Raw genomic sequence first — 56192 nt, forward strand, 5'->3', positions numbered from 1 at the left:
GCACGCCGCCTACGGTGACGTGCTGTTCCTGATCACGCTGGGTCTCGCCGTGGTGACGATCCTGCTGCTGGTCGCGACCAGCAGCCACCCCCGGGCGCCGAAGCTGCCGACCTGGTCGACGCCGGTGCTGTCGGTGCTGGTGATCGGGGCGGGTGTGGCCGCGCTCGTCTACGTCTGGCTCACCGGTCACTCGGGTTCCGAGATGGTCTGGGGCAACACCTTCGACTGACGGCCCGCCTCGTTCAGAGGAACGCCCGCGAGCAGAGCAGGCAGACCACCACCACGAGGACGGCGCCCGCGATCCCGCCGATCACCCAGGTCACCCGCTGCGCCCGCTGCTCCTGCGTGTCCAGCGCCGTCATGTCCTGTGCCGGTAGCCGCCGTGGCGGTGCCGCCTGGAGATGCACCGGCGGACGCCATCCGGGCGGCGGCGCGGTGGTGGGCGGTGGCCCGCCGTACCCGGCCGGTCGGTGACCACCCGGGGAGCCGGCGCCCGGACCGGTCGCGACGTCGTCGGCGGGGGCCGTCGGCGGACGCCAGGGATCGTCGGACGCGGGTCGGCGTGGCACGGGGGCGCCCGGTGCGGGCAACCCGCCGGCACCGGGTGGGGACTCCGGCCGGGGGTCGGGCGGGGACTCCGGCCGGGCACGGGTGGCGGACTCCGCACCGGTGTCGGGCGTGGGCCCGTCCCCGGTGACGGGCCGGCGCCAGGGATCGTCGGAGGCCGGGCCGGGGTGGGGCGTCGTCACGCCGTCCGACGCTACCAACGACCGGTGTGCCACGCCGTCGGCCGCGCCGTGACCCCGTACGCCGTGCTCGTTCAGCCCGCACAGTCCGTGGTCGGCGGTTCGGGAGCGGTCCGGTGGTTGCGTTAGCCTTGGCGCTCGTGACGAGTGGGAATCCCGGTGGGCGGCGCGACGACGATCGCGCGGTCGACCTGAGCGACGACGACTTCGTGGTGCTGCCGGAACAGAGCGCCGACGACACCGATCGCGGGTGGGGCGAGCGGACCGGCGGCAACGACGACCGGCTGCTCGCCGAACGCCCGCCGCACTGGGACTGAAACGCCCTGCCGAGCCGGGACCGCGCCGGGCCGTCGCCCGGCGACCGTCGCGATCGACGAGGCGGGCGACGCGTACCCGGTCGGGGCCCGGTCAGGGGGTGCTGGCCGCCGCCGGAGCCTTGCTCGTGCCGCCGCCGGAGGAGTTGCCCGACGAGCCGGTGCTGCCACCCGACGTGCTGCTCGACGAGGAGGTCGAGCCGGTCGAGGAGGACGACGACTCGGACGTACCCGACTTGCTCGGGCTCGACGTGGTGTCGGTGCTCGCCGAGCCGTTCGAGCGGGAGTCGGTGCGGTAGAAACCGGAGCCCTTGAAGACGATGCCGACGGAGTTGAAGACCTTCCGCAGCCGCCCCTCGCACGCCGGGCAGTCGGTCAGCGGCTCGTCGGAGAAGGACTGCACCGCCTCGAGCTGGTGACCGCACGTGGTGCAGGCGTACTGGTACGTGGGCACGTTCTCCTCCGGGTCTGACACGGCCGGTTGGCACTCGACGTATTCGAGTGCCAATGGTGCGTCATCGGGGGCCGGTTCGTCCAGCGGAAGTGTGTGGCGCGACACCCGAGAGCGGGAGCAGGCCGCCGCTCGGGGTGAGCGCCGCGCGTACCGGACGGTCGTGGGGCTCGGCCGGGACCTCGTCGAGCAGCTCGCCGTCGTACAGCGGCGTCACCGTGAGGGCGGTCGCCGGCACCCGGGCCAGCGCCCGATCGTACGAGCCGCCACCCCGACCCAGGCGTACGCCCCGGCGGTCGACGGCCAGGGCGGGCACCACGACCACTTCGGCCGTGGCGATCGCGTCGAGACCCAGCCGAGGGGTGTCCGGCTCGCGGATGCCCCGACCGGCGGCGACCATCGCGTCGGCTCCCGCCCAGCGGGCCCAGTCCAGGTCCAGGTCGTCGCGGAGCACCGGCAGCAGCAGCTCGGCGCCGGGCGGCAACGCGTCGGCGAGCACCGCCGGCAGGTCCGGGCCGCCCGGCTCACCGCCCGCCGGCGCGTACGCGGCCACCCGGGTCGGCCGTAGTCGGCGTACCAGGTCGACGAGTGCGGCCTGGACGGCTCCGGCGGCGCTCTCCCGCGCGGCGGCGGTGTACGCCCGACGGCGGGCCAGCAGCGTCACCCGTGCCGCCCGCTTCGCGTCATGCGTCACTTCCGCTCCTTCCGCAAATTCAGGCACGCAACACCCCTCACGCAACGCCTTTCCCGCCGTTGCTCTGTGTCAGCATCGCAGGCGACGGTCGCGCAACTTCCGGGGGGAAGGTGAGGCGTTGACGCTACGGGGGCGGTTGACCGCGTCGTTCCTGGCCGTGGCGTTCGGCCCGGTCCTGCTCGGTGCCGTCTTCGTCGCCTCCACCGTGGCGACCATGGACCGCAGCCGCGCCACCGAGCGGCTCGCGGTGGCCGCCACCGCCGTGCGCACCTCGATCGACGCGCTCTGCCAGCAACTCCGTGCCGCCGCGGACGCGGTCGCCCTCACCGCCGACCGGCCGGGTGCCGCCAGCCAGGTGGTCAGCCGGGGCCTGGCCTCGGCGGTGCTGGTCACCGACGTGACCGGCCGGGTCAGCTTCGCCACCCCGGACGCCCCACCGGCGCCCTGGCGGGACTGCGGCCCAGCGGAGCCGCCCGTGATCGGTCTCGGCGCGGTCTCCGCCGGGCCGGTCGGTGCGCTCGCCGTCCGGGTGGAAATGCGCGACCCGACCGGAACGGCGCTCGGCACCGTCTCCGCCGCCCAGCCGGTCGACCCCCGGTTCGTGGCGCGTCTCGCGGCGGTGACCGGCGTCGCGGTGACCCTGCTCGACGGCGGCGGCGTACCGCACGTCGCGCACACCACGGAGTCGGCGAACGGCCGGGACGAGGTGGTCGCCGCCGCCGCGTCGCTGCGCGGTGAGCGGGTGACCGGCACGCCGGACGGCCGGTACCTGCGCCGGGCCGGCCCGACCACCGGCCAGCCGCTGCACCTGGTGCTCTCGGTGCCCAGCGACCAGCCACCCGGGCTGCACGCCGTGCTGGTCGGCGTGGTGCTGCTCGCCGCCCTGCTGGGGGTGGCCGCCGCCTGGCGACTGGCGCGGGTGACCACCCGCCCGCTGGTGGAACTGGCCGGTGCGGTGGACCGGGTGGCAGCCGGTGACCTGACCGCCCGGGTGCCGGTACGCAGTGACGACGAGGTCGGCCGCCTCGCCGCCGCGTTCAACCGGATGGCCCAGGAGACCGGTGGCTATCTGGCGGCGTTGGCCAGCAGCCGCGACCAGCTACGCGGGCACCTCGCGGTGCTGGGCGACACCCTGGCCAGTACGCACGACCTGCAACGGATCCTGCGGGTGATCCTGCGCAGCGCGCTCGCCGCGACCGGCGCCCGGGCCGGTGCGGTGCTGCTCACCGAGCCCGGCGGCGTGCTGGTCGCCCAGTGCTCCGAGGGGCTCGACGGGTACTGGCCCGGCACCGGGTCGGTGCCGGTGGGCAGCGGTCTGCTGGGCGAGGTCGCGGCGACCGGCCGACCCTGCCGGGGACGGGTGGACCCGGCCGACACCGACGGCGAACCGCCCTGCCGGACGTACGTCGCGGTGCCGTTCACCACGCCCGAGGCGACCGTGCGCGCCGAACCCGGCCCGGGGTGCGACGCCGCGACCGCCGGAACCCGGCCGGACGCGCCGGAGACAGTGCTCGGCGTGCTCGCCCTCTACGACCGACCGGGCGGAGCCGAGTTCGACGACGACGACCTGGCGACGCTGCGCACCTTCGCCGGGCACGCGGCGGTGGCGGTGGAGAACGTCCGCGTCCACGAGGAGGCGCAGCGGCTCTCGCTCACCGACCCGCTGACCGGGCTGTGGAACTACCGCTACCTGCGCGAGTCGGTGCGTCGCGAGGTGGAACGGGCCAGCCGGTTCGGTCGGACGGTCAGCGTCCTCGTGCTGGACCTGGACCGGTTCAAGCGGATCAACGACACGTACGGGCACCCGGCCGGGGACACCGTGCTGGCCGAGTTCGCCCGACGCGTACGGGGCGAGATCCGCGAGGTGGACCTCGCCTTCCGGCAGGGCGGGGAGGAGTTCGTGGTGCTGCTGCCGGAGACCGACGCCCGGGGCGCGACCATCGTCGCCGAGCGGCTCGCCACGGCCGTCCGGGACAGCCCGGTCTCCGTGGCGGGGCACGCCGGGGTGCCGGACCACGTCCCGGTGACGGTATCGATCGGGATCGCCGTCTTTCCGGACCACGCCGACACCGGACCGCAGGTGCTCCAGGCGGCCGACGAGGCGCTGTACGCCGCCAAGTCGGGTGGCCGGGACACCTGGCGGCTGGCTCCCGCCCGCGAGGCGTCCGCCACCCGGGAGCTACCGGTGCTGGTGGCGACCCGTAGCCCGCGGGACGGTCTGCCCCGGGCCGGACCCGAGGGCGATCCGGGCGAACCGACCACCGGCGACGAACCGGCCGGGGCCGGTTCCGCCGGGACCGGCAGAACTGCCCCGGCGGGCGGCGCGTCTTCCGGTCCTCACCCGCCGCGTCACGGCCCCGGCCGATAGTCTCGCGACATGTCGGAGCACTCAGCGAACCCCTCAGCGACCGCCGCCACCGGTCGTCCCCGTGCCGTCAAGGCCGTCATCCCGGCCGCCGGCCTGGCCACCCGGTTCCTGCCGGCGACCAAGGCGGTACCCAAGGAGCTGCTACCGGTCGTCGACCGCCCCGTGTTGCAGTACATCGTCGAGGAGGCCGCCCAGGCCGGTATCGGCGACGTGCTCCTGATCACCGGGCGCGGCAAGACATCGATGGTCGATCACTTCGATCGCCGCCCCGAACTGGAGGAGCGGCTCGCGGAGAAGCCCGAGCTGCTGGCCGCCGTCAAGCGCACCGAGGAACTGGCCGCCATCTACACCTGCCGGCAGCCCGAGCAGCTCGGCCTCGGCCACGCCGTCGGGTACGCCGAGTCGCACGTCGGCGACGAGCCCTTCGCGGTGATGCTCGGCGACGAGTTCGTCAACCTCTCCGAGCCGCTGCTGCCGGCCATGTTGGAGCTGCAGTCCCGTACCGGTGGCGTGGTGCTCGCCTTCTTCGAGGTCGACCCGGCGGAGACCACGCGCTACGGCATCGCCTCGGTCGAGCCCGCCGAGTCCGAGCTGACCGACATCGGCGAGGTCGTCCGGGTCACCGGCATGGTGGAGAAGCCCAAGCCGGAGGACGCCCCGAGCAACCTGGCCGTGCTCGGCAGGTACGTCCTGCCGGGCAGGATCTTCGACGCGATCCGGCGTACCGAGCCCGGCAGCGGCGGCGAGATCCAACTCACCGACGCCATGGAGCTGCTGCGGACCGAGGGCACTCCGGTGCACGCGATCGTCTACCGCGGCACCCGCTACGACACCGGTATGCCGCTGGGCTACCTGCAGACCGTCGTCCAGATCGCCGCCGAACGCGAGGACCTGGGCAGCGAGTTCCGCAAGTGGCTGACCGAGTTCGTCAACTCCGACGCGTCGGGCGGTCCGAATACATGACCGCGACGGCCGACGCCGAGGCGGCCGAAAACGGGTTGACGCCGCTCGCCGACTACCTGGGCAGTGTGCTGCGCAGGTTACGTGCGCTGCCTCCGCTCGACCTCGACCTCACCCAGGCGCACGGCAACGTCCTCGCCGAGGACGTCGTCGCTCCGCACTCGTTCCCGGCCTTCGACCAGGCGGCCGTGGACGGGTACGCCGCGCGCTGGGAGGACATCGCCGGCGGGACCCGGGGCGTGGGATACGTCCCGGCCCAGTCCGGCCGTCCGGGTGGTCGCACGATACGCCTCAACGTGGTCGGTGACCTCGGCGCGGCCAGTTGGCGGCCGGTCCGCCTCACCCCCGGCTCGTGCTTCTCGGTGGCCGCCGGAGCGCCACTCCCGGTCGCCGCCGACGTGGTCGTCCCGGTCGAGTGGACCGACCAGGGCATGGCCGCGGTGGAGATCTTCCGCGCCCCGAAGCGGGGCTACGGCGTACGCCGGGCCGGTGAGGAGGTGGCCGCCGGCACGATGCTCGCCCGCGCCGGCACGTACGTCTCACCGGCGCTGGTCGCGGTCCTCGCCGCCACCGGCATCGGGCACGTGGTGGTCCGCCCCAGCCCCCGGGTGGTGATCGTGGCCACCGGCGACGAACTGGTGGACGTCGGCCGGGGCAGCCAGCCCGGCCAGGTGGTGGACGCCAACTCGCACGCGTTGACCGCGGCGGCGGCGGAGGCGGGTGCCCTGGCGTACCGGGTGGGCATCTGCGACGACGACCCGGAGGGGCTGCGCGGCCTGCTGGAGGACCAGACCCTGCGGGCCGACCTGATCATCACCACCGGCGGCACCGGCACCGGCCCCGGCGACATGGTCCGCCGCATCCTGTCCCGGCGGGAGGGCAGCCGCGCCGGACCGGTCACCTTCACCGACGTGGCGCTCTATCCGGGCACCGCGCTCGGCTTCGGCACCGTCGGCGCCGAGGAGGTGCCGGTGGTGTGTCTGCCCGGCGACCCCGGTGCCGCGATGATCGGTTTCGAGGTGCTGGCCCGTCCCGCGATCAACCTGCTGGCCGGCGCCGAACCGGTGTTCCGCCCCAGCGTGCGGGCGCACCTGCTGGAGACGGTCTCCTCGCCGGTGGGTCTGCGCGAGTTCCGGCCCGCGCACGTCGCCGAGCGACGGGGTGGGGGTTACACTGTCCAACCGCTCAACGGCGGTCCGTTCACCCTCTCCGGTCTGGCGGAGGCGAACGGACTTCTCGTTCTCGGTGAGCGGGTCACCGCCGCCGCTGCCGGCTCCACCGTGGACGTGCTGCTGCTCGACCGTCGACGGTGAATCCGGGTGACGCTCGGGAGTGGAGGAGTGGTGCGGTTCCGACGGGCTCCCGGCTGGCCGGTGGTGCTCTCCGACGGTCCGGTGCTGCTGCGACCGTACCGACGCTCCGACGCGGCGGCCTGGTCCGAGGTGCGCTGCGCCAACCGGGAGTGGCTGGCCCCGTGGGAGTCCACGCCGGCCGGTGGCTGGACCGAACTGAACTCGCCGGCCACCTTCCGCTGGGTGTACCGCGACCAGCGGCGGTCGGCGCGTACCGGCGAGGGCATGCCGTTCGCGGTCTGCCTCTATGCCGACGGCCTGGAACGTCTGGTCGGGCACATCAACATCGGCAGCATCGTGCGTCGGGCGTTCTGCTCCGGCTACGTCGGGTACTGGGTGGACCGTCGGGTCGCCGGTCAGGGCGTGATCCCGACCGCGATGGCGCTCGCCGTCGACCACGCCTTCGGCCCGGGTGGACTGCACCGGGTGGAGGTCAACATCCGGCCGGAGAACGGGCCGTCGCGTCGCGTGGTGGAGAAGCTCGGCTTCCGCGAGGAGGCGTACCACGCGCGCTACATGCACATCGACGGTGCGTGGCGGGACCACATCGGGTACGCGATGACGAGCGAGGAGATCGCCGCCGAGGGCGGGCTGCTGGCCCGTTGGCACCGGCTGCGCGCCCGTACGCCGTGAGCCGTCCCACGTGCGGAATCGGCGCGGCGCGGTGGTTCCGGCCAGCCTGACCCGTAACCTCAGGTAACTGCAAGCTGCGGCAGGCGCTGCCCGCTCCGCATGATTCACGTCGCCGACGCCGATCGGTGAAAGATCCTGCGGCCGGTCGGCGGTTGCTCCGAATCTTGGTGACGGGAGGGGTGAGGGTGCCGACCTCGGTGCTCCTCGCCGTCCTCGCCGCCGCCGGTCTGCTCGCTCTCGCTCCGGCGCTGGTTCGCCGGTACGACGCCGCCGAGCGGTTGGTGGCGGAGCGGGCGCAGTCGACGGCGCGGGTGCTCCAGCGCCGCCGACGACGCCGCACTGTCCCCGGCCGCCGACCGGTCAACCCGTCGCGCGCCCTCGTCGTCACCCTCAGCGAGAACCCCAGCTCGGGCCAGCTCGCCGCCCCGGTCTCCGGCCCACCCGCACCTCGCACCGGTGACTCCCCGCGCGGCTCCGCATCGGCCCGCTCCGGCGGTGCGGCTGCGGGCGATCCGGCGTCGACCGGTTCCGGCGCCGCCGACAGCGCTCCCGCGTCGCGTCGGTCCGGCCGTCCGAGTCGGCTGCGCTCCGTCACGCCGGCCGGGAGCCGTCCACGCCGCCGCGCCGACCGCCGACGCCCGCACACCCCCGCCGTCTACCGCCGCCGTCGGGTCCTCGCCGCCCTGGTGCTGCTCAACGCCGTCGAACTGGTCGGCGTCCTGGTGGTCGGCCCCGGCTTCTGGATCAGCTTCGCGGTCACCGGCACCCTGCTCATCGTGTACGTCGTCCACCTGCGCGCCCGCGCCCTCGCCGACCGCCGTCGACGGCGTGCCCGGGCCCGCGAGGCCGCCTGGCTGGCCGCCCGGCAGGCCGAGGTGCGCCGCGAACAGGCACGCCGCGCCGCCGCTCGCCGGGAGGCCCAGCGTCGCCTGGCCGCCCAGCGGGAGTCCGTCCGGCGTTCCGCCATGGGCCTGGATCGCCCCGCCGACCTGCCGCAGGTCGCCAGCGGCGGCTCGGTCTCCTACCGCCGCGCCGGTGGCCTGCGTGGTCGCCCCTACGAGGCCGGCCGCGGCTCGCACAGCGCCTGACCTCCTGTCCGAGGGCTCGCCACCCCGTGCAGGGTGGAGGCTGGTCGCCAGGCAGCAGTTTCACGGTTGTTGCTGCCTCGGCGGTGGGTGAAGGCGGCAATATCGGGGATTCTGCTGCCTCGTGGGGGCCGAGGAGCCAGGTGTCCGGGGTGTGGCGATCTTGGGGCGTCGAGCGGGCGGGGCGGTTCGCGGCGAAGGCGGTCGACCTGTTAGCCTTGTCGCCGGCCCGCCTGGTGAAAGCCGGGTGGGACCGAAGCCGGTAAAACGGCGGAGGGGCTGTGGCGCAGACTGGTAGCGCACCTCGTTCGCATCGAGGGGGTCAGGGGTTCAAATCCCCTCAGCTCCACCAGCAACATCAATGGCCAGCGGAAACGCTGGCCATTGATCATTTGGCGCAGATCCGGCACAACTCAGCCCGGAAGCGCCGACCCCGAGCGGTTCCCCGCACCCTTCCGAAGCGCCGTGCTGACCATGTTGCGGCGCCCTGCGGCCCGCCGCCGTACCACGCCGGGACGCGCGTGCGGCCGGGCGGCCGGTCACGCCCCGGCGCGCACGGCGCAGCCATGGAGCAGGAACGGAGACAGCCGGGGCGTCAGCCGCAGGCTCGTGGCCCCGGACGAGTCCTCAGGGGCCACGGACGGGTCACCCGAGAGCCGCTGTGGCGGTGTCCGCGGGTGCCGGTCGATGACCCGAAAGCCGAGTCCGATCCCGGGCACCCTCAGGGAGACCGGGAGGTGCGGGTGGGTTGTCAGTTCTCCGGCTGGATGCTGGCGAGCAGTTCGGTGATGTGGGTCTTGATGTGGTCGCGGACGTTGCGGACGACGTCGAGGGGTTGGCCGGCGGGGTCGGTGAGTTTCCAGTCTTCGTAGCGTTTGCCGGGGAAGACGGGGCAGGCGTCGCCGCAGCCCATGGTGACGATGATGTCGCTGGTTTGGGCGGTGTCCCAGGTGAGTCGGGTCGGGGTCTGGTCGGTGATGTCGATGCCGACTTCCCGCATGGCTTCGACGGCGGTGGGATTGATCTGGTCGGTGGGCGCGCTGCCGGCGGAGCGGACCTCGACGGTGTCCCCTGCGAGGTGGCGGAGCCAGGCGGCGGCCATCTGGGAGCGGCCGGCGTTGTGGACGCAGACGAACAGGACGCTGGGCTTGTCGGTCATCGAGCTGCGCTTTCTCGGGTGGGGTGGGGCACGACCACCGCGTCGGCGGCGTGCCCGGCGTGGGGGTACCAGGCGGCGAGGGCGGCGACGGCCACCAGGCCGCCGAGGAGCTGGGCGGCGACGAAGCCGGGCACGGAGGCGGGGGCGATGCCCGCGAAGGTGTCGGTGAAGGCCCGGCCGATGGTGACCGCCGGGTTGGCGAAGGAGGTCGAGGAGGTGAACCAGTAGGCCGATCCGATGTAGGCGCCGACGGCGGCCGGGGCCACGGTGGTGTTGCCGGAGCGGGCGAGGGCGAAGACCAGGAGGACCAGCCCGGCGGTGGCGACCATCTCGGCCAGCCACAGATTTCCGCCGGTGCGGTCGGTGTGGGACCAGGTGACCGGCGGGAGCCCGAACATGAGGGCGGCCAGAACCGCCCCGGCGACGGCCCCGGTGACCTGCGCGCAGACGTAGGCGGCCAGGTCCCGGAGAGTCAGACCGGTCCCGGACCGGCGGCCGAGCCACCAGTCGACGGCCGAGACGACCGGATTGAGGTGCGCGCCCGACACGGGGCCGAACATCAGGATCAACGCGCCCAGAGCGAGGGCGGTGGCGACCGCGTTCTGCAGGAGCTGGAGGCCCACATCTGTCGGGGAGAGCCGGGTGGCGGCGATCCCGGAGCCGACGACGGCGGTGACCAGCAGGGCCGTGCCGGTGAACTCTGCGCTTGCCCGGCGGGTCAGCGCGAGGCTCACCCGGTGACCCGGGGGGCCGTGGGGATGTCCAGCAGTGCGCCGAGCTGGCGGAGAGCTTCCGGTCGGACCTGGTACCAGACCCAGGTGCCCCGCCGCTCGGAGTCCACCAGGCCAGCGTCCCGCAGCACCCGCAGATGGTGGGAGATGGTGGGTCCGGACAGGTCGAACGCCGGGGTCAGGTCACAGACGCAGATCTCCGGCACCGAGGCGATCATCGACATCAGCCGGAGTCGGACCGGGTCGCCCAGGGCCTTGAACATCGGGGCGACCACCGCCGCCTGGTCGTCGTCCATCGGACGGGCCGCGATCGGGGCGCAGCAGGCCACCGCGTTCAGGTCGACCACCGGCACGGCTTGTTTCGACATGCGTCTAGGTTGACAGATTTCAAAACAAGAGGCAACGTGGGGGCTGATTCGAAAATCATCTAGGCAGGACGGGTCGCGGTGATCGTGGCCCTGCCGAGAGGAGACAGCCCATGTCCCGCGTTCAACTTGCCCTGCGCGTGTCCGACCTCGAAGGCTCCGTGGCCTTCTACGCGAAGCTGTTCGGTGTCGACCCGGCCAAGCGCCGCCCCGGCTACGCCAACTTCGCCGTCCAGGACCCGCCGTTGAAGCTCGTGCTCCTGGCGGGCGAGCCCGGCCAGCCGACCGTGCTGGACCACCTGGGCGTCGAGGTCTCCACCACCGAAGAGGTCAACGCCGCCACCCGGCGCCTCACCGAATCCGGCCTGATCACCCTGGAGGAGAACAGCACCGAATGCTGCTACGCCCTCCAGGACAAGGTCTGGGTGCGTGGCCCCGGTGACGAACCCTGGGAGGTCTACACCGTCAAGGCCGACTCCGACCACCTGGAGAAGACCACCGCGAGCGCCTGCGACACCCCCGCCGCCGACAAGCAGCCCGCCACCACCGGCACCTGCTGCTGACCGCACCCGACCACAGCGGCAGACGTCCCGCCCGCAACGCCCGGACTCTCGCGAGACAGTACGAGCCGGGCGGCGGGCGGGACGGTGGCAAACACGGTGACCGGATGGTCGGCGGTCGGCGGGGTGGCAGCGGTGGGTGATATCGGATGGTCTTGTGATCCTCCGGCAGATGGTCTCCGCCGGAGCGCTGCTGCCACACCTGGTCGGCCACTGTGGGCGAGACCGCCTGATCAGGCCGACCACGCCCGCCCGCTGCGTCACGTCATGCACCGGAAATCCGGGGCGGTCGATGTCAGCAGGGCCGTCCTCGCGGGCACTTTCCACGCCCGGTCCAGTTCGGCGGCGAGTGTGCCCAGCAGACGCGGTACGTCCGTGGCGGCCGAGTCGTGCATCGCCTCGACGACGACCAGCACGGTGGAGGTCTCCTCGCGCACCGCCGACCAGCCGCTCTGTCTGTTGGTCCAGCGTCGGGCGTGGGCCCGTCCGTGCGGGTCGGCGAAGATCACCTCACCGGGGTCGGGCCGCTCCTCGGCCCCGCCCAAGGTCAGGTAGCGCTCGTCGCCCCGGGCGTGCCGAACCTCGATGCCACCGCCGACGCGATCGACGTCGAGGATTCCGACCGGGATCGCGTACGCGGCCGAGACGGCGTTGCCGAGGTCGACGAGCGGGTGCACCCGGGGCAGGTCACCGGTGGTACGCAGCCGCCGCAGCAGGGACTCCGACGCACAGCGGTACCTGGTCGGCGCCAGCCCCATCCGGGCGAATGCCCGACGCCACGCCTGGATCTCCGCAAGACCCGCTTCGCTGCCGGCGGCGAGCCGCTGCCGGGCCTGCGCCAGCAGGTCGGCCAGCGGCAGTTCGGCTCGCGGCTCACCGGAGACGCCCTCGGCGTACAGCACGCCGGCGACCAGTGGCGGATGCTCGGCCCGGACCTCGGGAGAGTGCTGGAAGTACACGCCTCGACTCCTCACGCCTCGGCGCGGGCCAGCAGCAGGCCCAGCGCCAGGAACGACCCGGCGAAGCACCGGCGCAACCAGTCGGCCACCCGGGGGCGGTCGAGCACGCGTCGGCGTACGGCGGCGGCTCCCAGGCCATAGCCGACGAAGACCACCAGCGTGGTGGCGGTGAACACCGCGCCGAGCCCGAGCATCCGGCCGAGGGCTCCCGGCGTCTCCGGGTGGACGAACTGCGGCAGGAACGCCACAAAGAAGATCGTCAACTTCGGATTGAGCAGGTTCATCAGCACCGCCGAGACGATGACCTTGCCCGCCGGACGGGTGGGGGAGGTGTCGTCCACGGTGATCGCACCCCGGTCCCGCAGCGTGGCGAAGGCGAGCCAGAGCAGGTAGCCCACGCCCAGGTACTTGACCAGGTCGAAGGCGAGCGCGCTGGAGTGCAGCAGCGCGGCGAGCCCGGTCACGGCCGCCACCAGGTGCGGGACGGTGCCCAGGGTGCCGCCCAGCGCGGCGACCAGGGCGGCCCGGCGCCCACCGGTCAACCCGGCGGAGAGTGTGAACAGCACCCCGGCGCCCGGGGTGACGACCACGACGAGCGTGGTCAACAGGAACGCGATGGTCACGAGGTTGCTCCCTGGTCCGGTGATGGCACACCGGCAACCCTGTCGCCAGAATGGTCCGATGGACAGTGCCAAAACCGCCCCGCCCGACCGGTCCATAACCGAAAGGACGGTCACGCCTCCGGTGGTGGCGGGGCCCCCGGTCAACGCCGGGTCGGACTTCCTGCATCTCGACATCGGGCAGGCTCCGGCGGGTGGGCGGGCGGCCTGGCTTGCCCACCGGCTACGCCGGGCGATCGGCGACGGGGTGGTACCGGTCGGCGCCAGGCTGCCCGCCACCCGGGTACTCGCCGCCGATCTCGGGGTGTCGCGGGGGGTGGTGGTCGAGGCGTACCAGCGCCTGGTGGAGGACGGGCACCTCGCCGGCCGGGGCCGTGCCGGGACCGTGGTGGTCGCCACCGGAGTCGCGGCGCCGCCGGGCGCCGGGACGGGGTGCGGGGCGCGGACCTCGGGGACACCCGGTGTCCGATCGTCGGACGACACCGTCCTGTTCCCGCAGGTACCCGGCCCGGACGCCTTCGACGCGGTACGCGCCGCCCCGGCGCGGATCGACCTGACACCCGGCGTACCCGATCTGGCGGCGTTTCCCCGCGCGGCCTGGCTGCGGGCCGAGAAGGTGGTGCTGGGGCGGCTGGCCGCATCGGACCTCGGCTACGGCGACCCGTGCGGGACGCCGACGCTGCGCCGCGCCGTCGCCGGGTGGCTGGCCCTCAACCGGGGGATCAGCGTCGACCCGGCCGAGGTGATCGTCACCACCGGGGTGTCGCAGGCGCTCGGCCTGCTCGCCCAGGTGCTGCCGGACGACGGCATCACCACCGTCGGCGTGGAAGACCCCGGCTCCCTCGGCGTCCGGCAACATCTCGACAACTGGCGGCTCGACACGGTGCCGATCCCGGTCGACGCCGCCGGACTGCGGGTGGACGAACTGGCCGCCAGCGGGGCACCCGCGGTGATGCTCACCCCCGCGCACCAGTTCCCGACCGGCGTGGTGCTCGACGGCGAGCGGCGCCGCCGGCTCGCCGACTGGGCCCGCAGCGGCGGTCTGGTCATCGAGGACGACTACGACGCCGAGCACCGCTACGACCGCCCGCCGGTGCCCGCGCTGCGGGCCACCCTGCCGGAGCGGGTCTGCTACGCCGGCAGCGTGTCGAAGCTGCTCGCCCCGGCGCTGCGGATCGGTTGGCTGCTGGTGCCCCACCGGTACCGGGACCCCGTGGTGGCCGCCAAACGCAACGCCGACCTGGGCAACGCGATTCTGCCGCAACTGGTCCTCGCCGAGCTGATCACCTCAGGGGCGCTGGAACGGCAACTGCGGCTGCTGCGCCGCCGGCACGTACGCCGCCGGGACGCGATGATCGCCGCCCTGGCACGTCACCTGCCCAGGGCGACCGTGCACGGAGCAGCGGCCGGGCTGCACCTGACCGTCACCCTGGACGGCAACGTGGTGGACACCGAGTTGGCGGCGGCGACTCTCGCCCGTGGGGTGAAGGTGCAGCCGTTGTCCTGGCACTGCCGCCGGCCGTACCCGCCCGGCCTGGTCCTCGGCTACGCGGCCAACTCCGCCTCGGCCATCGAGGAGGGCATCGCCACCGTGGCCGCCGCGCTGCGCTGAGTCATCACGAACGAGGTCCCGGTGTCAGTCGAACAGCCCGTCGAGCGCCTTCTGTTCGAGTTCGCGCCAGCGCTGGGCGTCCTTCAGCGCCTTGGCGATCTCCTTCTCGTCGAGGTGGTGGGCGCCCTCCTCACGGATGCACGCGACGCTGAACGGCCCGCCGACCGACGGCGAGGTCCGCTCCAGCGCCTCCAGCACCCGTACCACGCCCACCACGCCGTACTCGACGGTGCGCGTGGTCATCCGGAAGTGGGACAGCAGCGCGCCGGCCTGCTGGGCCATGGGGGCGCCGGAGCCGATGGCGTGGAAGCCCACGTCCTCGTAGCGGCCGATGAGCCCGTTTGGGTTGATCTCCACGATCCACGGCCCGCCCTGGCTGAAGCCGACCGCGAGCAGGTACGCCGACACCCCGCCGCCGTTGGGCTCGCCGGGCACGTCCGGGATGTAGTTCTTGTAGTGCTTCTTGAAGATGGGCAGGACGCGCTCCTGCAACTCGTCGCCGATGTCGGGGGCTTCGAGGATGGCGGTGGCCGATTCCTCCAGGAGGGGACGCAGGTCGTTGAGTACGCCCCGCGCGCCACTGCCGCCCCAGGCGGCGGAGGAGCCCAGCGGATGCAGCTTCTGGGCGGGGAAGCTCAGACCACGGTCGCTCTCGGTGATCTGGGAGTCCGCGCCGATCACCACCCCGTCGCTGCAGACAACGGCGAGTACGACGGTCATGGAGTCCTCCTGGGCAGGGGTAAGGGGTGTCAGGCGCGAGGTACCCGACATGCCGTCTGCCTACACACCGACAGGTGTCGACCCGTTCGCCTCGATGTTCTGCGGCCGGCGTCGGAGCACCGGGCGCGGAGCAGGTCAGGACGGTTTGCGGAGTTCGGCCGCGCCGAAGGACACCGAGAACCGCTTGCACCAGATCGAGACGCTGCGGAAGTCGTCGAGATTCGCGTCGGCGGGGATGTCGTACACCTGGTCGCCCCGGTTTCCCTTGAGCCGGTCGAGTTCGAGCCATCGCCCGTCGTCGAAGACGTGCCAGCCGTCCCGGCCGGCGATCACCGGCTGGTCGGTGAGCCAGACTCGCAGGTCGGGGCCGTTGGAGGTGGACAGGTCCTGGAGTGCCAGCCGGTGACTGCCGTCCGCGAGCCGGATCAGTCGGGCGGTGCCGGTGGTCTCGTGTTCGTGGGTGACGAACTCTCCGCTGGCCAGCAGCCTGTTCCTCGGACTCGGCGCGACGGAGACGTCGGCGGCGGAAGGTGACGCCTGGGCGGAGGGGGACCCGGCCGCTGCCGGCGAACCCTCGGGCGCGGGTGCGCCGACCTCCGGCAGTGTCTCGGCGACCACCTGGTTGGTGAACAGCTTCCACGGTTGGAACCAGTAGAGACCGAATGCCGCGCCTGCGCCCAGCAGGACGGCGAGGAGCCAGGTCAGGGGTTTGCGCGTCATCGCCGGAGCCTATGTCGGCGGAAACTCCACCGGCGCTGTCAGTCTATTTCGGATTTCTTACGGTGCGGGGTGCCCGGCGGCTCGCCGGACGAGGAGCCCGGGAAGGCCAGTCGTCACAGGCGACCCGGATGATCGCAATCCTGAGTGAACTGTCAGGATTGCGGGATGACGGTCAGAACTGCCGGCAGGGTCGCCCTGGTCACGGGCGGGAGCCGGGGCATCGGCGCCGCCGTCGCGCGCCGCCTCGCCGAGGACGGGATCGACGTCGCGTTCACCTACCGCACGGCGGGGGACAACGCGAAGTCCGTCCTGGCCGACATCGAGGCGTACGGGCGGACCGGCTTGTCGCTCAGCGCGGACAGCGCCGATCCGACGGCGGTGATCGACGCGGTGGACCGGACGGTGGCCGAGTTGGGGCGGCTGGACATCCTGGTCAACAACGCGGGGGTGTTCGCGGGTGGGCCGATCGAGTCGGTCAGCTTCGACGCGCTGGACCGGGCGGTCGCGGTGAACGTACGCGGGGTGTACCTGGCCACCCAGGCGGCGGTGCGGCACATGGGCGATGGTGGGCGGATCGTCAACATCGGCAGCAGCTTCGCCAGTCGTGTCCCCGCGCCCGGAGTCAGCGCGTACGCGATGACCAAGAGCGCGGTGAACGGGCTGACCCGGGCCCTGGCCCGCGAACTCGGCCCGCGTGGCATCACCGTCAACCTGATCCTGCCCGGCTCGACCGACACCGACATGAATCCGGCCGACAGCGACGGTGCGGACGCGCAGCGGACGCAGATCGCCCTCGGGCGGTACGCGTCGCCGGCCGACGTGGCCGCGACCGTCAGTCACCTGGTGGGTGACGGCGGCCGGCACATCACCGGTGCGTCGATCGCGATCGACGGCGGTGCGACCGCCTGAGGGGTGGCGTCCCGGCACCGTGGTGACCTAGACTCCAAACCCCGTTCGATCGAAGATCGTCGTTGTGGCTTCGACGGTGTCGGCCGACGTGTCCCGGCTACCGGCTGGAGCAGTTGTGGACGAAGGTCACCTGATCGATCGCCGGCGCCTGCTGGGCCTGATCACCGCCACCCTCGCCGTCGGCGTGATCCCGGAGGCGTGGCTCGCCGAGGCGGCGTACGGGGCGACGCCCCGCTGGAACCGACCGTTCGACAAGTGGGTCCCGATCACCTCGTCGTTCGGCGTACGGGTCGACCCGATCACCGGCGAGCGGCGGCAGCACAACGGCACCGACTACAGCTACGGCGGCATCCTCGGCTATCCGGTCCGGTCGATCGCGGCCGGCACCGTCACCGGCGTCACCTACAGCGCCGCCGGGCTCGGTCACCACGCCACGGTCACCCACGCCGACGGGTGGCGCAGCGTCTACGGTCACCTGCGGGACGTACCCGTGGTGCGGGTCGGCGCGCAGCTCGCGGCCGGGCAGCACCTCGGCAACGTCGGGTCGACGGGCCGCTCCACCGGGCCGCACCTGCACCTGGAGATCTTCCATCCGAACGGGCACCGCGTGGACCCCGAGTCGATCCTCACCGGCGCTCCCTACGCCGGGGCAACCGGCCAGCCACCCGCGATTCTCACCAAGGACGGACTCATGTACCTCATCTGGAGCACCGGCGGCACCGGCTACCTGGTCACCCCCAACCGCGTGATCGGGCTGCGGTCGATGGCCCACTACAACCTGTTCAAGCGGATCATCAACTCGAACCAGGCCGCCGACCAACCCGAGATCTTCAACCAGTTGGAGATCGACCAGATCAACGCGTACCTGAACGGGCACGTCCCGGCCTGACCCGGCGTCAGGTCGCGGCGCTCCGGGCGTCGCCGTCGCGCCCGTCGAGGACGGCGAGCAGGGCCGAGGCGACGAGCGCCACCGGCCGGTCGTCGTCGCGGGTCAACCGGCGCAGCGTGTCCGCCGCGAGGGTCCCCGGCATCTCCGCGAGGGCCTGGGTCAGCCGCATCCGCGCCGCCGAGTCCGCGCCCGGATCGGCGAGTTCGTCGGCCAGCGCAGTCATGATCCGTTCCGCCCACGTCGCGTCCTCGGCGAGGGTGCCCAGCAGTTCGGCCGCCTCGACGTCGTTGGGACCCTCGACCACGAGACCGACAAGCGTCGGCACCGCCCGGGTGTCGCCCCGGGCGCCGAGCGCGAGCGCGGCCGGTCCGCGCACCGCCGGCTCGGCGTCGGCGAGCGCGTCGACGAGGGCGGCACTCGCCTCGTCGCCCGGCAACTCGGCGAGCGCCCGGACCGCGCGCCGCCGCACCTCGGCGTCACCCGAGGTCAGGCCGGACGCCACCCGGGCCACACCGGCACCGGCCGCCCGCGCGAGAGCCCACCGCAGCGCCCCGGCGACGTGCGGATCGGACTCGCCGAGCACCGCCTCGGCCAGCAACTCGGTGGGGGCCGACTCGTGCTCGACGAGGACCGCCTGCTGGCGGCGCGCGGCACTGCCCGATCCGAGACCGTGCAGCAGTTCGATCAGACGCGCCACCTCCGGCCAGTCGGTGGGCCCGGCGGCATCGACCGTGCGGAGCCGGTCGAGCAGCTCGCGCTCCCGGTGCAGCCGCTCCTCGGTCCGCCGGATGAGGTCGCCGACCAGCGCCGCCGGGGTGAAGGCGGGGTCGTCGAGGGTACGACCGATCTCCCGCAGCGACAGCCCCAGCGAGCGCAGCCCCTCCACGTGGAAGATCCGCCGGACGTTCTCCGGGGTGTACTCCCGGAAGCCGCCCACGGTGCGACCGGTGGGACGGACCAGCCCGAGCGCGTCATAGTGCCGGAGCATCCGGGCGCTCACCCCCGACCGTCGTGCCACCTCACCGATCAGCACCGGGTGTCTCCTCCCGGTCCGGGCCGAGCACCGCGACCCTTCTCGCCTCGTGCACGGCGAGGTCGAATCCGGCCTCCGGGTCGAGCAGCAGGCGTTCGGTGGCGCGCGCGTGCGCCCGTACCGCCGGGTCCCGGTGGGTGGCCGCCGCCGCCAGGACCGGCTCGACCACGTCGGCCAGCTCGACGAGGGCCTGGCTCAGACTGAGCTGGACCTCCCGGTCCCCGCGACCGAACTGCGTGGCCAGCTCCGTGGCCAGTGCCGACCGCTCCGCGTCGGGTACGAGCACGACGGCCGTTCGCCAGGCGGTCCGCGCCACCGTGTCGTCGGCGTCGCGCAGCAACGCGGTCGTGATCGCCGGCCAGACGCTCCGGTCCCTGATCTTGGACAGGCTGTGCAGCGCCTGACTGCGGGCCTGGGCATGGGTGGAGTCGAGCTCCGCCAGCAGCCTCGGCACCGTGACCTCCGACGGCAGCCGGGTCAGCGCCCAGGTGAGCATGTCGCGCACGAAGAAGTCCGGTTCGACCCCGCCGCGCGCCACGAGTACGTCCACGGCACCGGGATGCGGGTGCGTACCGAGGGCCAGGGCCGCGTTGAGCCGCCTCGACGGGTCGTCGGCGGACAACGCGCCGACCACTCGTGCGTCGGGCGTGGGCTGGTCGGTCGAGTCGATGGGAACCACCTCCGACCACTAGTGAAGACCTTGACACCGTGACAGGGTCAAGTCTCACCTGTTCCCTAGACTGCCGTGGTGCGATACGACCAGCTCGAAACAGCGATCCGTCGGCTCGTGGACACGGCCGGAGAGGACGAACTCCGGGTGTTCGGCGTCGAGACGGTGGCCCGCCTCGTACGCGACGAGGGACTGGTCGACGTCGCCGCCGACGGGGAACTGGACGAGGACGCCGCGGCGGCGTTCGCGCTCGCCCGGAAGACCGTCGGGACGGCCGACGCCGCCACGTCACGTGCGCTGATCACGCGGATCGAGGAGGGTGCCCTCACCGACGGCGACATGGACCCGGACCTGCTCATCGCCCTGATCGCGCTCGAACACTGGACGACGTACCTGGAGACCGGGCAGCGCGACGAGCTCTACGAGCTGGCGCTCCGCTCCGTCGAGGAGGTCGACCACCAGGTCTCCGCCGACCTCGACGACTTCCTGGCCACCCCCGAGATGGCCGCCGAGTACGAGCGGATCGCGCGCCTGCTGCAGGGCGGGCCCCCGGCCTGAGGAACTACCCCTATGGTGGGTCGATGGCATCCGTGAAGCAGGTCCAGGTGACCTTCGACTGTGCAGAACCCGAGCGTGTCGCCCGTTTCTGGTGCGAGGTGCTGGGATACGTGGTGCCGCCGCCACCGGAGGGCTTCGCTGACTGGGCGGAGTTCACTCGCGCGTTGCCGCCCGAGCGGCAGGGCGCGGCATTCGCCTGCGTCGACCCGACCGGCGCGGGTCCGAGGCTGTTCTTCCAGCGCGTACCCGAGGGCAAGGTGGTCAAGAACCGGCTGCACCTCGACGTGCGGGCCGCCACCGGGCTCGTCGGCGCGGAACGCGTGGCCGCGCTCGAAGCCGAGGGCGCGCGGCTGGTCGCGCTCGGCGGCGCCCGGGTCCGGCTGCTGGAATCCGACGGCTTCAACGAGTCCTGCCTCGTGATGCAGGACGTCGAGGGCAACGAGTTCTGCCTCGACTGACCGGTTCAGGCCGTTTCGGGTACTCCGGGTGCGCGCGGCGAGCGAAGACCAGCGCTTCCGCGTTGACCTCAAGTTCCCGCCGCCGCGTTGATCAAGAGGTTTTGGTCGCTCCGGGGTGCCGTCGTCGGCGCAAACCTCTTGATCAACGCGTGGGGGGCGTGAGGTGGGGGCGTGTGGGGGGCGGTGTGCTGCGGTGGGGTTTCGTATAGATGACGTTCTCTTGACGGTGGTGATTGTTAGCGCTATCAATGCGGTGGCGGTGTTCCTGTCGTGGTGGAAGGGCGGGGCTATGGTGCGGCGCAGTGTCCGCAGGGTCGTGGCGATGGCGGCGGTCCTGGTGTTGGCGGGAGGCGCCGTGGTGGCGGTGGGGGCGGTGCCGGCGCAGGCCGCCCCGGTCACCTTCACCAATCCACTGGCCGAGCAGCGTGCCGACCCGCACGTCTACCGGCACACCGACGGGTACTACTACTTCACCGCCACCGTCCCGGAGTACGACCGGATCGTGCTGCGCCGTGCCACCACGCTCCAGGGACTGGCCACCGCCGCCGAGCGGGTGATCTGGCGCAAGCACGCCAGCGGCGAGATGGGCGCCCACATCTGGGCTCCCGAGATCCACTTCATCGGCGGCAAGTGGTACGTCTACTTCGCCGCCGGCCGCACCGACGACATCTGGGCCATTCGGCCGTACGTGCTGGAGAGCAGTGCGGCGAACCCGTTGGACGGGCCGTGGGTGGAACGTGGACAGCTCCAACCGGCCCGCAGCGGCTTCTCGCTCGACGCCACCACGTTCGTCCACAACGGAGTCCGCTATCTGGCCTGGGCCGAGTACGCCGGTAGCAACTCGAACATCTACCTGGCCCGTGCCACCAACCCGTGGACGTACGCGGGCACCCCGGCCCTGATCGCCACCCCCACGCACGCCTGGGAGACCCGGGGGTACCGGGTCAACGAGGGGCCGGCGGTGCTGATCCGCAACGGGCGGGTGTTCATGACGTATTCGGCCAGCGCCACCGACGCCAGTTACGCGGTCGGGCTGCTCACCGCCTCGGCCACCAGTGACCTGCTCAATCCGGCGTCGTGGAGCAAGTGGTCCACGCCGGTGCTGGCCAGCGACGCCCGGACGGGTCAGTGGGGTCCGGGGCACAACTCGTTCACCGTGGCCGAGGACGGCAGCGACGTGATCGTCTACCACTCCCGCAACTACGAGCGGTACCTCGGCAACGGCTACGACCCGCTGACCGACCCGAACCGGCGTACCCGGCTCCAGCGGGTCTACTGGAACGCCGACGGTACGCCGAACTTCGGCGTACCGGTGCCGGACGGCCTCAGCCCGGTGCGGTTGCGCGCGCACGACCTGCCGGACCGCTACATCCGGCACTGGGAGTTCCGGGTGCGGTTGGAGCCGAACGTCGCCGTCCTGGCCGACTCGCAGTTCCGGATCGTCGCCGGTCTGTCCGACCCGTCGGCGATCTCGTTGGAGTCGACCAACTATCCCGGCTACTACCTGCGGCACCGTAACCACCAGCTCTGGGTGGAGCGCAGCGACGGCTCCACCCTGTTCCGGCAGGACGCCACGTTCACCCGCCGGGCCGGGCTCGCCGACGCGGCGAAGGTGTCGCTGGAGGCGGTGAACTTCCCCGGCCAGTACGTCCGGCACCGCGACGGGCTGCTGCACCTGGAAGCCGTGTCGGACGGCCCCGGGCGCGCGTCGGCCACCTTCGCCCTGGACTAGGGCCTCTTCCTGGCACGGGCCTTCGACGGCGACCGTGGCCCACCCGACGACACTGATCTATATTGATCGCTTCCGTTGTGGACGTCGACGCGCCACGAGTGCGTCGGTGCGGCGGCAGTCGGGCGAACCCGGCTGCCCGGATCAGGAGGCCCAGTGAAGATCAGCAGCGTGGTCCGTCAGGCCGTCGTCGGTCTGCTCGTCGTCGGCGCGGCACTCGTCCCGGCCGGTGCCGGCCAGGCGCACGCCGTGGCCGACGCGGTCAGCGTCTATCCGCCTATCCAGGGTGCGTCCACCTGGGACCGCTTCGGGCTCTCCGGGCCGGCGAGCCACCACCGGGTCTTCTCGAACTGGGGATATCTCAACGACTGGTCGGTCGACATCTACCGCAACCCCGGCGCGACCGTGGTCTCGCCGTTCGGCACGAAGAGCGCCGCCGGTCATCCGATCTCGGTCCGCGTGGTCACCGTGCGGGCCGGTTGCGCTACCGGGAACCTGGCCGACGGCGGGTACCGCATCGGGCTGGAGGCCCGGGACGACCGGCTCGATGCGGTCATCGCCCGCGCCGACGTCATGCACGTCGCCAACAAGCCGGCCGGCATCGTGGTCGGCGCGACTGTCGGGCCGTGGACCAAGCTGGGCGAGACCGGCCGGTTCCGCTACTCCAGCTGCTACCAGGTCAACGGCGACTCCGGCGCACACATCCACCTCGAAGTGATCAATCAGCACCGGTACTCCTGCTACATTCGGCGGTCGGCGAACACCGCGTTGACCGACCTGACGGTGATCGGCCGCGCCGGTGTCCACTACTCCGGTGCGCCCCAGGCCTGCTGATCGGAACCGCCGGCAGGTCACGCCCGGGCGCGACCTGCCGGCGGGGTCACCGGACGGGTGGGGTCACGCGCGGACCCGCCGGGCGGACGGGCGGCGGGTCAGGGCGAAACCGACCACGCCGGCCACTGCGGCGAGGACGCCACCGGCGGTGGTCCAGATCCAGCGGGAACCGGCCTCGGGGAGCCACCCGGTGAGGTCGATGTTCCAGCCGTCGTCGTCCTCGTCGACCGGTGCGACCGTCGGCTCCGTGCTCAGCACGGCACCGGCGTTGGTCGGCGCCACCAGCGGGGCTTCCAGCCGACCGTCCTCCGGGGCGCTGCCGGCGTCCCCGCTGGCGGAGATCAGCAGGTCCACGTCGATCGGACGACCCAGGTCGGGCTCGGGCACGTCGACCACGGACAGGCGCACGTAGTACGTGCCGGGCAGCGGATCGGCGGACCACGGCTCCGCCCAGGGCCGGACACGCCGCAGGGTGCAACCGAGGGCCACGGTACCCACCGAGGAGTCGGCGGTCGGGGTCTGCGCGCCGGCCGTACACGCCTGGCGGCGGCGCAGGCCGTCGAAGACCTCCACGGTCCACGTCGACGTGCCGGTGCGCTGCTCGGCGAGGGAGACCGTCGCGGTGATCTCGTGGGTCTCGCCCGCCGCCGCCGGGAACGACCAGTAGAGGTACTCGCCGGTGGAGGCGCCCACCCGCACCGGTTGACCCGCCGCGATAGGGGTGGCGCTGAGGAACGTGGTGCCGGCCTTGGTCACGGTGGCGGCACCGGGTGAGGGAGTGGGGGTGGGTGCGGCCAGCGCCGCGCCCGGGGCCAGGACGATGCCGGCGGCCAGCAGCGCGGCCACGGTTGCCGATCGGGTACGCATCAGTTCTCCCTCCAGGTGGCGACCCACCAGCGGGTGAGCAGGCCGGTGACGAGCCCGGTGAGCAGACCGGCCAGGGTCAGCAGGAGCAGCAGCACCCAGCCGCGCCCCAGGTCCGGCCCGTCCGGAGCGGGGGAGGCGGCGACCACGTCGACGGTCAGTTCGACCGGCATGCCGGGGTCCTTCGCGGTGCCCGACCGGGGCGAGAACATGTTGCTGACCACCAGACAGACGGTGGTCACCGCCGGGGTGGCGCTGGCCGTCGGCGCGGGGGTGGCGTCCTCGTCGCGCTCGGCGTCGTCGCCGTCCTCCGTGGCCGACCAGCGCAGACCGGCCGAGACGACGTCGGTACGTCCGCTGCCGGCGTCCACGCCCCGGACCAGTTCCCGGCCGTCCGCCGCGGTGGCCCGCAGCAGTACGCCGTGGTCGGGATTGATCGGCCGGTCGAGCGCGATGCTGACCGAGGCGCGCAGTTCCTGTCCCGTCCGGACCGGCACCCGGTACCAGCGGTGCTCGGAGAAGGTCTCCCGGTCGGTGTAGACGCCGGGGGAGAGCAGCGGCGCACCCTCGCAGACGTCGGTTCCGTCGACCTTGGCCGGCGTGGTGGCGTACGTGTCTCGGGCCCGGTCGACGAGTTGCTTGAGCCGGTCCGTGAGGTCGTCGGCGCTTGTCGCGGCCGTGTACGTGCCACCCGTGGCGGCGGCGATGCAGAGCAGTTGCTTGCGGACCTTCTCGTCGGGTGCCAGGCCGAGGGTGTCCACCACCAGCGTGGTGCCCTGGGCGGCGAGTTCCCGGGCCACCTGGCAGGGGTCCGGCGGTGCGCAGGTGTCCTCGCCGTCGGTGATCAGCACGATCCGCCGGGCGGTGGTGCCGGTGCCGAGGTCCTTCGCGGCCTCCCGCAGGGCGAGCCCGACCGGGGTGAATCCGGTCGGACGCAGTGTCGCCACGGCGGCCTTGGCCTTCGTCCGGTCCACCGGACCGACCGGCACGATCTGCTGGGTGTCCCGGCAGCCCTGCTGCTTGTCCTGGCCCTTGTAGGTGGCCCCGAGCACCCGGATGCCGAGCTGGGTCTCGTCGGGCAGGGCGTCCACCACCTCGCCGAACGCCTGTTGCGCCACCGAGATGCGGCTGCGTCCGTCGATGTCGGTGGCCCGCATCGAGCCGCTCACGTCCAGCACCAACTGGACGCGAGGCGGCTCGGCGACGGGTTCTGCCTGGTCGTCGTCGGCTCGGGCCGGCGCGGGGCCGGCCAGCGTGGTCGCCGCCAGCAGCCCCAACAGGGCGGCTGACGACCATCTCTTGTTGATCACCGGGCGGAGTGTAGCGACGTCCACTCAGGACGATCACTCCGGTCGTCGGGCGAGCCGGCTGTCCCGCACGGCCCGCCCGACGTACCGCCGGCAGACGACCTAGCGTGCGCTACGGCCGCCAGGAACCGGCGGAGCGGAACAACGGCTTGTACTCCACCACGCCGTTGGTGTCGGCGACGTCGAAGACGACCGTGCCGACCCGCTTGGTGCCGGCCGGCAGGTTGTTGCCGGAGCCGATGGTCTCACCGCAGCCGGCCAGGATCCCGGCCAGGCCGTTGACCGTGGTCCCGTCGGCCGCCACCCACTCGAAGTAGATCGGGTTGATGGAGGCCGTGCCCTTGGTCACCGTCGCCGTCACGTCGGCGATCAGGTAGCGGCCCTTCCGTGGCTCGGGGGCGAACGACCGGCAGCCCTCGTTCACGGTCCGCACCCGGGTCACGGTGATCTCGACGGTGCCGTCGTTGTCGTTCACCACCAGGGTGGTGCCGATGCTCAGGTTGTACGTCTCGCCGCTGGGCGGCGAGTTGGTGGGCGGAGGCGGCGGCGGGGGCGCGGCCTCGGTCGGCGCGGCGCTCGGCGACGGTTCCGGTGCCGGCGAGGCGGCCGACGGTATGGGCCGCGCGCCGGTCTCCCGGTCGTCATCCGTGCCGTTCAGCAGCGCGATGACGCCGCCGCCACAGCAGAGCAGCGCCAACGCGGCGACCACGGCCACCACGATCAGCGCGGTCTTGCTGCCGGAACCACCGCTGGGCTGTGGCGCGCCAAGCGGGTACCCGGGCGCAGCCGGCGGATAGCCGGTGCCGCCAGGCGGATAGCCGCCCTGCTGGTAGCCACCCGACGCGTACGGTCCGGGCTGCTGGTAGGCGCCGGGCGCCTGGTAGGGGTCGTGCGACGGGTACGCGGCACCGGCCTGCGGATACCCGGCACCGGCCTGGTACGGGTCGTGCTGCGGGTACCCGCCAGCGGCTGCCTGGTGCGGCGCGTACGGCGATCCCGAGCTGGGCGGCTGGGGGGCACCCGAGGCCGGGTAGTGCGGCGACCCGGAGACCGGCTGCTGGGGCGAGCCGGCGGACGGGTACTGGGGAGAACCGGAGACCGGAGGCTGGGGTGCGCCGGAGACCGGCGGCGCGGGCGGCGGCTGCGGGGTGGCCCAGGCACTGTCGGGCTCGTCGGGTGGGGCGGCCCACGTGCCGTCGGGCTGCGCGTCGGCCGGCTGCCCGACCGGCGGCAGGGGTGCCCACGGATCACTGGGCGGCTGCGGCGGCTGGTAGGGGTCCTGCGGCCCGGATGGGGGCTGGGGGTCGCTCACCGTACTCCTCGGGCACCTGACGTCTAACGCGAACCGCCTGACGCTACCTCGGGCGGGCAACACCGAGCGGCCACCGGTAGGGGTCCGAGCGGAGGAGGGCCAGGGGCCGTACGGCCCGGTCAGGGGCGGTGACGCTCAGGCGCGTACGGGCGAGGGCGGGCGTGGACGCCTCACTCCGGCAGGAGTACGGCGGCGGTGCGGACCAGGTCCGCGTCGACCGCGTACCGGCCGGTCACCAGGGTGGGCGGACGGTCGACCGGGGCGGCGTCGATCCGGGCCGGTGCGATCCGCGCGGTGAAGGTCCCCGCGTCGGGGTCGAGCTCCACCACCGCGTCGTGGAAGTCCAGCCAGGTGCCGACGATCGGGTGCCACACCTTGTAGACCGTCTCCTTGGCGCTGAACGCCACCGTCGGCCAGGAGACGCCGGAGGGCAGCCGAGCGTACCGGTCCTCCTCCTCGGGCAGGCAGATCAACCGGCGTACGCCCGGGCTCAGTTCCTTGTGCTGCTCGGCGTCCATGCCGACCCCGCGCACCTCGCTGCGGCGCGCGACCGCCGCCGCGCAGTAGCCCCGGGTGTGGGTGATGGTGCCGACCGTGCCCGTCGGCCAGACCGGCGCGCGGTTCTCGGCGGCGAGCACCGCGACCTGCGGCAGGCCCAGCTCCGCCATGGCCCGGCGGGCGCAGACCCGGCCCGCGGTGAAGTCACGGCGCCGGCTGTCCACCACGCGTTCCCCGAGACCGGCCGCTTCCTCGGCGTGGAGTTGCCCGGACCAGTCCTGCTCCCGGGCCACCGCCACCGCCACCTCGGGAGGCAACAGGTCACGCACGCGCGATCACCGGGTGGTGCGTTCGGCGGCCCGTCCCGGTACCGTCGACCGGCGGCGAGTGCTCTGCGTCAATGCGACGCGTACGGTGGGTCGCGGTGGTCATGGTTGGTCAACGTACCTCAATGACGTAACACCGTGTCGATCCCGGGCGCTGTACGAAGCGCACGGCGCTCGTGGCGCGGCGGCGGGTGCCCACCCGTGGTCCTGTGTGGAGGCGGAAGGGAGCGCGATGACAGGTGTGGCGGATCGCTCGGGGAGTGCGGTGGCCGGGACCGGTGGTGTGGAGCGGCTGGCCGAACATGCGCCGGCAACTCCCGACTGGACCTGCGGCACCTGCGGCGCGGACTGGCCCTGTGAGCCGAAACGTGCCCGGTTGCTGACCGAGTACGGGACGGATCGGCCGATGCTCAGTGTCTATCTGGGCGCGTGCCTGGCCGCCGCCGTCGAGGACCTGCACGCGCCCGGACCGACCTCGTTGCAGGACCGGTTCCTCGGCTGGCTGCCCCGCCGCCCGAGGGACCCGGCGAGTCCGCCGCCGACGTGATCGTGGCCACCCTGTCGGCGGGACCGGGTACGCCGCTGGCCAGGCAAAATGTGAGTTGGTTTCCGGTTGGGCGTGGCGGTTCTCCGCCTCCAGCCGAGGGCGCGGTTCGGTGGAGATCCTTGTCGGGACAGGCCCCGGTCGGAAATCTGACCCGAGCTGCCCCGTTGTGCCGCTGGTCATGGGTGGTTAAGCTGCAGAGGCGCGCCCCAATCGCCCGCTTCCCCCGTGGCAGGCGATCGGGGCGCGTCCTATTGTCCGGACTGAGTGCCCGGACCGACGTGACAGGGCCCGCACGCCACAGCGTGCGGGCCCTTCGCCGTCGGTGTCAGATCCAGCGACCGTCCAGCCACATCCGTGCGGACCACTCCGCGTACGGCAGCGACTGACCGACGAAGATCGGATAGAAGTACGCGAAACAGAGGACGACGAGCACCATGTACGCCCCCACGATCACCCCACCCACCAGGCGGCGGTCCCGGGTGGCCTCGTCGTCGACGACCGGTCGGGTGCCGCTCGGTCCGGCCGGCGAGGCGATCGCGCCGAGCACGTAGACCACCGCCAGCACGAGGAACGGCAGCGCGGGCGCGGTGTAGAAGGAGAACATCGTCCGCCCGTCCAGGGCGATCCAGAACCAGGGCAGCAGACCGGCGGCCACGCTGAGCAGGATCGCACCGGCCCGCCAGTCCCGGCGGGCCAGGCCGAGCCAGACCAGCGCCACCAGCGCGGGCAGGAACGACCACCACAGCAGCGGGGTGCCGAGCAGGAGGATCTCCTCGGCGCAGCTCGCCGCGCCGCAGGGGCTGTCGCCGGTCCAGTGGAAGGCGACCGGTCGGCCCAGCAGCAGCCACTGCCAGGGCCACGACTGGTATTTGTGCGGGTCGTCGAGCTGGCCGTGGAAGCCGAGCGCGGCCTGGTGGTACTGGATCAGGTTCCACAGCGCCCCGACCACGGGCAGGTCGCTGAGCCCGGCGTCCGGGTAGCGCTCGGCGAGCCGGTAGTAGCCCTCCTGGCTGCGCAGCCAACCCGACCAGGACGCCACGTAGGTGACCGCCATCAGCAGGCCGGCGAGCGCCATCCACGGCACCCCGTCGAGCATGGTGGCCCGCCACGGCCGGGGCACCCCCGCCGCTCGGCGGACACCGACGTCCCAGAGGAGCATCAGCAGTGCGAACGCGGGCACGAAGAACAACGCGCTCCACTTGACCGCGAAGGCGCAGCCGAGCAGGACTCCGGCGGCGAGCCGCCACCAGGGCCAGTTCCGCCAGCCGCCGGGCGGGCGGCCCGCCCGGCCCCGGGCCGTCGGATCCAGCCCCGCCTCCAGCGCCCGGGCCCAGCGCCGACGCTGCGCGTCCCGGTCCAGCACCAGTGCGCCGAAGGCGGCCAGCACGAAGAAGAGCAGGAAGAGGTCGAGCAGCGCGGTGCGGGACAGCACCAGGTGGAAGCCGTCGAGCGCGAGCAGCAGGCCGGCGGCGCAACCGAGCACGGTGGAGTGGAACATCCGGCGGCCGATGCGGATCAGCAGCAGCACCGAGAGCGTGCCGAACAGCGCTGCCGAGAAGCGCCAGCCGAACTCCGGCGAGGTGGTCATCAGCGCGCCGGGCACCGAGATGCCGTGTTCGGCGTCGGCGTAGCCGAAGGCCCACTCACCGAGACCGATCAACCACTTGCCCAGCGGCGGATGGACCACGTACGACGGTCCACCGTCCTTGTAGTTCCACTCCACGCCCTTGTCGATCAGCCCCCAGGCGTCCCGGGCGTAGTAGACCTCGTCGAAGATCTTGCCGGCCGGGTGGCTGAGGTTGGCGAAGCGGACCACCGCCGCGATCGCCACCACCACGGCGGTGGCCCACCACGATCTCCGGTCGACGCGGGCCTCGACGGTGGCCAGCCGACGGCGGATCGTCGCCGGTACGCCACCGCCGCCCGCGTCGCCGGTCGTGCCACCGCCCGTGTCACCGGTCGAGGTGGCCGCCTGCTCCGGTCCCGGCTGGTCCGCGTTCGCGCTCTGTGCTGTCGACGCACTCGTCACCCGGCGATCGTAGGCTGCGGAGGGGGTCGCTGGCGTACATCGTCTCCGAATCCGGTACGACCGTCGATGAAGGAGTGCCTACTCGTGGGTGAAATGTCCGAAACTGGTCGCCTGGTCCTCCTCGGCGCGCCGCTCGGCAACCCCGCCGACGCCTCCACCCGACTGCGAGACGTGCTCGGCACCGCCGACGTGGTCGCCGCCGAGGACACCCGGCGACTGATCCGGCTCGCCCGCGACCTGGACGTGACGATCCCCGGCCGGATCGTCTCCTACTTCGAGGGCAACGAGGAGCGGCGTACCCCCGAGTTGGTCGACGTGCTCACCGCCGGACACCTCGTCGCACTGGTCACCGACGGGGGGATGCCCAGCGTGTCCGACCCCGGCTACCGGCTGGTCCGCGCCGCACTGGACGCCGGCGTCCCGGTCACCTGCGCCCCCGGACCGAGCGCCGTCACCACCGCCCTGGCGCTGTCCGGGCTGCCCTGCGACCGGTTCTGCTTCGAGGGCTTCCTGCCGCGTACCCCCGGTGCCCGCCGGGCCCGACTGCGGGCGCTGGCGGCGGAGGAGCGCACCCTGGTCCTGTTCGAATCCCCGCACCGGATCACCGCCGCGCTGACCGACCTCGCCGACGCGTTCGGCGCCGACCGGCCCGCCGCGCTCTGCCGGGAGCTGACCAAGACGTACGAGGAGGTGCTCCGCCGCCCGCTGGGGGACCTGGCCCGCTGGGCCGCCGACGGCGATCCGCGCGGCGAGATCACCCTCGTGGTGGCCGGGGCGCCGGCCACGCCACCCACCCGACCCGACGACGACGCCCTGCGCGCCGCGGTCGCCGAGCGGGAGGCCGCCGGCCAGAGTCGCCGGGACGCCGTCACCGAGGTGGCGACGGCCTTCGGGCTGCGTCGCCGTGACGTGTACGCCGTCGTGCACCAGGTGGTGTAAGGAAGGGCCCCCTACTAACGCCTCGTGTATAGGAAGGGTCCCTTCCTTACATCTCACCAGGCGGCGGCGAGGAAGCCGAGCGTGATCGCCAGCGGGCCGGCGAAGGCGACGGTGACCGCCCAACGGCGGCCCCGTGGATCGGGCAGGCGCGTCGCGCCGGTCCAGCGGGCGATCCCGGCACCGCAGCCGAGCACCCCCAGCAGGCCGAGCAGCCAGCGCAGGTGCGCACCGACACCGTGATCGGCGTACGCGACGGCGGCGTCCGGACCGGTCACCCGGGCGGGTAGCGCCGTCCCGGCGATCGTCCGCTGCTCCGGGACCCCGCTGACCCGTACGCCGTGGGTGCGGAACCCGCCGTCGGCGGCGGTGAAGATCCCCCGGCAGCGCTGGGTCAACCCGTCACCGGTGCACCCGGTCACCACTGCGGTGCCCGAGGTGCCCTGCCCGGCGGCGAGCAGGATCGGGCCCGCGCTGACCCAGGCGAAGAACGCCGCCACGAGGCTCAGGCCGACCAGCGCGGCCAGTCCCGGCAGCGGGTCGGGCGGATGACTGCTCCGCTCCCGGTGGCGTACCTGCCGGAGCCGACGAAACAGCCCGCGCTCGCCGGGCGGATCCTGCCGCACCGGCGTGCCGTCCCAGTGCACCTCCTCGATCGGTGCCCAGAACGTGTCCTCCTCGTCGACGTCGGCGGGGTCGGCGAACGGATCCGCGCCGAGATGCCGCGCCGAACGCACCGGCACCCGGTGCGGCAGTGTGCCGACCGGGGCGCCGGTGGTCGGCTCCACCTCGACACCCTGCTCCGGCGCCGCCGGTTCGCCGAGGGCGCCACCGGCCGGGTTCGCCCCGTCGGGCGTCACCGTCCGGGGGTGCGGCGCCACGGCATGGGTACGCGCCGACGCGGCCGGATCCGGCCAGGTCTCGGTGGGAAGGCCGTCCTCGTGGTCGCGGGCGGCGCGGCTGCCAGTCACGCGCTTCATTGGACACCGGTGGGGATGCTCGGACACGCAGCTCAGGCAGCGTGTCGGCGACAAATCGGACCAGCCGAGGGTCCGGAATCGCCGGATTGTCGAGCGGGCGGGCCTATTGGTTCGCAGCCGCCCCAGGTGGGTCACTACGCTTGCTGGGCATGAGTCACGTTCTCGCGGCGGTCGCCTGGCCGTACGCCAACGGCCCGCGCCACATCGGCCACGTCTCCGGTTTCGGCGTTCCCTCCGACGTCTTCGCCCGGTACATGCGGATGGCCGGCCACGACGTGCTCATGGTCTCGGGCACCGACGAGCACGGCACCCCCATCCAGGTGCAGGCCGACGCCGAGGGCCTCAAGCCCCGTGAGCTGGCCGACCGGTACAACCGGGTGATCGTGGAGGACCTGCACGGCCTGGGTCTCTCCTACGACCTGTTCACCCGCACCACCACGCGGAACCACTACGCCGTGGTGCAGGAGTTGTTCGAGGGGATGTACCGCAACGGCTACATCGTGCCGAAGACCACCATGGGCGCCATCTCACCGTCGACCGGCCGGACCCTGCCCGACCGCTACATCGAGGGCACCTGCCCGATCTGCGGCTACGACAGCGCGCGCGGCGACCAGTGCGACAACTGCGGCAACCAGCTCGACCCGATCGACCTGATCGACCCCAAGTCGAAGATCAACGGCGAGACGCCGAAGTTCGTCGAGACCGAGCACTTCTTCCTCGACCTGCCCGCCCTCGCCGACGTGCTGCGGCAGTGGCTGGACAGCCGGGACGGCTGGCGGCCCAACGTGCTGCGGTTCTCCCGCAACCTCCTGGACGACCTCCAGCCCCGGGCCATCACCCGGGACCTGGAGTGGGGCGTACCGATCCCGCTCGACGGCTGGCGCGACCGCACCGACAAGCGCATCTACGTCTGGTTCGACGCGGTGATCGGTTACCTCTCCGCCTCCGTCGAGTGGGCCCGCCGCTCAGGCGACCCGGAGGCGTGGCGCCGGTACTGGCACCAGCCGGACGCCGACGGCGAGACGGACGACGACACCCGGTCGTACTACTTCATGGGCAAGGACAACATCGTCTTCCACTCGGTGATCTGGCCCGCGCTGCTGGCCGGCTACTCCGGCGAGGGCGACAAGGGCGGCAAGCCGGGCCAGCTCGGACGGCTCAACCTGCCCACCGAGGTGGTATCCAGCGAGTTCCTCACCATGGAGGGACGCAAGTTCTCCTCCTCCCGGCGGGTGGTCATCTACGTGCGGGACTTCCTGGAGCGCTACGACGCCGACGCGCTGCGCTACTTCATCGCCGTGGCCGGCCCGGAGAACAACGACACCGACTTCACCTGGGCCGAGTTCCTCCGCCGCAACAACGACGAGCTGGTCGCCGGCTGGGGCAACCTGGTCAACCGGTGCGTGTCGATGGCGGCGAAGAACTTCGGCGCCATCCCACCGATCGGCCCGGACGGCCTCACCGAGGCCGACGAGGCGCTGCTCGCGGTGGCCCGGACCGGCTTCGCCACGGTCGGCGACCTGATCGGCCGGCACCGGCAGAAGCAGGCCATCGGCGAGGCGATGAAGGTGGTCGCGGAGGCCAACAAGTACCTCTCCGACCATGCGCCGTGGAAGCTCAAGGACGAGGCGGACAAGCCCCGGATGGGCACCGTCCTGCACGTCGCCCTCCAGGTGGTCAGCGACGCCAACACCCTGCTCACCCCGTTCCTGCCGCACTCCGCACAGAAGGTGCACGAGCTGCTCGGCGGCACCGGCGTGCACGCGCCGATGCCGGTCATCGAGGAGGTCGACGACCTCGACGGCGGGCCCGGGTACCCGGTGCTGACCGGGGACTACACGCAGGGCGCACGCTGGGAGTCGGTGCCGCTCGCGGTCGGCCGGCCGCTCGCCGCGCCCAAGCCGGTGTTCCGCAAGCTCGACCCGTCGATCGTCGACGAGGAACTGGCCCGGCTGGAGAGCTGACCCGGGCCAGACACGGAGGTCGTCGCGACGTCGACGAGCGGTGACGACACGTGCGGCGGGCGCGACCCCGACACCGGGATCGCGCCCGCCGCGCGTCGCCCGGCGCGGGCCTACGCCCGCACCGGTGACCGGGTCAGGCCCGGACCATCGACGGCGACCCGATGAACTCCATGATCGCGTCGTTGACCTGGTCGGCGTTGGTCCACGGAATGCCGTGCGGGGCACCCTTGAGGGTCACCAGCCGGCTGTCCGAGAGCAACGGCTGCAACCGCTGACCGGTCTTCGGGTACGGCAGGACCATGTCCTTGTCGCCCTGCACGAGCAGCATCGGCACGTCGATCCGCGACACGTCGGCCCGGAAGTCCGTGCCCCAGGCGTCCACGCAGTCGTGCGTGGCCTTGGCCGAGGCCCGCGCGCCGATCTCCCAGTGCGCCCGGTACGCATCCTCGCTGACCAGCTTGCCCCGGTTCTCGTCGTAGTTGAAGAACGTGTTGCAGAAATCGGTGAGGTACGCGAACCGGTCCTCGGTGATGGCCTTCTTGAACCCCTCGAAGAGGCTCGCCTCGACCCCCTCCGGGTTGTCCGGAGCCTGCCGCAGGTACGGCGCCAGCGGCGCCAGCAGCACCGCCCGGTCCACCCGGTCCGAGCCGTACGCACCCAGGTAACGGGTCACCTCGCCGGTGCCCATCGAGTGCCCGACCAGGATCGTGTTGCGCAGGTCCAGCTCGGTCATCAGCACGTCGAGGTCGGCGGCCAGGGTGTCGTAGTCGTACCCGAAGGCCGGCTGCGCCGAGTTGCCGAAGCCCCGTCGGTCGTACGTGATCACCCGGTACCCGGCCGAGAGCAGGGGATCGATCTGCTTCTCCCAGGTCGCCCCGTTGAACGGGAACCCGTGGATCAGCACGATCGGCTGACCCGAGCCGTGGTCCTCGTAGTACAGGTCGATGGGCGCGGAGTTCTCCGTCCCGACAGTGATGAAGGGCATGTCCACTCCTACGATTCAGACAACGCGGTCGCTCACGCATTCCCGCGTGACCTGCCGATATGCCCGAACCGCCCCAGCGTCAGAGGACGTACGGGTGGTCCACCACCCGGTCGTCGGTCACCTCGACACCCGGCGCCCAGGTCTCGTAGACACCCCGTTCGTGACACTGCGCCCCGGTCGCCAGCACCGCGTCCGGATTCGGGCGTCGCAGCCGCAACCGCAGCCACCCCGACTCCTCCCGCAACACCAGACACGGCACCCCGCGCCAGGTGGCGACCCGCACCCGACGGCTCACCCCGTCGACCGGGTAGCGGGCGGCCCGCGTCAGCGCCAGCACCCGGAACCCGCCGGGCAGATCCGCCACCGCCTCGTACTCCCCGCCGCCGTACGCGCCGACCAGCCGCGTCGACCGGGGAGCCTCGCCGGTCGGCACGTACTCCTGGTCCGGGGACAACCCCGGCACGGCGGCCAGCAGGTGCCGCCACTGCGGCCCGGCCATCCGTAACCAGCCGCGTTGCTCCGCCTGGTACGCGTAGAGCACCACCTCCGGCCCCTGCGCCGGGTACGCCAGCAGGGTGGCGTTGGCCGGCATCGGCAGGTCGGCGAAGTCGCGGGTGACGAACTCCGGGATCAGGTGATGGCTGCTCGGCGTGAACCCGGTGCCCAGCACCGCCGGCCCCACCCGGTCGCGCGACCCCAACGCCGCCAGCCCCCGGTAAGCCGCGCCGGCCGGCACGTCGTAGTCGGTCGGGTCGGCGGCCCGCCACCGCACCGCGTACGTCACGTCCACGCCGTCCTGGCTGCCCCCGGCGTCGGCCCGCAGCACCGACGTCGCCGCCGGCGTCCGCAGATGCGCCACGTCGTGTTCCCGGAAGCAGAAGCCGTGCGGCAACCAGCCCCGCACGAACCCGGCGAGCTGCCGGGCCGAGAGGACCTTCACCATCCGGGTGCCCCGACGCACCACCGCCGAGGCGCGTACCGCCGTGACCAGCGGATCGTCCGCCGCGTCGGGCTGCTGGCTGAGCCGGTGCACCTGCGACCAGCCGTGCTCGCGGTGCAGCGGTACCAGCAGCGGCGCCTCCGGCTCCTCGCTCGGCGCAGCCGCACCGTGCACCGCCGTCACCTCGCTGGCGTGCACGAACCGCCGCCACGGCAGCGCCGAACCCGGCCGGGGCGCCCACTCGAAACCGGTCACCTCGTCGGCGCTGAACACCTCGTACGCCGCACCTCGGGCGATCTCGTCGGCCGCGTACACCGCGCCGCCGTACGTCACCCGCAGTCCGGTCCGCTGCCGCGCCGTGTCGTCGTCCGTTCGCGGCCCGATACTCACCGGAGCGACGGTAGGGGTCTCCGGCGTAGCCGAGGTGAACCACGGGTGGCGGGCGGGTGGACTCGGGCGGTGTGTGATGCTGTCGACTGATGAGCGAGCCCACCGAGTCCCGCCGCCAGCGCGCGTCCCGCCGCGCCGGCGAGTTCCCACCCGCGCCGGAGCCGCTGCCCCGGCCGGTGCTGGACAGCCACACCCACCTGGACATCACGGTGAACGAGGTCGGCGTCCCGCAGGGCAGCAGCGCCGCCGACCCGGTCGCCGCCGCGATCGAGGTCGCCGCCGCCGTCGGCGTGGACCGGCTGGTGCAGGTCGGCGTCGACGTCGAGTCCTCCCGCTGGGGCGCCGAGGTGGCCGGCACGTACCCGGCGGTGGTCGCGACCGTGGCGCTGCACCCCAACGAGGCGCCCCGGTGCCACGACCTCGACGCCTCGCTGCGCGAGATCGAGACGCTGGCCGCCGAGGACCGGGTACGCGGCATCGGCGAGACGGGCATGGACTTCTACCGCACCGGCGACGAGGGCCGGGCCGCGCAGGAGGAGAGCTTCCGGGCCCACATCGCCATCGCCAAGCGGTACGCCAAGACGCTGGTCATCCACGACCGTGACGCGCACGCCGACGTGCTGCGCATCCTCGACGACGAGGGCGCACCGGAGACCGTGGTGCTGCACTGCTTCTCCGGCGACGCCGAGTTCGCGGCCGAGTGCGTCCGCCGGGGCTACCTGCTCAGCTTCGCCGGCACCGTCACCTTCGGCAGCGCCGGGGCACTACGGGAGGCCGCCGCGCTCACCCCGCTCGACCAGATCCTGGTGGAGACCGACGCGCCGTACCTGACCCCGATGCCGCACCGGGGCCGCCCCAACGCGTCGTACCTGATCCCGGTGACCGTCCGGGCGCTGGCCACCCACACCGGCGCCGACCTGGACGACCTCTGCGCCGCCATCTCCGCCACCGGCGAACGCGCCTTCGGGCCGTGGTCCTGACCGTGGCCGCAGACCTGCTCGGCCCGGCGGAGATCCGGGAACTCGCGACCCGGCTCGGCGTCGCCCCCACCAAGAAGTTCGGTCAGAACTTCGTCCACGACCCGAACACCGTCCGCCGGATCGTCACCACCGCCGGGCTGGCCCCGGACGACGTGGCCCTGGAGGTCGGTCCCGGCCTCGGCTCGCTCACCCTCGGCCTGCTCCGCGCCGCCGCCCACGTGCACGCCGTCGAGATCGACTCGACGCTGGCCGGCGCGCTGCCGGACACCGCCGCCCGGCACGCCGGCCCGGAGGCCACCCGGCTCACCGTGCACCACGCCGATGCGCTCCGGATCGGCGCCGCCGACCTGGCCGACCCGGCACCCACCGCGCTGGTCGCGAACCTGCCCTACAACGTCGCCGTTCCGGTGGTGCTGCACCTGCTCGCCGAACTGCCCAGCCTCCGGCACGGCCTGGTGATGGTGCAGAAGGAGGTCGCCGACCGGCTCGTCGCCGGTCCCGGCTCCAAGGTGTACGGCGTGCCCTCGGTCAAGCTCGCCTGGTACTCCCGTTCCCGGGCCGCCGGCAAGGTGCCCCCGAACGTGTTCTGGCCGGTGCCCAACGTCGACTCCGGCCTGGTCGCCTTCACCCGCCGCGAACCACCCCGCGCCGACGTACCCCGGGCTGCGGTCTTCGCCGTGGTGGACGCCGCCTTCGCCCAGCGCCGCAAGACCCTGCGCGCCGCCCTCGCCGGCTGGGCCGGCGGTGCCGACCGGGCCGCCGCGGCGCTCACCGCCGCCGGAGTCGACCCCGGTGCACGTGGCGAGTCACTCACCGTCGAGCAGTTCGCCGCCATTGCCGCGTCGGCCCCGAACCACCCGTCGGCCGCGCAGTAGGCTGACGCGGACGCCGGTACCGGTCGCCGACACCGCCGAGGAGCTGATCGTGGAGAAGCCGTTCGACACCCGGATGCGTCCACGGGACACCGTCCGGTGACCGAGGCATGGCGACCGGAGGGTGAGGAACGGCGTGGTGCCGGCGGACCGGTCCGCGTACGGGTGCCCGCCAAGATCAACCTGCACCTGGGCGTCGGCCCGCTGCGACGCGACGGCTACCACGAGTTGAACACCATCTACCACGCGATCTCGATCTATGACGAGCTGACCGCGAGGCGGGGCGACACGCTCACCCTCACCATGGAGGGGGAGGGCACCGGAGAACTCGCCCTCGACGACTCCAACCTGGTCATCCGGGCCGCCCACGCCCTCGCCGGCTACAGCGGTGTGATGCCGCACGCCCGGCTGCACCTGCGCAAGCAGATCCCGCTCGCCGGTGGTCTCGCCGGTGGCAGTGCCGACGCCGCCGCCGCACTGGTCGCCTGCGACGCCCTCTGGGGCACCGGCCTGTCCCGCGACGAACTGGCCGGCATCGCCGCGGACCTCGGCTCGGACGTCCCCTTCCTGATCCACGGCGGCACCGCGCTCGGCACCGGCCGGGGCGAAGCGGTCAGCCCCGTGCTGGCCCGGCCGACCTCCTGGCACTGGGTCGTCGCCATCGCCGACAGTGGCCTCTCCACCCCACAGGCGTACCGGGAACTCGACCGGCTCCGCGACGCCGGCACCGCCGGTGAGCCGCTCGGCAGCACCGACAGACTGCTCGGCGCGCTGCGCCAACGCGACCCCCGGGTGCTCGCCCCCACCCTCGGTAACGACCTGCAGGACGCCGCACTGGCCATGCGTCCCGCCCTCGCCGACACCCTCAAGGCCGGCGAGGCGGCCGGCGCGCTCGCCGGCATCGTCTCCGGTTCCGGTCCGACGTGCGTCTTCCTCACCGCCGGCGCCGCCGACGCCGAACGTATCGCCGCCGAACTGGAGGCCGCCGGCGTGTGCCGCGAGGCCCGCGTCGCCCACGGCCCGGTCCACGGCGCCCGCGTCACCTGACACCACCGCACCGGGCTGGCCCCTGACCCCGAGCCGCGTCAGGCGCGGGGCCGTGTTCACGGTGCGGTCCTGTCGCGCTGACGGCGGGAACGGTTCGCGTCAGGCGTGAGGTCGTGGTCGTGCGCGGTCCCTGTCGAGCTGACGGCGAGGACGGATCGCGCGGGTTGTCAGTCGGCGGGGGTCGTGGCCGGGGCGCGGCCACAGCGGGCTGATGGCGGGGACGGATCGCGCGTGGTGTCAGGCGGCCGGCTGTGGCGCCCAGCAGGGGCGCCGAGCGAGGCGGCCTGGTGTACGTTCCCTGTCGAGCTGATGGCGGGGACAGTTCACGCGTGGTGTCAGGCGGCGGGGCCGTGGCTGGAGCACCGCCCTCCGAGCTGATGGCGGGAACGGATCATGCTCGGGAGACGGCTGCTCTGCGCTTGTCACGCTGCGTGCAGTTCCTTGCTGGCATGTTCGCGCTGAACCGGGCGTACGGTCTCGGGTTCGGGTGGTTCGGGTGGTTCGGGTGGCGCCGAGGTGGCGAGAGCATCGGCGGATCAGCTCGAAAGGCAGCCCAGCAGAGGTCCTGCCGGACCGTCGAACGGGGAAACACGGCGGGAACACGGCGAGGGAGCACGGCGGGCGGACGGGCCGCGCGTTGCCGTGGGAGAGCCAGCTCCAGCAGGTGTCGGCTCCGCCCCGGGGGACGTCACCCTGGTCATGGGCGCGTGGGGAGCAAGGTGAGCGTCGGTGGGTCGGTGCTACCGGGGCAGGGTGGGCCGGAGGGGTGGCGGGCCCGGTCGGGCGGGCGCCGAGGGGTGGCGGTGTTCCGCGTACCCTGGAAGGCCAGGCGTCCCCAGGTGCCCGCCGGCACCGGGACGCCTTGATCATGGAAGGTGGGTTCGTGGCCAACATCGTCAACCTGGACCGGGTGTCCAAGGGCTACGGCGCCGCCGGGCCGCTGCTCACCGACGTCTCGCTCGGTCTGGACGACGCCGACCGGATCGGTGTGGTCGGGCTCAACGGCGCCGGTAAGTCGACGCTGCTACGGCTGCTCACCCGGACCGAGGAACCCGACGACGGACGGGTCACCCACCGCCGTGACCTGCGCGTCTCCTGGCTGCCGCAGAACCTCACCCTCAGTCCCGAGGCCACTGTCCGGGACGTCGTCCTGGGCACCGAGTGGCTCGCCGAGAGCATGGGCGCCGAACACGAGTGGGCCGGCGACGCGGGCGTCCGCGCCATCCTCGACGGGCTCGGCATGCCGCACCTGGGCCTCGACGCCCAGGTCGGGCCGATGTCCGGCGGTGAGCGCCGCCGCGTGGCGCTGGCCGCGCTGCTGGTCCGCGACGCCGACCTGCTGATCCTCGACGAGCCCACCAACCACCTCGACGTCGGCGGCGTCGACTGGCTGGCCCACCACCTGCTCGGCCGCAAGGGCGCCCTGGTCGTGGTCACCCACGACCGCTGGTTCCTCGACGCGGTCTGCACCCAGACCTGGGAGGTCGCCGACCAGGCGGTCCGGGCCTACGAGGGCGGTTACGCCGCCTGGATCCTCGCCCGGGCCGAACGCGAACGCATCGCCGCCGCCACCGAGGCCCGGCGGCAGAACCTGCTCCGCAAGGAGATCGCCTGGCTGCGCCGGGGCCCGCCGGCCCGGACCTCCAAGCCGAAGTTCCGCATCGACGCCGCCAACGCCCTCATCGCCGACGTGCCGCCGGCGCGCGACACCATGTCGCTGCAACGGCTGGCCACCGCCCGGCTCGGCAAGCAGGTGTACGACCTGGAGGGCGTCCGCCTGCACGCCGGTCCCAAGACCATCCTGGAGGACGCCACCTGGCAGGTCGGCCCCGGCGACCGCGTCGCGATCCTCGGTGCCAACGGTGCGGGCAAGACCACCCTGCTGCGGATGCTCGCCGGCATCACCCGCCCCGACGGCGGGCGACTGGTCACCGGCTCCACGGTACGACCGGCCTTCCTCTCCCAGGAGTTGGCCGAACTCCCCAGCGAACTCCGGGTCCTGGAAGCCGTCGAGGAGGTCGCCCGACGGGTACGCCTCGGCGACCGGGAGATCTCCGCCGCGCAACTCGCCGAGGTGTTCGGCTTCGACGACCGGCGTCTCTGGACCCCGGTCGGTGACCTCTCCGGCGGGGAGCGGCGGCGCCTCCAGATGCTGCGCCTGCTCGCCGGGGAACCGAACGTGCTGCTGTTCGACGAACCCACCAACGACCTCGACACCGACACCCTGGCCGCGCTGGAGGACCTGCTCGACTCCTGGCCCGGCACCATCGTGGTGGCCAGCCACGACCGCTACCTCATCGAGCGGGTCGCCGACACCGCGTACGGCATGTTCGGCGACGGCCGACTGGTGCACCTGCCCGGCGGCGTCGAGGAGTACCTGGCGCGTACCGCCGGCCGGCCGGGCCCGGGGCGCAGCGTCACGCCCCCGGCTGCCGCGCCCACCGACGGCGGCGGGGGAATGAGCGCCGCGGAGGCCCGGCAGGCGCGCAAGGAGCTGACCCGCCTCGAACGGCAGGTCGGCAAGCTGGAGCAGAAGGAGGCGGCACTGCTCGACCAGCTCGCCGCCAACGCCACCGACTACTCGAAGGTGGCCGAGCTGGACGCCCAACTGGGTCAGGTCCGCGCGGAGCGGGAGCAGGTCGAGGAGGCCTGGCTCGCCCTGGCCGACGAGATCCCCGCCGGCTGACCGCCGGCCCGTCCGCCCGACCTGCGACCTCCGGGGACCCCGTGTGCGGCGTCACACGGCCGGGTACGGGAGAATCGCCGTCGACCCTCACCCAACGGCGTTGGAGACACAGACATGGCGCACACTCCCGTCAACCACCCCGCGCGGCCGATCTACCGGGCGATCGGCGGGCTGACCGGTCTGTACCTGGTGGTCTTCGGTGTGCTCGGACTCGTCAGCAGCACCGGTGAGCCCGCCTTCGGCCTGAGCGACACCCGGGTCCTGGGGCAGGGCACCAACCTCGGATTTTCGATCTTCTGCCTGGTGGTCGGCGGTCTGATCCTGTTCGGCACCGTGATCGGTCGCAACCTGGACGTGCTGATCAATCAGTGGACCGCCTACGTGATCATGGTGGTCAGCCTCGGCGGGCTCGCCTTCATCCGCACCGAGGCCAACATCTTCAACATGAGCGTGGCCAGTGTCGTCGTGCTGATGGTTCTCGGCCTGGCGCTGCTGATGGCCGGCATGTACGGCAAGGTCGGTAGCGAGGACGAGCACGAGGCGTGGCAGAAGGCTCGGCTGGTGCTCTGATCTTTTCGGTTGCGGTGGTGGTTTTCGCCGGGGTTGCGGTGGTGGGTTTTCGCCGGAGCCCGACCCGCTCCGGGCGGTCAGGCTTGATCCCTGCGCGGGTCGGGCTCCGGCGAAAACCTGTCGTGCCGGGGCCCGTTCGAGACTGATTCTCCGCAGGTTCTGCCCTTGGTCGGCTTCTCAGTGGGGGACAATTGTCCTGATTGTTCCCCTGTTGGTGGAGGACCGATGCCGCACTTTCCGATCAACCACCCGGCGCGGCCGATCTACCGGGTGCTCTCCGGCCTGATCGGGCTCTACATCCTGGTCTTCGGCGTCTGGGGCACCGCACTCACCTGGGGCGAGCCGCTGTTCGCCCGAGGCAGCAACTGGGCTCTCGGGCTCCGCACCAACCTGGCCTTCTCGCTGGTCTCCATCGTCTTCGGGATCGTGCTCATCGTCGGCGCGTCCCGGCGTGGCAACCTCGGCCACTACATGAACCTGACCGCGGGGATCGTCTTCCTGGTCACCAGCATCCTGATGATGTCGGTGCTCCAGACCGAGGCCAACTTCCTGAACTTCTCGATGTCGACCGTGGTCGTCTCGATGCTCTTCGGCCTGATCCTGCTCGGCACCGGCCTGTACGACAAGGTCGGCCCGCCCGAGCACGCCGAGGACGAACGCAATCGCCGCTACCACCCGGTCGCCGAGGTCCACCGCCGCCACTGACCCGCGTCGCCCCCGGGACGTCGCCCCCGTCGGGAGCCCTCAGCGGACGCGCGTCGTGGTCAGTCCCGGCTTCGCCTCCAGGTGCGACAACCCGTTCCAGGACAGGTTCACCAGGTGCGCCGCCACCGTCTCCTTGCGCGGCTTGCGCACCTCCAGCCACCACCGGCCGGTCAACGCCACCATTCCGACCAGCGCCTGCGCGTACAGTTCGGCCAGCTTCGCGTCGTACCCCCGGCTGGAGAACTCCGCGCCCAGGATGTGCTCCACCTGATGCGCGACGTCGTTCATCACACTGCTGAAGTTGCCCGTCGCGGAGAGCACCGGCGACTCCCGCACCAGTACCCGGAAACCGCTGGTCTCCTCCTCGATGTACCCGAGCAGGGCCAACGCCGCCTGCTCCAGCAACTCCCGAGGATGACCGGCGGTCAACGCGGTGGTGATCCGGTCCAGAAGTGCGCGGACCTCCCGGTCCACCACCACCGCGTAGAGCCCCTCCTTACCGCCGAAGTGCTCGTAGACCACCGGCTTGGAGACCTTGGCGCGGGACGCCACCTCCTCGATGGAGGTGGCGTCGAAACCGCGCTCGGCGAAGATCTGCCGACCGATCGAGATCAACTGCTCACGGCGCTGCGCCGCCGACATGCGTACCCGGGACGGCGCCTTCGTCGACGTGGCGGGCACCGCGCGCCGACGACGCTTGCCGCTCTCGTCGCTCGTCACCTCGGCCACCTCGTCACCTCGCCGGCGCTCCGTGACGCCCTGTCGTGGGATCCTGCTCGCGCTCTGCCCGGTCACCCGAACATACTGCCAGGTAACTTGTCGGTCGGTCGCCCGTCGCCGTCAGGCCGGCCCGGGTTCCGCCGGTTTCACGAGCTTCGACGCGAGCCGCTCCGGCTTCGGCCAGCGGACGTCCCAGGCGGCTCCCGCCTTCTCGAACAGCCAGATCACCCGGGCCGAGATGTCGATCTGGCCGCGCAGCACCCCGTGCCGGGCACTCGTCGGATCGGCGTGGTGCAGGTTGTGCCAGCTCTCCCCGAACGACACCAACGCCAGCGGCCAGAAGTTGGCCGCCCGGTCACCCTGCCGCATCATGAACGGTCGCTCACCGTAGACGTGGCACACCGAGTTGATCGACCAGGTGACGTGGTGCAGCAGGGAGATGCGGACCAGGCCCGCCCAGAACAGCGCGGTCAGCGCCCCCTGCCAGCTCCACGTCAGTAGCCCGCCCATCAGCGCCGGACCCAGCACCGAGGCGGCCGCCAACAGGGGAAAGAGCGCGCTCGTCCGGCGGATGTCCCGGTCGGCCAACAGGTCCGGAGCGAAGCGCTCCCGGTTGGACAGCTCACGGCCGAACAGCCAGCCGACGTGCGCGTGGAACAGGCCCTTGGTCAGTCCACGCAGCGTCGTCCCGAACCGCCACGGCGAGTGCGGGTCCCCCTCCAGGTCGGAGAAGGCGTGGTGACGCCGGTGGTCGGCGACCCACTGGATGATGTCGCCCTGCACGGCGAGCGAACCGGAGACGGCCAGCGCGATCCGCAGCCACCGCTTCGCCTTGAACGACCCGTGGGTGAAGTAGCGGTGGTAGCCGACCGTGATGCCCAGGCCGGCAAGCACGTACCAGAATGCCGCGACACCCACGTCTACCCAGCTCAGCCAGCCGCCCCAGGCGACCGGTACGGCGGCGACCAGTGCGGCGAACGGAATCACCACGAACGCCCAGAGCGCGATCAGGATGCCGCGCGACTGGGTGCCCTCGGTGAGGGGCTTCGGCCCGGTCGGGTGGGAGTCGAGAACAGCGCTGGACATGGCACCTCGCAGGGAACGATGAGACAGCAAACTACGCCTACGTCACCGTAACTTAAGCCGCCGGAAGATCACATCTGGCAGCGATGCTTACCGATGCCCGGAGTGTCACACCCCCGCCCTAGCCTGCACCCCATGACCGATTCTCGCGTCCGGCGCTCCCGTGCCAAGGACGAGTTACGTGCCGAGGCGGTGGTGCTGCGGTCGGCCGGTCACTCGGTTCCGGAGATCGCGCGGCGGTTGCAGGTCAGTCGCTCGACGGCCTATTTGTGGGTGCGGCACCTTCCCCTGAAGCGCGACCCAGATGACGAGCGGGAGCGTCGGCGTGCCCACTCCAAGGCCATGACCGACGCCCAATGGGGCGAGCACCGACAGGCACGCGACGCGGCGCGTGCCGCCACCGTCGAGGCGAGCGCCGGGTGGGTGAAGAGCCTGCGATACCGCGAGTTGGTGCTGGTCGGCGCGGCGCTGTACTGGGCCGAGGGCACCAAGGCCAAACCCTGGCGACCGCACGACTGCCGAGTGCGTTTCGTCAACAGTGACCCGGCGCTGATCGGACTGTTCGTACGCTTCTTGGAGGCGCTGGGCGAGCGGCGGGAAGCGTTGCGATTCCGCGTCGCGATCCACGAGACCGCCGACGCCGCGGAAGCGGTCGGCTGGTGGGCCGAGCAGGTGGGCGTGTCGCCCGACGTCTTCCAGCCCACGACCCTCAAACGGCACCGGCCCACCACGGTTCGGCTCAACATCGGACCGACCTATCGGGGCTGCCTGAGTGTCGAAGTGCCGCGGTCCCGTCGGTTGTATTGGAAGATCGAGGGGATCATGAAGGGTATGAGCGATGGCGTCGGCGACGCGGGACGCTAAAGTGTAGGGGTACGGCAAGCCGCTAGTTTGTCCGTTTTAGACCGTCCCGGGTCGTCTAATGGCAGGACGTCAGGTTTTGGTCCTGATTGTAGGGGTTCGAGTCCTCTCCCGGGAGCTTCACCTGATCTGTGGCTGAAGCCTGGTTAGCATGGCCGCGAGACTGTCCGCGTCCCGACGGGAGCCACCTCGTGTCCGAGCCCTACCCCCGTACCGTCGTCGTCCTTGCCGCCGGGGAGGGCAAGCGGATGAAGTCCGCGTTGCCCAAGGTGTTGCACCCGCTGCTCGGCCGGACGCTGCTCGGGCACGTGCTGAACGCGGCGCAGCCGTTGTCGGCGGAGCGGACGATGGTGGTGGTCGGGCACGGCGCGGACCAGGTCCGGGCGCATCTGGCCGAGGCCGCGCCGGACGCCGTACCGGTGTTGCAGGCCGAGCAGCTCGGCACCGGGCACGCGGTCAGGATCGCGCTGGAGGCCGCACCGGAGGCGTCCGGCACGGTGGTGGTGCTCAACGGCGACGTGCCGCTGCTGCGGCCGGAGACGGTGGCCGGGCTGGTCGCGGCGCACGAGAGCGAGCGGGCGGCGGCGACGGTGCTGGCTGCCGAGGTGCCGGATCCCACCGGCCTGGGCCGGATCGTGCGCGACGCCGACGGCCGGTTGGAGCAGATCGTCGAGCAGCGCGACGCCACTGCGGCACAGCTCGCCGTCCGGGAGATCAACGCCGGCATCTACGCCTTCGACGCGGGCCGGCTGCGGGACGTGCTCGGCAAGCTCTCCACCGACAACGACCAGGGTGAGGAGTACCTCACCGACGTCTTCCGGCTGCTCGTGTCGGCCGGTGAGCCGGTCGGCGTGCACCTGGCCGGCGACCACGCCGAGACGCTCGGCTGCAACGACCGGGTGGAGTTGGCGGCGCTGCGGCGGCTGCTGCGGGACCGGGTCAACGAGCGCTGGATGCGTACCGGGGTGAGTCTGCTGGACCCGGAGACGACGTGGATCGACGTGACGGTGGCCCTGGACCGGGACGCGGTCGTGGACCAGAACACCCAGTTGCGCGGCGGTTCGGTGGTCGGCGCGGGCGCGGTGGTCGGCCCGGACGTGACGCTGATCGACACGGTGGTCGGGCCGGGCGCGACGGTGCTGCGCAGCCACGCGGTCGGTGCCGAGGTGGGCGCGGGCGCGAGCGTGGGGCCGTACGCGTACCTGCGACCGGCGGCGCGGCTGGCCGAGAAGTCGAAGGTGGGCACGTTCGTCGAGGTGAAGAACTCCGAGGTGGGGCCGGGCGCCAAGGTGCCGCACCTGTCGTACGTGGGTGACGCGACGATCGGGGCGCGGGCCAACATCGGCGCGGCGACGATCTTCGTGAACTACGACGGGGTGAACAAGCACCGCACGGTGGTGGGCGAGGCCGCCTTCGTCGGCTGCGACACCAGCCTGATCGCCCCGGTCGAGGTGGGCGCCGGCGCGTACGTGGCGGCGGGCAGTGCGATCAGCAAGGACGTGCCGCCGGGTGCGTTGGGTGTGACGCGGGCGCCACAACGCAACGTCGAGGACTGGGTGACCCGCAGGCGGTCGGGTACGACGTCGGCGGCGGCTGCCGAGCGGGCCTTGCAGGGTGCTCCGGGTGTGACCTCGGCCGCAAGTGAAGGTGAGGCAATCCACGGCGCCGCCGAGTCGGTGGGCGGTGCGCCGGGGGCGGGAGATACTGCAACCGAATAGTCCCCGGTCGACCACCACCGTGGCCGGGTACCACCGACCAATACGGGAGCAGACGGGCCCATGGGCAGCATCGTCGCCGAAAACCGCAAGAGCCTGATGCTCTTTTCCGGACGTGGGTTTCCGGAGCTGGCCAGGGAGATCGGTGAGGTGCTCGGCGTCGCGCCGACGCCGGCCGACGCGTACGAGTTCGCCAACGGCGAGATCTTCGTACGGTTCAAGGACTCGGTGCGGGGGTCGGACGCCTTCGTGGTGCAGTCCGTCACGCACGGGGTGAACACGTGGGTCATGGAGACCCTGATCATGGTCGACGCGTTGAAGCGCGGGTCGGCGAAGCGGATCACGGTCGTGTTGCCGTTCTATCCGTACGCGCGGCAGGACAAGAAGCACCGGGGGCGGGAGCCGATCTCGGCCCGGCTGATCGCCGACCTGTTGAAGACGGCGGGGGCGAACCGGATCCTCACCGTGGACCTGCACACGGCGCAGATCCAGGGCTTCTTCGACGGGCCGGTGGACCACCTGTTCGCGATGGACATCCTGGCCGAGTACGTGGAGCGCAAGTACGCGGGCCGGCCGATGACCGTGGTCGCGCCGGACTCGGGTCGGGTGCGGGTGGCCGAGCGGTGGACCGACCGGTTGGGCGGCTGCCCGCTGGCCTTCATCCACAAGACGCGGGACCCGATGAAGCCGAACCAGGTGGTGGCGAACCGGGTGGTCGGTGAGGTCGAGGGTCGGGTCTGCCTGATCGTCGACGACATGATCGACACGGGCGGCACGATCTGCAAGGCGGCGGACATCCTCAAGGAGTCCGGCGCGGCGGACGTGATCGTGGCGTCCACCCACGCGCTGCTCTCCGACCCGGCGACCGAGCGGCTGAAGAACAGCCCGATCAGCGAGGTCGTGGTGACCAACACGCTGCCGTTGCCGCCGGAGAAGCAGCTCGACAAGCTCACCGTGCTCTCCATCGCGCCGCTGTTGGCCCGGGCGATCCGTGAGGTGTTCGACGACGGCTCGGTGACCACCCTGTTCGGCGGGTTGAGCTGACGTCGGTCCGGGCGGGTCGGTCGATCGGACCGGCCCGTCCGGGGGCGTCGATGATCGGCTGGTCGGCGGCGGTGAGCTGCCCGGTCGGCTCCGGCGGGGACTGCCGGAACTTCGGGAATCCGCTCGGGTAGACTGGTGCGGTTGCCACGGCGAGGGTGCCCTGCGGGCCGCTGAGAAGCGCCGCACGGAGGCACCGTGATCGACGCGGTGCTCCGGGCAGTCGTTGTGACGCATGAGCCCTTGCGAGCCCCCCGCCCAGCACCGCCAGACGACAAGCTGCCGTAGCGAAGCATCAGGAGTTTCCCCGTGTCCGAGGTAAAGATCAGCGCCGAGCCCCGCACCGAGTTCGGCAAGGGTGGTGCCCGCCGTACCCGCCGGGCCGGCAAGGTGCCCGCCGTGCTGTACGGCCATGGCGAGAAGCCCAAGCACATCGCGCTCCCGGCCCGCGAGTTCGCGGCGGCCATCCGTAACGGTGGCGCCAACCAGCTCCTGGCGCTCGACATCAGCGACGGCACGCAGGCTCTGGCGCTGCCGAAGGCGATCCAGCGGGACCCGATCAAGGACACCTTCGAGCACGTCGACCTGCTGCTGGTGCGTCGGGGCGAGAAGGTCACCGTGGACGTGCCGGTGCAGCTGACCGGTGAGGCGGCGCGGGACACGCTGATCGTGCACGACCACGACACCCTCTCGGTGACCGCCGACGCCACCAAGGTGCCGGATCACCTGGAGGCGTCGATCGAGGGTGCGCAGGCCGGCTCCCAGGTCACCGCCGCCGACGTGCAGCTTCCGTCGGGCGTCGAGCTGGCCGCCGACCCGGAGATGGCGGTCGCCACCGTCACCGCGGCACCGACCGCGGAGCAGTTGGAGGCGACGCTGCCCGAGGCCGAGGCGGCGGACGCCGAGGCCGAGGCTGAGGCCGGCGAGGAGACCGCCGAGACCGCCGAGGCCGGCGAGGAGACCGCCGAGGCCAAGACCGAGGCCTGATCGGTCCGCAGGCTGTGCGACAGGCGTCCCCGTGCTCCGGGGGCGCCTGTCGACGTATCGGGGGCGGCCGCCGGGTGGCGGTCCGCCGGGACGAGGAAAGGGGCGGGCGGTGACGGACGAGACCGGGCCCTGGCTGGTGGTCGGTCTGGGCAACCCGGGTCGGGAGTACGCGGGCAACCGGCACAACGTCGGTTTCCTGGTCGCGGACCTGTTGGCGGGTCGGCTGGGCAGCAGGTTCGGTCGGCACAAGCGGGCGGTGGCGGAGGTCGCCGAGGGGCGCCTCGGTCTGGGTGGCCCGAAGTTGGTGCTGGTCAAGCCGTTGACGTACATGAACCTTTCGGGTGGGCCGGTGGCCGGTCTGGCGCAGTTCCACAAGGTGCCGCCGGGGCAGGTGATCGCGGTGCACGACGAGCTGGACATCGCGTACGGCCAGGTGCGGGTGAAGTGCGGTGGCGGCGAGGGCGGGCACAACGGTCTGCGCTCGATGTCGAAGTCGCTGGGCACGAAGGACTACGTACGGGTGCGGTTCGGGATCGGGCGTCCGCCGGGGCGGCAGGATCCGGCGGACTACGTGCTGTCGGATTTCGGCGCGGTGGAGCGCAAGGAGTTGGAGTTCCTGGTGGATAGGGCGGCGGACGTGGTGGAATCCGTGGTCATCCGAGGCGTCGAACCGACGCAGAACCTCTACCACGGTGCCTGAGGTACGGCTGTGACGACGGGAGCGCGAGTATGAGCAGTCCACCCACGGCCGACGGGGCGTTCGCGCGGTGGTTGGCGGCCCGTGCCGGTCAGGCGTTGCTGCGCCTGCGGGCGGAGACGGGGTTCGCCGACGCCGGTGCGTTGAAGGCGGCGGGGGACAAGGTCTCGCACGACCTGATCCGGACCGAGCTGGCGAAGTGGCGTCCGGACGACGCGGTGCTCTCCGAGGAGGACGAGGGTTCCCGGCTGGCGTGGACGGCCGAGGTGAACGAGGCGTCGATCTCCCGGCTGGTCGCCGAGCGGGTGTGGATCATCGACCCGCTGGACGGTACCCGTGAGTTCAGCGAGGAGGGGCGCGCGGACTGGGCGGTGCACGTGGCGCTCTGGGCGCGGGACGCGTCGACATCCCACGGTCTGGTGGCGGGTGCTGTCGGATTGCCGGCACAGCAGCAGGTGTTGGCCACGGACGTCCCTCCGGCGTACCCGGCGGAGGCGGCCGGGGGCGAGGGCCGGCGGCTGCGTCTGGCGGCCAGCCGAAGTCGGCCGCCGGTGTTCCTGACCGACCTCGCCGAGGAGGTCGGGGCGGAGTTGGTGCCGATGGGATCGGCCGGTGCGAAGATCGCCGCAGTGGTGACCGGCGAGGTGGACGCCTACATTCACGCCGGGGGTCAGTACGAGTGGGACTCGGCGGCGCCGGTGGCTGTGGCGACGGCCACCGGACTGCACGCTTCCCGGATCGACGGTTCTGCGCTGAAATACAACGAGGCCGACCCGCGTCTGCCTGACCTGCTGGTGTGCCGTGCGGATCTCGCCAGCCGGTTACTTGCAGCGTTGCACCGGCATAGCGGGTAGCCTGGCGCTACTTTCTGACATCCCCGACCGGAAAGGTCTGGAAATCGGATGACCGAGCGAATCGAGCCGGTGTCATGACCGCCACCGCTGCCTACCAGGTGACGCATCTCGACGCGTTGGAGGCGGAGAGCATCTTCGTGATGCGCGAGGTGGTCGCCGAGATGGAGCGGCCGGTCCTGCTGTTCTCCGGTGGCAAGGACTCGATCGTGATGCTGCGCCTGGCGCAGAAGGCGTTCGCTCCGGCCCAGATCCCCTTTCCGGTGATGCACGTCGACACCGGCCACAACTTCCCCGAGGTGCTGGACTACCGGGACCGGCGGGTCGCCGAGCTGAACCTGCAGCTCGTCGTGGCCAGCGTGCCGGAGGCACTGGCCAGCGGGTTGGTCCGGGAGTCGGCGGACGGGATGCGCAACCGCATCCAGACGCCGGTGCTGCTCGAGGCGGTGGAGAAGCACCGGTTCGACGCGCTCTTCGGCGGGGCCCGGCGGGACGAGGAGAAGGCCCGCGCCAAGGAGCGGGTGTTCAGCTTCCGTGACGAGTTCGGCCAGTGGGACCCGAAGAACCAGCGTCCGGAGCTGTGGTCGCTCTACAACGGCCGGCACCACCCGGGTGAGTCGATCCGGGTGTTCCCGCTCTCCAACTGGACCGAGTTGGACGTGTGGCACTACATCGCCCGGGAGCGGATCGAGCTGCCGTCGATCTACTACGCGCACGAGCGCGAGGTGGTCGAGCGCGACGGGATGCTCTACGCGGTCAACGAGTTCCTGCCCGCGCGGGCGGGGGAGGAGCGGTTCAAGGCCCAGGTGCGCTACCGCACCGTCGGCGACGCCTCCTGCACGGCGGCGGTGAGCTCGGACGCGGACACGGTCGACAAGGTCATCGAGGAGGTCGCGGCGACCCGGATCACCGAGCGCGGGGCGACCCGTGGTGACGACCGGGTCAGCGAGGCCGCGATGGAGGACCGCAAGCGGGAGGGCTACTTCTGATGACGACCGAGACGCTCGCGCCGGGCGACGCCGAGGGCCGGGCCGTCGGGTCGGAGGCCCGACCGATGGACCTGCTGCGCTTCGCCACCGCCGGCAGTGTCGACGACGGCAAGTCGACCCTGATCGGCCGGCTGCTGTACGACACGAAGTCGCTGTTCACCGACCAGTTGGCCGCGGTGGAGGCGGTCAGCGCGGCCCGGGGCGACGAGTACACGAACCTGGCGCTGCTCACCGACGGCCTGCGCGCCGAGCGGGAGCAGGGCATCACCATCGACGTGGCGTACCGGTACTTCGCCACGCCCCGTCGCAAGTTCATCATCGCCGACACCCCCGGGCACATCCAGTACACCCGGAACATGGTCACCGGGGCGTCCACGGCCGATCTGGCGCTGATCCTGGTCGACGCCCGTAAGGGCCTGGTCGAGCAGTCCCGCCGGCACGCCTTCCTCTGCTCGCTGCTGCGGGTGCCGCACCTGGTGCTCTGCGTCAACAAGATGGACCTGGTGGACTACTCGCAGGACGTCTTCGACCGGATCGCCGACGAGTTCACCGCGTTCGCGGCGAAGCTGGACGTGCCGGACCTGACCGTGGTGCCGATCTCCGCGCTCAAGGGCGACAACATCGTCACCCGTTCGGAGAGCATGCCCTGGTACGAAGGCCCGGCGCTGCTGCACCACCTGGAGCGGGTGCACATCGCCAGCGACCGGAACCTGGTCGACGTCCGGTTCCCGGTGCAGTACGTGATCCGGCCGCAGTCGAGGGTGGTCACCGACTATCGCGGCTACGCCGGTCAGGTCGCCTCGGGGGTGCTCAAGCCGGGTGACGAGGTGATGGTGCTGCCGTCCGGCTTCACCAGCCGGATCGCGTCGGTGGAGACGGCCGACGGGCCGGTCGGGGAGGCGTTCCCGCCGATGTCGGTGACGGTACGGCTGACCGACGAGATCGACATCTCGCGGGGCGACATGATCTGCCGCCCGAACAACGCCCCGGCGGTGGCGCAGGACATCGAGGCGATGGTCTGCTGGATGGACGAGAGCCGGCCGTTGCAGGTCGGCGGCAAGTACGCCATCAAGCACACCACCCGGTCGGCCCGGGCGATCGTGCGTGGCCTGCACTACCGCCTCGACATCAACTCGCTGCACCGCGACGAGACGGCGACCGAGTTGCGGCTCAACGAGATCGGCCGGGTGCGGTTGCGGACCACCGTCCCGTTGCTGGCCGACGAGTACCGCCGCAACCGTACGACCGGTGGTTTCGTCATCATCGACGAGACCACCAACCGCACCGTCGGCGCCGCCATGATCGTCGAGACCGCCTGAGCACACGGGGCGGCCGGGCAGATACCCGTTCCCCACGGCGCCCCCCTGCCCGCTCTCGCCACCCTGGTTACCCTCGTCGCCTCACCCGATGACCCCGGGCGCGGCGACGAGTTGCCAGATCCTGCTCGATCCTGGATCGAGTGGTCTCGGTGCCGCCACGAGGCCACTCCATCCGGGATCGAGCGTGATCATGGGCGGTATGTGCGGCGAGAGTGGGACGCGAGTAGGCGGTGTGTGCGGTGGCGGGCGAGCTGATCCGTCCACGCCATCAGCTCGACAGGCGGTGGGTGAGGACACCCCGGGCGTGCGAGAAGCGAGGACATCTCGTCGGTGTGGGTCAGGCGAGGCGGGTCGCGCCTGCGGCCGGGAGCGCGGTGAACCGGGTGGGGGTGGCGTAGCCACGGGCGGCGTAGGCCGCCGCGACGGCGTCGCCCACCGCATCGGCCCGGTCCGCCTCGACCAGGGCCAGGACGCAGCCGCCGAAACCGCCGCCGGTCATCCGCGCGCCGAGTGCACCGGCGGCGAGCGCCGTGTCGACGGCGGTGTCGACCTCCGCGACGGTGATGGCGAAGTCGTCGCGCATGGAGGCGTGCGAGGCGGTGAGCAGCGGACCGATGCGCCGGATCTCCACGGCGTGTAGCAGGGCGACGCTGTCGCGTACCCGCTGGTTCTCGGTGACGACGTGCCGGGTCCGGCGGCGGGTCTCGTCGTCGGGCAGTCGGGCCAGCGCGTCGTCGAGGGCGTCGGCGGGTACGTCCCGCAGGGCCGGCACACCGAGCAGGTGCGCGGCCTTCTCGCAGGTGGCGCGGCGGGACGCGTACTCGCCGTCGGCGTGCCGGTGCGGGGCACGGCTGTCGATCACCAGGATCGCCAGGCCGTCGTGGTCCAGGTCGAACGGGACATGGTCCACCTGCTCGGTGCGGCAGTCGAGGAAGAGGGCGTGCCCGGCCCGGCAGCGGATCGCGGCCGACTGGTCCATGATGCCGGTGGGCGCGCCGACGTAGTGGTTCTCGGCGCGCTGCGCCAACCTCGGCTGGAGCGTGGCGGGCAGGTCCAGCCCGCCGAGATCGACCAGCGCGGTGAGCACGGCGGCCTCCAGTGCGGCCGAGGAGGACAGGCCGGCGCCGAGCGGCACGTCGGAGGCGACGGCCAACCGGGCGCCGGGCACCGGGTGGCCGGCTTCGCGCAGCGCCCACACCACCCCGGCCACGTACGCGGCCCAGCCGGTGACCCGGCCGGGGGCGGCCACCTCGTCGGCGCCGAAGTCGACCGTCTCGCCGGTCAGTTCGGACCAGACCGTCCAGTCCTCGGTGGGCCGGGGCGCTGCGGCGACGACGGTGCGCAGCGGTAGCGCGAACGGCAGCACGAAGCCGTCGTTGTAGTCGGTGTGCTCGCCGATCAGGTTGACCCGGCCGGGAGCCGCCCAGCGGCCGGCGGGTGGTGCGGCGTACGCCTGCCGGAAGCCGGCCTCGGCGCGGGCGGCGACGTCGGTCACGGCCGACCCGACACGTGCGCGCGGTAGAAGGTCCAGGCGTCGGAGACCATGTCGTGCAGGGTGGGCTTGCGCGGCTCCCAGCCCAGCTCGGCGCGGGCCAGCGCGGAGGAGGCGACCAGTTCGGCCGGGTCGCCCTCGCGGCGCGGTGCCACCTCCACCGGCACGGGGTGGCCGGTGACCTCGCGGACCACCTCGACGACCTGCCGGTTGGTGAACCCGTTGCCGTTGCCGAGGTTGTAGATGCGGTGTCGTCCCGGGGTCGCCGCGTCGAGGGCGAGCAGGTGGGCGCGGGCCAGGTCGGCGACGTGGATGTAGTCGCGGACGCAGGTGCCGTCGGCGGTGGGGTAGTCGTCGCCGAAGAGTTGCAGCTTCTCCCGCCGGTCGGCGGCCACCTCCAGCGCGATGGGAATGAGGTGGGTCTCCGGGTCGTGCCGCTCGCCGAGGGCGGTGTCGCCGTCGAGGTACGCCCCGGCGACGTTGAAGTAGCGCAGCGAGACGGCGGCCAGGCCGTGCCCGGTCGCCTCGGAGGTGAGCGCCATGTCGACGGCGAGCTTGGTCGCGCCGTACGTGTTGGTCGGGGCCTTGACGGCGGTCTCCGGGATGGGCAGCTCGGTCGGGTTGCCGTAGACGGCGGCGGTGGAGGAGAAGACCATCCGGGGTACGCCCGCGGCGCGGACGGCGTCGATCAGCGCCAGTGACCCGACGGTGTTGGTGTGCCAGTACTTCTCCGGGGCGGTCATCGACTCGCCGGCGGCGATCAGGGCGGCGAAGTGCAGCACGCCGTCGAATCCCGCCTGCGGGGTGAGCACCCGGGCCGCGTCGTGGATGCCGGCCTCGACGTGGGTGGCGTCGGGCGCGAGCGCCTCCCGGTGGCCGGTGCACAGGTCGTCCAGGACCACCACGTCGTGCCCGGCGTCGAGCAGCATCCGGGTCACCACGCTCCCGATGAAGCCGGCGCCGCCGGTGACGAGCAGTTTCACGTCGTTCTCCTCCTACCTGGACCTGTAGTGGTCACCCTACAACTCCACCACGACCGACCATTTCTGAACAGAGTCGAACACCACCGTGCCGCCTTCCGCTGACTACCATCACTGTCATGCGGGCAGCGCGTCGGCGCGGACCCAGGCGACGGGGCGCACAGCGGTCCCGCCGCCAGCCCGGGCCGGTGGCCAGAGCCGTCGCCCGGGTGGTGGTGCGGGCCGCCGACGGCACCCTGCGACTCGTCACCGACCTGCTCGGCGCCGGGTCGGCCGCCGGTCGGGAACGCATCAGCGAGGCCGAGCTGCGCGACCTGGTCGCCGCGAACACCGTGCTCGACCCGGTCGGTCGTCGCATCATCGACGAGGTGCTGGTGGCCGGTGCCAGCC

The 56192-nt window shown here is 72.2% G+C and carries 57 protein-coding genes and 2 tRNA genes (2 of these 59 running past the window's edge); 35 read left to right on the forward strand and 24 right to left on the reverse strand.

Annotated elements, in window-relative coordinates; translation table 11 throughout:
* Positions 1-229, forward strand: partial view of a DUF2231 domain-containing protein gene (locus ABZ738_RS06700; RefSeq protein ID WP_131052638.1) — the 3' portion only. The gene continues 257 nt to the left of window position 1, outside the view; 229 of the gene's 486 nt are visible here — the last part of the coding sequence; its start codon lies off the left edge, out of view; it ends in the stop codon at positions 227-229.
* A gap of 13 nt (positions 230-242) precedes the next feature.
* Here ABZ738_RS06700 and ABZ738_RS06705 read toward each other — a convergent pair whose 3' ends face one another.
* Positions 243-749, reverse strand: a complete 507-nt coding sequence (locus ABZ738_RS06705; protein WP_131052639.1) for a hypothetical protein — start codon at positions 747-749, stop codon at positions 243-245.
* A gap of 137 nt (positions 750-886) precedes the next feature.
* On the opposite strand from ABZ738_RS06705, the gene ABZ738_RS06710 reads away from it, so the two are divergent.
* Entirely contained in the window at positions 887-1063 is a 177-nt protein-coding gene (locus tag ABZ738_RS06710) for a hypothetical protein (protein ID WP_162854344.1), read from the forward strand.
* Between the two features lie 91 nt (positions 1064-1154).
* Here the strand turns inward: ABZ738_RS06710 and ABZ738_RS06715 are convergent, their stop codons facing one another.
* The gene (locus tag ABZ738_RS06715) at positions 1155-1514 is read right to left on the reverse strand and encodes an FmdB family zinc ribbon protein (protein WP_131052640.1); all 360 of its coding nucleotides are present in this window, start codon (positions 1512-1514) and stop codon (positions 1155-1157) included.
* A gap of 61 nt (positions 1515-1575) precedes the next feature.
* The gene (locus ABZ738_RS06720) at positions 1576-2205 is read right to left on the reverse strand and encodes a 5-formyltetrahydrofolate cyclo-ligase (protein WP_357211590.1); all 630 of its coding nucleotides are present in this window, start codon (positions 2203-2205) and stop codon (positions 1576-1578) included.
* A gap of 118 nt (positions 2206-2323) precedes the next feature.
* Between ABZ738_RS06720 and ABZ738_RS06725 the strand changes: the two genes are divergently transcribed.
* The 6 genes from ABZ738_RS06725 to ABZ738_RS06750 all read left to right on the forward strand — a co-directional run bounded on the left by ABZ738_RS06725 (position 2324) and on the right by ABZ738_RS06750 (position 8955).
* On the forward strand, positions 2324-4573 hold the full coding sequence (locus ABZ738_RS06725; RefSeq protein WP_162854345.1) for a diguanylate cyclase: 2250 nt from the start codon (positions 2324-2326) through the stop codon (positions 4571-4573).
* Between the two features lie 9 nt (positions 4574-4582).
* Complete coding sequence (locus ABZ738_RS06730) at positions 4583-5536, forward strand: UTP--glucose-1-phosphate uridylyltransferase (protein WP_357211592.1); 954 nt, start codon at positions 4583-4585, stop codon at positions 5534-5536.
* Entirely contained in the window at positions 5533-6846 is a 1314-nt protein-coding gene (glp, locus tag ABZ738_RS06735) for a gephyrin-like molybdotransferase Glp (RefSeq protein WP_131052643.1), read from the forward strand. The genes ABZ738_RS06730 and glp overlap by 4 nt, the downstream gene beginning before the upstream one ends.
* Before the next feature lie 30 nt (positions 6847-6876).
* Positions 6877-7518 carry a GNAT family protein gene (locus ABZ738_RS06740; RefSeq protein ID WP_131052644.1) on the forward strand — a complete coding sequence of 214 codons (642 nt, stop codon included), beginning with the start codon at positions 6877-6879 and terminating at the stop codon, positions 7516-7518.
* 179 nt (positions 7519-7697) lie between these two features.
* Positions 7698-8606 carry a hypothetical protein gene (locus ABZ738_RS06745; protein ID WP_357211595.1) on the forward strand — a complete coding sequence of 303 codons (909 nt, stop codon included), beginning with the start codon at positions 7698-7700 and terminating at the stop codon, positions 8604-8606.
* A gap of 272 nt (positions 8607-8878) precedes the next feature.
* A tRNA-Ala gene (locus tag ABZ738_RS06750) sits at positions 8879-8955 on the forward strand.
* 399 nt (positions 8956-9354) lie between these two features.
* Here the strand turns inward: ABZ738_RS06750 and ABZ738_RS06755 are convergent.
* Genes ABZ738_RS06755 through ABZ738_RS06765 form a run of 3 tightly spaced genes read right to left on the reverse strand, consistent with a single transcriptional unit; the run spans position 9355 to position 10861 of the window.
* Entirely contained in the window at positions 9355-9762 is a 408-nt protein-coding gene (locus tag ABZ738_RS06755; RefSeq protein WP_357211597.1) for an arsenate reductase ArsC, read from the reverse strand.
* Positions 9759-10496 carry an aquaporin gene (locus tag ABZ738_RS06760; RefSeq protein ID WP_357211599.1) on the reverse strand — a complete coding sequence of 246 codons (738 nt, stop codon included), beginning with the start codon at positions 10494-10496 and terminating at the stop codon, positions 9759-9761. The genes ABZ738_RS06755 and ABZ738_RS06760 overlap by 4 nt, the downstream gene beginning before the upstream one ends.
* Entirely contained in the window at positions 10493-10861 is a 369-nt protein-coding gene (locus ABZ738_RS06765; protein WP_357211601.1) for a metalloregulator ArsR/SmtB family transcription factor, read from the reverse strand. The genes ABZ738_RS06760 and ABZ738_RS06765 overlap by 4 nt, the downstream gene beginning before the upstream one ends.
* Positions 10862-10971: 110 nt before the next feature.
* On the opposite strand from ABZ738_RS06765, the gene ABZ738_RS06770 reads away from it, so the two are divergent.
* A complete protein-coding gene (locus ABZ738_RS06770) occupies positions 10972-11421 on the forward strand; it encodes an ArsI/CadI family heavy metal resistance metalloenzyme (protein WP_357211603.1) in 450 nt (149 codons plus the stop codon).
* A gap of 257 nt (positions 11422-11678) precedes the next feature.
* Here the strand turns inward: ABZ738_RS06770 and ABZ738_RS06775 are convergent, their stop codons facing one another.
* Entirely contained in the window at positions 11679-12377 is a 699-nt protein-coding gene (locus ABZ738_RS06775) for a phenylalanine--tRNA ligase beta subunit-related protein (protein WP_131056305.1), read from the reverse strand.
* A gap of 11 nt (positions 12378-12388) precedes the next feature.
* On the reverse strand, positions 12389-13000 hold the full coding sequence (locus tag ABZ738_RS06780; RefSeq protein WP_131056307.1) for a LysE family translocator: 612 nt from the start codon (positions 12998-13000) through the stop codon (positions 12389-12391).
* Positions 13001-13058: 58 nt separating this feature from the next.
* Between ABZ738_RS06780 and ABZ738_RS06785 the strand changes: the two genes are divergently transcribed.
* Positions 13059-14609, forward strand: coding sequence for a PLP-dependent aminotransferase family protein (locus ABZ738_RS06785; protein ID WP_176092501.1), 1551 nt, complete (start codon positions 13059-13061; stop codon positions 14607-14609).
* A gap of 24 nt (positions 14610-14633) precedes the next feature.
* Here the strand turns inward: ABZ738_RS06785 and ABZ738_RS06790 are convergent, their stop codons facing one another.
* Together ABZ738_RS06790 and ABZ738_RS06795 are read right to left on the reverse strand one after the other, a co-directional pair.
* Positions 14634-15329, reverse strand: a complete 696-nt coding sequence (locus tag ABZ738_RS06790) for a proteasome protein (RefSeq protein WP_131056442.1) — start codon at positions 15327-15329, stop codon at positions 14634-14636.
* 135 nt (positions 15330-15464) lie between these two features.
* On the reverse strand, positions 15465-16049 hold the full coding sequence (locus ABZ738_RS06795; protein WP_131056444.1) for a DM13 domain-containing protein: 585 nt from the start codon (positions 16047-16049) through the stop codon (positions 15465-15467).
* 165 nt (positions 16050-16214) lie between these two features.
* On the opposite strand from ABZ738_RS06795, the gene ABZ738_RS06800 reads away from it, so the two are divergent.
* Positions 16215-16958: an SDR family oxidoreductase gene (locus tag ABZ738_RS06800; protein WP_131056446.1), complete on the forward strand. Its 744-nt coding sequence runs from the start codon at positions 16215-16217 to the stop codon at positions 16956-16958.
* Between the two features lie 115 nt (positions 16959-17073).
* On the forward strand, positions 17074-17847 hold the full coding sequence (locus ABZ738_RS06805; protein ID WP_357211608.1) for a M23 family metallopeptidase: 774 nt from the start codon (positions 17074-17076) through the stop codon (positions 17845-17847).
* Between the two features lie 7 nt (positions 17848-17854).
* On the opposite strand, the gene ABZ738_RS06810 is transcribed toward ABZ738_RS06805, so the two are convergent.
* Both ABZ738_RS06810 and ABZ738_RS06815 read right to left on the reverse strand, forming a co-directional pair.
* Complete coding sequence (locus ABZ738_RS06810) at positions 17855-18880, reverse strand: MerR family transcriptional regulator (protein ID WP_357211610.1); 1026 nt, start codon at positions 18878-18880, stop codon at positions 17855-17857.
* Positions 18867-19559 (reverse strand): HEAT repeat domain-containing protein, encoded by a 693-nt coding sequence (locus ABZ738_RS06815; protein WP_357211612.1) that lies wholly within the window; start codon positions 19557-19559, stop codon positions 18867-18869. Before ABZ738_RS06815 ends, ABZ738_RS06810 begins: the two co-directional genes overlap by 14 nt.
* Before the next feature lie 69 nt (positions 19560-19628).
* Between ABZ738_RS06815 and ABZ738_RS06820 the strand changes: the two genes are divergently transcribed.
* The 4 genes from ABZ738_RS06820 (at position 19629) to ABZ738_RS06835 (ending at position 23129) form a co-directional block, all read left to right on the forward strand.
* Positions 19629-20108, forward strand: a complete 480-nt coding sequence (locus tag ABZ738_RS06820; protein ID WP_131054981.1) for a hypothetical protein — start codon at positions 19629-19631, stop codon at positions 20106-20108.
* 23 nt (positions 20109-20131) lie between these two features.
* Positions 20132-20566, forward strand: a complete 435-nt coding sequence (locus ABZ738_RS06825; protein WP_176092506.1) for a VOC family protein — start codon at positions 20132-20134, stop codon at positions 20564-20566.
* 322 nt (positions 20567-20888) lie between these two features.
* A complete protein-coding gene (locus tag ABZ738_RS06830; protein WP_357211614.1) occupies positions 20889-22298 on the forward strand; it encodes a family 43 glycosylhydrolase in 1410 nt (469 codons plus the stop codon).
* A gap of 153 nt (positions 22299-22451) precedes the next feature.
* Entirely contained in the window at positions 22452-23129 is a 678-nt protein-coding gene (locus ABZ738_RS06835) for a hypothetical protein (RefSeq protein ID WP_357211616.1), read from the forward strand.
* A gap of 63 nt (positions 23130-23192) precedes the next feature.
* On the opposite strand, the gene ABZ738_RS06840 is transcribed toward ABZ738_RS06835, so the two are convergent.
* The 4 genes from ABZ738_RS06840 to ABZ738_RS06855 form a co-directional block, all read right to left on the reverse strand.
* Positions 23193-23996, reverse strand: coding sequence for a peptidase (locus tag ABZ738_RS06840; RefSeq protein WP_131054977.1), 804 nt, complete (start codon positions 23994-23996; stop codon positions 23193-23195).
* The gene (locus tag ABZ738_RS06845) at positions 23996-25303 is read right to left on the reverse strand and encodes a VWA domain-containing protein (protein WP_131054976.1); all 1308 of its coding nucleotides are present in this window, start codon (positions 25301-25303) and stop codon (positions 23996-23998) included. The genes ABZ738_RS06840 and ABZ738_RS06845 overlap by 1 nt, the downstream gene beginning before the upstream one ends.
* Before the next feature lie 109 nt (positions 25304-25412).
* Positions 25413-26612, reverse strand: coding sequence for a hypothetical protein (locus ABZ738_RS06850; protein ID WP_176092511.1), 1200 nt, complete (start codon positions 26610-26612; stop codon positions 25413-25415).
* A 170-nt stretch (positions 26613-26782) separates the two neighbouring features.
* Positions 26783-27439 (reverse strand): 4'-phosphopantetheinyl transferase superfamily protein, encoded by a 657-nt coding sequence (locus ABZ738_RS06855; RefSeq protein WP_357211619.1) that lies wholly within the window; start codon positions 27437-27439, stop codon positions 26783-26785.
* A 229-nt stretch (positions 27440-27668) separates the two neighbouring features.
* Between ABZ738_RS06855 and ABZ738_RS06860 the strand changes: the two genes are divergently transcribed.
* The gene (locus tag ABZ738_RS06860) at positions 27669-27983 is read left to right on the forward strand and encodes a hypothetical protein (protein WP_131057218.1); all 315 of its coding nucleotides are present in this window, start codon (positions 27669-27671) and stop codon (positions 27981-27983) included.
* 325 nt (positions 27984-28308) lie between these two features.
* Here ABZ738_RS06860 and ABZ738_RS06865 read toward each other — a convergent pair whose 3' ends face one another.
* Entirely contained in the window at positions 28309-30012 is a 1704-nt protein-coding gene (locus tag ABZ738_RS06865; protein ID WP_357211621.1) for a phospholipid carrier-dependent glycosyltransferase, read from the reverse strand.
* 84 nt (positions 30013-30096) lie between these two features.
* Here ABZ738_RS06865 and rsmI point away from each other — a divergent pair, with 84 nt between their 5' ends.
* Positions 30097-30951: a 16S rRNA (cytidine(1402)-2'-O)-methyltransferase gene (gene rsmI, locus ABZ738_RS06870; protein WP_357211623.1), complete on the forward strand. Its 855-nt coding sequence runs from the start codon at positions 30097-30099 to the stop codon at positions 30949-30951.
* A 53-nt stretch (positions 30952-31004) separates the two neighbouring features.
* Here rsmI and ABZ738_RS06875 read toward each other — a convergent pair whose 3' ends face one another.
* Positions 31005-31928 (reverse strand): hypothetical protein, encoded by a 924-nt coding sequence (locus tag ABZ738_RS06875; protein ID WP_343232795.1) that lies wholly within the window; start codon positions 31926-31928, stop codon positions 31005-31007.
* A 149-nt stretch (positions 31929-32077) separates the two neighbouring features.
* On the opposite strand from ABZ738_RS06875, the gene metG reads away from it, so the two are divergent.
* Positions 32078-33892, forward strand: coding sequence for a methionine--tRNA ligase (gene metG / locus ABZ738_RS06880; protein ID WP_357211626.1), 1815 nt, complete (start codon positions 32078-32080; stop codon positions 33890-33892).
* A gap of 133 nt (positions 33893-34025) precedes the next feature.
* On the opposite strand, the gene ABZ738_RS06885 is transcribed toward metG, so the two are convergent.
* Positions 34026-34877, reverse strand: a complete 852-nt coding sequence (locus ABZ738_RS06885; RefSeq protein ID WP_131057149.1) for an alpha/beta hydrolase — start codon at positions 34875-34877, stop codon at positions 34026-34028.
* 79 nt (positions 34878-34956) lie between these two features.
* On the reverse strand, positions 34957-36207 hold the full coding sequence (locus ABZ738_RS06890) for a hypothetical protein (protein WP_201272513.1): 1251 nt from the start codon (positions 36205-36207) through the stop codon (positions 34957-34959).
* A gap of 89 nt (positions 36208-36296) precedes the next feature.
* Between ABZ738_RS06890 and ABZ738_RS06895 the strand changes: the two genes are divergently transcribed.
* The 6 genes from ABZ738_RS06895 (at position 36297) to ABZ738_RS06920 (ending at position 43067) form a co-directional block, all read left to right on the forward strand.
* Positions 36297-37187 carry a TatD family hydrolase gene (locus ABZ738_RS06895; protein ID WP_131057150.1) on the forward strand — a complete coding sequence of 297 codons (891 nt, stop codon included), beginning with the start codon at positions 36297-36299 and terminating at the stop codon, positions 37185-37187.
* Between the two features lie 2 nt (positions 37188-37189).
* Entirely contained in the window at positions 37190-38062 is an 873-nt protein-coding gene (gene rsmA / locus ABZ738_RS06900) for a 16S rRNA (adenine(1518)-N(6)/adenine(1519)-N(6))-dimethyltransferase RsmA (protein WP_357211787.1), read from the forward strand.
* Positions 38063-38158: 96 nt separating this feature from the next.
* Positions 38159-39106 (forward strand): 4-(cytidine 5'-diphospho)-2-C-methyl-D-erythritol kinase, encoded by a 948-nt coding sequence (locus tag ABZ738_RS06905; protein ID WP_131057085.1) that lies wholly within the window; start codon positions 38159-38161, stop codon positions 39104-39106.
* A gap of 883 nt (positions 39107-39989) precedes the next feature.
* On the forward strand, positions 39990-41792 hold the full coding sequence (locus tag ABZ738_RS06910) for an ABC-F family ATP-binding cassette domain-containing protein (RefSeq protein ID WP_357211629.1): 1803 nt from the start codon (positions 39990-39992) through the stop codon (positions 41790-41792).
* A 114-nt stretch (positions 41793-41906) separates the two neighbouring features.
* On the forward strand, positions 41907-42362 hold the full coding sequence (locus ABZ738_RS06915) for a DUF4383 domain-containing protein (protein WP_131051679.1): 456 nt from the start codon (positions 41907-41909) through the stop codon (positions 42360-42362).
* A gap of 225 nt (positions 42363-42587) precedes the next feature.
* Entirely contained in the window at positions 42588-43067 is a 480-nt protein-coding gene (locus ABZ738_RS06920) for a DUF4383 domain-containing protein (protein WP_131051678.1), read from the forward strand.
* Between the two features lie 39 nt (positions 43068-43106).
* Here the strand turns inward: ABZ738_RS06920 and ABZ738_RS06925 are convergent, their stop codons facing one another.
* Together ABZ738_RS06925 and ABZ738_RS06930 are read right to left on the reverse strand one after the other, a co-directional pair.
* Positions 43107-43748 (reverse strand): TetR/AcrR family transcriptional regulator, encoded by a 642-nt coding sequence (locus ABZ738_RS06925; RefSeq protein WP_236145586.1) that lies wholly within the window; start codon positions 43746-43748, stop codon positions 43107-43109.
* A gap of 159 nt (positions 43749-43907) precedes the next feature.
* Positions 43908-44873 (reverse strand): acyl-CoA desaturase, encoded by a 966-nt coding sequence (locus tag ABZ738_RS06930; RefSeq protein ID WP_357211632.1) that lies wholly within the window; start codon positions 44871-44873, stop codon positions 43908-43910.
* Positions 44874-45005: 132 nt separating this feature from the next.
* On the opposite strand from ABZ738_RS06930, the gene ABZ738_RS06935 reads away from it, so the two are divergent.
* From ABZ738_RS06935 to ABZ738_RS06975, 9 genes are all read left to right on the forward strand, one after another.
* Positions 45006-45734, forward strand: a complete 729-nt coding sequence (locus ABZ738_RS06935) for a helix-turn-helix domain-containing protein (protein WP_236145583.1) — start codon at positions 45006-45008, stop codon at positions 45732-45734.
* Between the two features lie 44 nt (positions 45735-45778).
* Positions 45779-45849 (forward strand) — tRNA-Gln (locus ABZ738_RS06940).
* A 73-nt stretch (positions 45850-45922) separates the two neighbouring features.
* Positions 45923-47449 carry a bifunctional UDP-N-acetylglucosamine diphosphorylase/glucosamine-1-phosphate N-acetyltransferase GlmU gene (gene glmU / locus ABZ738_RS06945; protein ID WP_131051674.1) on the forward strand — a complete coding sequence of 509 codons (1527 nt, stop codon included), beginning with the start codon at positions 45923-45925 and terminating at the stop codon, positions 47447-47449.
* Between the two features lie 60 nt (positions 47450-47509).
* A complete protein-coding gene (locus ABZ738_RS06950) occupies positions 47510-48490 on the forward strand; it encodes a ribose-phosphate diphosphokinase (protein WP_131051673.1) in 981 nt (326 codons plus the stop codon).
* A 306-nt stretch (positions 48491-48796) separates the two neighbouring features.
* Positions 48797-49474, forward strand: a complete 678-nt coding sequence (locus ABZ738_RS06955) for a 50S ribosomal protein L25/general stress protein Ctc (protein WP_357211635.1) — start codon at positions 48797-48799, stop codon at positions 49472-49474.
* A gap of 109 nt (positions 49475-49583) precedes the next feature.
* Positions 49584-50174 (forward strand): aminoacyl-tRNA hydrolase, encoded by a 591-nt coding sequence (gene pth / locus ABZ738_RS06960; protein WP_131051671.1) that lies wholly within the window; start codon positions 49584-49586, stop codon positions 50172-50174.
* Positions 50175-50203: 29 nt separating this feature from the next.
* A complete protein-coding gene (locus ABZ738_RS06965) occupies positions 50204-51025 on the forward strand; it encodes an inositol monophosphatase family protein (protein WP_131051670.1) in 822 nt (273 codons plus the stop codon).
* Positions 51026-51099: 74 nt separating this feature from the next.
* The gene (gene cysD, locus ABZ738_RS06970) at positions 51100-52011 is read left to right on the forward strand and encodes a sulfate adenylyltransferase subunit CysD (RefSeq protein ID WP_131051669.1); all 912 of its coding nucleotides are present in this window, start codon (positions 51100-51102) and stop codon (positions 52009-52011) included.
* Complete coding sequence (locus ABZ738_RS06975) at positions 52011-53330, forward strand: GTP-binding protein (RefSeq protein WP_131051668.1); 1320 nt, start codon at positions 52011-52013, stop codon at positions 53328-53330. The genes cysD and ABZ738_RS06975 overlap by 1 nt, the downstream gene beginning before the upstream one ends.
* Before the next feature lie 337 nt (positions 53331-53667).
* Here ABZ738_RS06975 and galK read toward each other — a convergent pair whose 3' ends face one another.
* Positions 53668-54825, reverse strand: coding sequence for a galactokinase (galK, locus tag ABZ738_RS06980; protein ID WP_357211639.1), 1158 nt, complete (start codon positions 54823-54825; stop codon positions 53668-53670).
* Positions 54822-55805, reverse strand: a complete 984-nt coding sequence (gene galE / locus ABZ738_RS06985; RefSeq protein ID WP_131051666.1) for a UDP-glucose 4-epimerase GalE — start codon at positions 55803-55805, stop codon at positions 54822-54824. The genes galK and galE overlap by 4 nt, the downstream gene beginning before the upstream one ends.
* 116 nt (positions 55806-55921) lie before the next feature.
* On the opposite strand from galE, the gene ABZ738_RS06990 reads away from it, so the two are divergent.
* Positions 55922-56192, forward strand: the 5' portion of a protein-coding gene (locus ABZ738_RS06990) for a hemolysin family protein (protein WP_176092526.1). 731 nt of this gene lie beyond the right edge of the window; the window shows 271 of its 1002 coding nt (coding positions 1-271); the start codon lies at positions 55922-55924; its stop codon lies beyond the right edge, outside the window.

Source organism: Micromonospora sp. NPDC047793 (genome assembly GCF_040642635.1).
GTDB lineage: Bacteria > Actinomycetota > Actinomycetes > Mycobacteriales > Micromonosporaceae > Micromonospora.

Excerpts from the sequence above, each read along its gene's own strand:
- ABZ738_RS06790 (WP_131056442.1), bottom strand. The coding sequence starts at position 15,329 with ATGACCGTCGTACTCGCCGTTGTCTGCAGCGACGGGGTGGTGATCGGC.
- ABZ738_RS06770 (WP_357211603.1), top strand. The coding sequence starts at position 10,972 with ATGTCCCGCGTTCAACTTGCCCTGCGCGTGTCCGACCTCGAAGGCTCC.
- ABZ738_RS06795 (WP_131056444.1), bottom strand. The coding sequence starts at position 16,049 with ATGACGCGCAAACCCCTGACCTGGCTCCTCGCCGTCCTGCTGGGCGCA.
- glp (WP_131052643.1), top strand. The coding sequence starts at position 5,533 with ATGACCGCGACGGCCGACGCCGAGGCGGCCGAAAACGGGTTGACGCCG.
- ABZ738_RS06885 (WP_131057149.1), bottom strand. The coding sequence starts at position 34,877 with ATGCCCTTCATCACTGTCGGGACGGAGAACTCCGCGCCCATCGACCTG.
- ABZ738_RS06730 (WP_357211592.1), top strand. The coding sequence starts at position 4,583 with ATGTCGGAGCACTCAGCGAACCCCTCAGCGACCGCCGCCACCGGTCGT.
- ABZ738_RS06755 (WP_357211597.1), bottom strand. The coding sequence starts at position 9,762 with ATGACCGACAAGCCCAGCGTCCTGTTCGTCTGCGTCCACAACGCCGGC.
- ABZ738_RS06825 (WP_176092506.1), top strand. The coding sequence starts at position 20,132 with ATGGCATCCGTGAAGCAGGTCCAGGTGACCTTCGACTGTGCAGAACCC.
- ABZ738_RS06860 (WP_131057218.1), top strand. The coding sequence starts at position 27,669 with ATGACAGGTGTGGCGGATCGCTCGGGGAGTGCGGTGGCCGGGACCGGT.
- ABZ738_RS06875 (WP_343232795.1), bottom strand. The coding sequence starts at position 31,928 with ATGAAGCGCGTGACTGGCAGCCGCGCCGCCCGCGACCACGAGGACGGC.
- ABZ738_RS06895 (WP_131057150.1), top strand. The coding sequence starts at position 36,297 with ATGAGCGAGCCCACCGAGTCCCGCCGCCAGCGCGCGTCCCGCCGCGCC.
- metG (WP_357211626.1), top strand. The coding sequence starts at position 32,078 with ATGAGTCACGTTCTCGCGGCGGTCGCCTGGCCGTACGCCAACGGCCCG.
- ABZ738_RS06930 (WP_357211632.1), bottom strand. The coding sequence starts at position 44,873 with ATGTCCAGCGCTGTTCTCGACTCCCACCCGACCGGGCCGAAGCCCCTC.
- ABZ738_RS06920 (WP_131051678.1), top strand. The coding sequence starts at position 42,588 with ATGCCGCACTTTCCGATCAACCACCCGGCGCGGCCGATCTACCGGGTG.
- ABZ738_RS06785 (WP_176092501.1), top strand. The coding sequence starts at position 13,059 with ATGGACAGTGCCAAAACCGCCCCGCCCGACCGGTCCATAACCGAAAGG.
- ABZ738_RS06765 (WP_357211601.1), bottom strand. The coding sequence starts at position 10,861 with ATGTCGAAACAAGCCGTGCCGGTGGTCGACCTGAACGCGGTGGCCTGC.
- ABZ738_RS06800 (WP_131056446.1), top strand. The coding sequence starts at position 16,215 with ATGACGGTCAGAACTGCCGGCAGGGTCGCCCTGGTCACGGGCGGGAGC.
- ABZ738_RS06830 (WP_357211614.1), top strand. The coding sequence starts at position 20,889 with ATGGCGGCGGTCCTGGTGTTGGCGGGAGGCGCCGTGGTGGCGGTGGGG.
- ABZ738_RS06915 (WP_131051679.1), top strand. The coding sequence starts at position 41,907 with ATGGCGCACACTCCCGTCAACCACCCCGCGCGGCCGATCTACCGGGCG.
- ABZ738_RS06950 (WP_131051673.1), top strand. The coding sequence starts at position 47,510 with ATGGGCAGCATCGTCGCCGAAAACCGCAAGAGCCTGATGCTCTTTTCC.
- ABZ738_RS06935 (WP_236145583.1), top strand. The coding sequence starts at position 45,006 with ATGACCGATTCTCGCGTCCGGCGCTCCCGTGCCAAGGACGAGTTACGT.
- ABZ738_RS06965 (WP_131051670.1), top strand. The coding sequence starts at position 50,204 with ATGAGCAGTCCACCCACGGCCGACGGGGCGTTCGCGCGGTGGTTGGCG.
- cysD (WP_131051669.1), top strand. The coding sequence starts at position 51,100 with ATGACCGCCACCGCTGCCTACCAGGTGACGCATCTCGACGCGTTGGAG.
- ABZ738_RS06840 (WP_131054977.1), bottom strand. The coding sequence starts at position 23,996 with ATGCGTACCCGATCGGCAACCGTGGCCGCGCTGCTGGCCGCCGGCATC.
- ABZ738_RS06975 (WP_131051668.1), top strand. The coding sequence starts at position 52,011 with ATGACGACCGAGACGCTCGCGCCGGGCGACGCCGAGGGCCGGGCCGTC.